Genomic DNA, 57,671 nt, shown 5'->3' on the forward strand with positions numbered 1-57,671 from the left:
CTACTGCCACGACCACGGCGTGTGGGTCGAGGCCGAGCTCGGCGAGGTCGGCGGCAAGGACGGCGTGCACGCGCCCGGCGCGCGCACCGACCCGGAGGAGGCGGCCCGCTTCGTCGCCGCGACCGGCGTGGACGCGCTCGCGGTCGCGGTCGGCACCTCCCACGCGATGACGGACCGTACGGCGACGGTGGACCTCGACCTCATCGCGCGCCTGCGCGACGCCGTGCCCGTGCCGCTCGTCCTGCACGGGTCCTCCGGCGTGCCCGACGCCGACCTGACGCGTGCCGTGCGGGCGGGCATCGTCAAGGTGAACATCGCCACACACCTCAACAAGGTTTTCACCGACGCGATGCGGGCATATCTGGCCGACCATCCGACGGTTGTGGACACCCGGAAATATCTGGCGCCAGGGCGTGACGCCGTGGCGCGTGAGGTGGCGCGGTTGATCGGCACGGTGCTCACCAGGGGCTGACGGGCTCTTTATCCTCCGTGGCTTAGGATCGTCAAGCCCTCGGACGCCGGGCATGCCGATCGATGCAGCCGCGACCCTACGGTAAGTTCGAGGGTTCACGCAGGTCACGGGGGACTAGTGAGTGAGAAGGACGCCGGTGTCGAAGCCGGCGAATTCGCGATGCAGCCAGGGTCCGCGCCAACTTCGGAGCCGTCCGGCGCGTCCAACAATGGAGGCGCCGGCGGGCCCGAGGCCGCGGCAGGACCGGAAGACGCGGCCGATCCGCACGGCGCCGCCGTACCGGCGCAAGCCGCCGAGTCGGGAGCCGCTGATCGCCATGACGCCACTCGACCCGCCATACCACCGCCCGCGCGACCAACGACGGAGAGCCTGCCGCCGGTCGTGTTCGACGAGAGCCCGTCGACCGTGACCGCCGTGCACGCCCTTCCCGAGGGCGAGAAGTCCGAGCCGCCGAAGAAACAGAAGAAGCCGAAGAAGCAGCGGAGCCGGCGGGCGAAGTGGGTGCGGCGCGCCACGTACGTCCTCGGCGTGCTGATCCTGCTGCCCGTCGCCGCCTTCATCGTCGCCTACCTGATCACGCCGGTGCCGAGTTCCGCGCAGCCAGACGCCGTGAAGGAGGCGTCGGTCCTCTACTACAGCGACGGCAGCGTCCTGCTCCGCACCGGCAAGAACCGGCAGCCGGTGCCCCTGTCCCAGGTGCCGAAGCAAGTGCGCGACGCCGTGATCTCGGCGGAGAACCGCAGCTTCTACAGCGACCCCGGTGTGTCCTTCAAGGGCACGGCACGGGCGTTCTGGGCCACCGCGACCGGCGGGTCGCTGCAGGGCGGGTCCACCATCACCCAGCAGATGGTCCGCAACTACTACAGCGGCCTCAGCCAGCAGCGCACCGCGTCGCGGAAGCTGAAGGAGATCATGATCGCGCTCAAGGTCGGGCGCGAGAAGGACAAGAGCTGGATCCTCCAGCAGTACCTCAACACCATCTACTTCGGCCGCGACGCCTACAGCATCGAGTCGGCCGCGCAGGCGTACTACGGCAAGGACGTCCAGAACCTCACGCCGGCCGAGGGCGCGTACCTCGCGGCGGCCATCCAGGTGCCGACCTACGCCGGTGACCTGTCGGTGCCCGGCGCTCTGCCGTACATGCAGGCGCGTTGGAAGTACGTCGTCGACGGCATGGTGCAGATGAAGAGCATCACGCCGCAGGAGGCGGCGGCCATGCGGTTCCCCACACCGATCAAGCAGAAGACGAAGGACATCTACGGCGGCCAGAAGGGGTACGTCTACGACCTCGTCAAGGCCGAGCTGAAGCGGATGGGCTACACCGACGACCAGATCGCCAAGGGCGGCCTGAGAGTCCGCACGACGTTCGACAAGAGCCTGATGGCCGACGCCAAGAAGGCCGTCGAGAACGCCATGCCCTCGGGCGTCTCCAAGAAGGTCATGGCGGGCCTGGTGTCGGTCGACCCGTCGACCGGTGAGATCAACGCGTTCTACGGCGGCAAGAACTACCTCGACCAGGCGTTCAACTCCGCCTTCGACGCCAAGGTGCAGCCGGGGTCGGGGTTCAAGCCGTACGTCCTCGCGGCGGCGCTGAACGACGGCATGTCGCTGGACGACTACGTCGACGGCAGCAACGGCCAGACGTTCGACGGCACCACGATCCATAACGACAACGACGAGGACTTCGGCATGGTGAACCTCGTCACCGCGACCGAGAACTCCATCAACACCGCCTACATCAACATCGCCCAGAAGATCGGGAACGACAAGGTGACGAAGATGGCGGAGAAGCTCGGCATTCCCGAGTCGCAGCTGACCGCCAACGGCGCGAACACCGCCGTCACGTTCCCCCTCGGCGTCATCGACGTCAGCGTCGAGCAGCAGGCCGCCGCGTACGCCGCGTTCGCGTCCGAGGGCGTCTACCACGCCCCGCACGTGATCCGCTGGGTGACCGACCGGGACGGCAAGAAGCGCGTCGAGCCGACCGACGGCACACGGGTGTTCCCCAAGCAGGTCGCCCGCGACGCGACGTACGCCATGCAGAAGGTCGTCGACAACGGCACCGGCACGAACGCCGCGCTGCCCGACCGGAACGCCGCCGGCAAGACCGGCACGACCTCCAGCGGCCACCAGGTCTGGTTCAACGGGTTCATCCCGCAGCTGGCGGCCTCGGTGGCGGTCTTCCGTACGGACAACAAGGCGCTGAGCCTGCCCGGCTACTCCGTGTACGGCGGCGACCTGCCGGCGAAGATCTGGCACGACTACCTCGTCCAGGCCGACGAGAACATGCCGGTGAAGTCGTTCGGCGACCCGTCGGTGAACCTCGACCAGCCGCAGTGGCCGACGTACGCTCCCGTCCAGCCGCGGCTGCCGCAGCCCACCTACTCGCGGCCCCGGACGACCGCGCCGTCGCCGCCGTCCGTTCCGACGCCGCCGAGTCGCCCGACGCGCCCGCCGACGGGTGGCCCGCCCACCGGCGGGCCGCCGACCGGCCAGCCGACGGGCCGCGCGTACGAGGGCGGCGACCCCAACTCGATGTAGGCCCGGCCGTACGGGACGCCCGCGGCCCGTCCTCGCCGGACACCGTCCTCGCCGAACCGGTCCGAGCGCCTCCTGAGGCGCTCGGACCGGTTCTTCAGTGACAGGCCTTGGCCAGCGCGGCGGGCTGCCGCTGAACGGCGGTCTGCATGGCGGAGATGTCGCGCGGGCTCATGTTCGTGCTGATGCCGCGCCACTCGGTCGCCATGCCCTGCAGCGTGCGGGCCAGCTTGTGGTCGTCGGACTCGCGGCCGAGCGCGTCGAACCGGGTGGCGAGGGTCGCCGCCGCCTGCTTCCACTGGGTGATGTCGTCCGGTGAGATCCGGTTCAACGTCGCGTTGTAGTTCCCGACCGCCTTGACGGCGTCCTTGCAGACCCGGCCCTTGTTCGTCCCGACGGCGCAGCCGGCCGCGCACACCGCCACCAGCGCGACTCCAACCGGCAGCCGCCATCCACTCCGCATCAGCCCGCTCCTCTCGATGGTTCCCTGCCGGTATTAGACGCACAGAACCGGTCACATGATCGCGAATAGGCAGCAGCCGGACGGTGCCTTATAATCGCGATCAGGTCACGAGTGCCAGCGCTAAGCCCCGGCTTGCTGGCCGGCAACCCTCCGTCCGTGGCGGGGTGCCCCGGGTGATGACAAGGTCCGGCACGACCGTGCCGGACAAGCGCGGACCCCTCCCGGGGTCCCAACCCCGCTGGAGGTGCGTGTTGTCCGCTGTGCTCGATCTGCCCGCCGTCGCCCGTCCTGTTCTGCGCGTCGTCGGCGCGGGCGTTCCCGTTCCCGTCGCCGGTGGCGGCACCGTTCCGTACGCGAACCTCGACTACGCGGCGAGCGCGCCCTGTCTGGAGGCGGTGCGCGAGGCGCTCGACGCGGCCCTCCCCTACTACAGCAGCGTGCACCGCGGGGCGGGTTATGCGTCGCAGGTGACGACGGACCGGTACGAGCACGCGCGCGAGGTCGTGCGCGCGTTCGTCGGCGCGTGGCGCCGGGACGCGGTGGTGTTCACGCGGAACACCACCGACGCGATGAACCTCCTCGCGCACGCCCTGCCGCGCGGGACCACGGTCGTCGTCTTCGAGTCCGAGCACCACGCCAGCCTGCTGCCCTGGGGTCGCGGCAGCAGGGTCGTACGGCTGCCCGCCCCCGGCTCCCCCACGGCGGCGGTCGCGGCCGCCGGGGAGGCCCTCGCGGCGGCGCCGGCCGGGCCGCGCCTGCTCGTCGTCACCGCCGCGTCGAACGTCACCGGGGAGCTGTGGCCCGTCGCCGAACTCGCCGCCGTCGCCCGCGCGCACGGCGCCCGCATCGCGGTGGACGCCGCGCAGCTCGTCCCGCACCGGCCGTTCGACATGGGCGCGCTCGACGTGGACTACGTCGCCTTCTCCGGGCACAAGCTGTACGCGCCGTTCGGGGCCGGATGCCTCGTGGGCCGCGCCGACTGGCTGCGCGCCGCCGAGCCGTACCTGCTGGGCGGCGGCGCCACCGCGAGCGTCGGCGAGCGCGTGACGTGGTCCGCCGACCCGCAGCAGCGGCACGAGGCCGGCACGCCGAACGTCCTCGGCGTCGTCGCGCTCGCCGCCGCCTGCGAGGCGCTGACGGACTGGGACGGCCTCGTCGCCGAGGAGGAGCGGCTCCTGCGGAGGCTGCGGACCGGGCTGGCGGCGATCCCCGGCGTACGGGAGCTGTCGCTGTGGGGCGACCGGCACCCGCGCGTCGGCATCGTGTCGTTCGTCGTGGAGGGCCGCGGGTCCCGCGCCGTCGCGACGGCGCTGTCCGAGGAGTACGGGATCGGCGTCCGCGACGGGAAGTTCTGCGCGCACCCGCTCGTCCGGCGGCTCGTCGGCGCGGGAGAGGGCGGCTGCGCCGACGGTGACGGCACCGCGCTGCGGGCGAGCTTCGGCATCGGCACGACGGACGAGCACATCGACCGGCTGCTGACCGCTTTGCGCCATCTGTCCCGTTAAGCGCGGCGAACCGGCGGCGGCGCGCCGCAGGTGGGCGGGCCGCGAACGCCGGGGGGCGACCGCCGAGCCCGGATGCTCGCGATGGTGAAATGTGACGCATGAGACCGGTTAGTCCGTATTGGTCCGATGGACTGCTGGTACTCGTGCGCACCGCCGGTTTGCTCCCGGTACGGTGGACACCTTGTGCAAAGAGCTTCCGGGGGGTGGCCGATGACCGACACATGGGAGCCCGCTAACCAACTCGAGCAGCAGCTTGGCGAGGTGCTGCGCGCCGGGGACCAGAACGCCTACTTCAGGTTGCTCGCCGTGGCCGAGCTCCTCGTCCCGGTGACGCAGACGGAGCCCGTCGCCTCCGGACAGCCCGCGTTCACGTGGCCGACCAGCGTCCACGAGGGGCGCACCCACGTGCTCGCCTACACGTCCGTCGAGGCGGCGCAACGCCACCTCGGCCCCGCCTACGAGCAGTTCGTACGGATGTCGCTGGCGGGGATGGCGCAGTCGTGGCCGGACGCCGACTGGTGGCTCGCGGTCAACTCCGGGCTGCCGATCGAGGGCTACCTGCCCGCCTGGTTCATCGGCCAGATCACCGCCGACCAGGCGAGGGCCGAGCAGCGGCCCCTCGCGCAGGAGGCGGGTCCCGCCCCGGCGGCCCAGCCGGCCTCCGCCCCCGAGCCGATCTCCGCCCCCGAGCCGGGCACGCCTCCGGCCGAGCAGGGCGGCGACGGTCCTTCCCACGCCGCCTCCGGCGGCCACGACACCGGCACCGAGCCGCACCCGTTCCCCGCGCCGGCGGGGAACGACCCGCTCACCGGCGGTCACCCCGCACCGGGCGGGCACGACGGCGGCACGGGGCCGCTTCCGCTCGGGAACGACCCGTCCACCGGCGGCCACCCCGCACCGGGCGGGCACGACACCGGCACCGGGCCGCACCCGGTTCCGCTCGGGAACGATTCGGCCGCCGGCGCGCAGAGCGCCCCGAGCGGCGACGACGCGGGCTCCCGGCCGACGACGACCTGGCCGACGACGCTCGTCGACGTCCACACCGTCTCCGACGCGTACGACGCGCTCGGCTCACAGCCGGTGTCCGGCTCACAGCCCGCGCCGGGCGGCCACTACGCCGGCCCGCCGGCGCCCGACCCGATGCCGGCCGCTCCCGTCGCCGGGCCCGCCCCGGCACCCGTACCACCGGCCGCGCCACAGAGCGCCGAGCCGAACCCCGCCCGGGTACCGGCCGGAGACGTGCCGACGGTCTCGTGGCCGGACGTGCATCAGCAGCCGATATCCGACGGCGGACCGGCGCCCGACGGCGGAACGCCGCCCGCGTCAGAGGCCCGCGAGCCCGGGCCTTCCGCCGCGCCGCCCGCCGGTCACGCGCCGGCGCCCGCCCCGGACACCGCACCGCCGTCCGGGGACGGTACGCCGGTGGTGTACCCCTCGTTCACCACGGCGAGCGCGGTGCCGCCCGCACCCGGCACCCCATACCTGGCCGAGACCGCGCCCCAGCCCATCATCTCCGGCGACGAGCCGATGCCCTCCGGCCCCGCCGAGGCCGCCGCCGCGCCCTCCCCCGAGGCCGCCCCGGCACCGGCCCCGGGCCTCGGCCCGGCGCCCTCCCCCACGCCGTCCCCGGACGCGGACGCCCGGCCGGCCCCTCGCGCGCCGTCCTCCGACGTGTTCTTGATCCCGCACTTCACGGCGGGCGCCGAGTTCGTTCCGCTCGACGAGGAAGAGCGCCTCCTGTACGAGGCCGCCGCGCGGGACGACCGCGAGGAGTTCCTCCGGACGCTGCTGGGCGTACGGCAGATCTGGGTGCCCATGGTCGAGGGCGGCGACCTGATGCTGGGTCCCGGGCGACCGGGCTTCGAGTGGTACACCCGTGAGTCCGACGGCCGGACCGTCGTCCCGTTGTTCACCGGGCCGAGCCGGATGCGCGAGGCGATGGGCGGCCACCCGTTCGTCCTGTCCGACCTGACCAAGGTCCTGCGCTTCTGGCCGGACTCGACGTGGGACCTCGTCATCAACGACGGCTCCCCGATCGGCGCGACGATCCCCGGCGAGCGCATCACCGCCCTGTCGCGGCAGGTCGACGACGCGGCCGCGCAGCGGCTGGCCGGTGACTTCCCGGCGCAGAACGACGCCGAGCGGCGGCTGTTCGAGGCCCGGAACGACCCGGCCATGCGCCTGACCGTACTGCTCGAGGCGTCGGTGTTCCTGCCCGTGTGGAGCCGTACGCCGCCGACGGTGCAGACCCCGCCGACCGACCCGGCGTTCCCGTGGTCGGCGGTCCCGGTCCGTGGCCGCTCGTCGGTGCTCGTGTTCACCTCCTTCGACTGGATGAAGGAGGCGGTCGGCACGACGGGCTTCGTCATGCCGAAGTTCGCCGACCTCATCGCCACCTGGCCGGAGCCGAGCTGGGACGTCTCGGTCAACCCTGGCACCCCGATCGAGATCGCGCTGTCCGCGGAGGAGATCGGCGTGATCGCCGGCCGGCCCGCCGCGCGGCCTCCCGAGGCGGCGCCCGGCGGCGTTCCCCAGGACCCGGCGGCCGAGTCACCGCAGGTGCCCGCCACGCCGCAGGCGCCCGCCGCGCCGGAAACACCCGCCGCGCCGGAGGCGTCGGTCGCGCCACCGGCACCCGCCGCGCCGGGAGCGCCCGTTGCGCCGGAGGCACCCATCGCGCCGCAGCCGGAGGCCGCGGCGGTCGTGGAGGCGCCCACCGCGCCGGCCGAGGTGCAGCCGGCGCCGCTTCCGCAACCGGCAGCGCAGCCCGCCGCGCAGGAGACCGCGCCGCCCTCGGACGGCGGCTTCACGATCATGCAGAAGGTCGTGGCCCACGACCAGGTCGCCTGGTACCTGGAGAAGGCGTACGACCGGGTCGCCGGCTTCGTGCACCGCGTCCCGGACGTCATCGACCTCAACACGCCCCGCCGGCTGTACGAATGCCTGGGCCTGGTCCGTGACGGATCGCCGTTCAGCCCCGAGGACTCCGAGGTGCACATCATCCGGTGGCCGGCGTACCGCGCGGGTCTCTACCGCACGCCGTTCGGCGGCACGTCCGAAGACGCTCTCAAGGAGTGGGGCGAGGACGGCTGGGTCGTCGAGGCGCCGCCGTTCACCGGAGACGGCTTCGCCTCCGGCAGCGCGGGCAGCATCCCCGAGTTCAAGGTCGAAAGTTTCAGGCTGCCGCACGGTTCGGAGATGTACGCCATCAGCAGTGACGGGTCCGAGCGCTTCGTCGCGAGGTACGACGCGGATCGGCTCGTGTGGGAGAACGAGAAGTGATCAGAGACGGCTACGTCGCCCGCTGGCAGGGCGGCGATTACGACGCCGTGCCCGGTGTCGACGGTGAGGTCCGGCTGTACTCCGCCGTCCCGGCGGAGGGCTTCACCGAGATAGGGCCCGGCCGGTTCCTGCAGGTCGTCCGCGAGGACGAGGTCGATGACCTGCGCTATCTGCGCACCCGCTGCACCTGGCGCGGAGAGCCGTTCGTCGTCATCGGCGAACACGAGGGCTGGGTCCGCGTCGAGTACAGCGGCGGCCGCGCCCCCGTTGCATCCGCCCTGGGACTCGAACGGGTGGACGTCGGCGTCTACCAGGCATGGGTCGCTCGGGACGAGATCACCGGGCTTCACCAAGAGCTCATCTAGCGGTTGCTGCGATATAACCTCATTAGCGCGGTTGATTGATCGGCTTTGACGTGATCGCATGATTCGTACCCACCACCCTTGGGTAGGCAGGGGTGGGCGTCTTTGCGGTGCGATTGGGAGGTTGTGAGCTGTGCTCGCACGATCGGCACGAAACCCGCTGGTCATGGTCCTCGGCGCAGGGATCGTCCTGATCGTCGGCAACGCCCCACCGGCCCTCGCCGCCGACGACACGACCCCAGCACCGCCAAGCGACTCATCTTCCGCAACGCCGCCTTCGCAGGCCGCTCTTACTGTGAGCGTTGTGGACCCGCCCGACACTGAGGTCCATCCCGGCGACTCTGTCACCATGAGCATCTCGGTGACCGCTGTCTCTGACGATCAGTACACGGACGCAAAGACCGTCAAAGTGGTTCCTCACTCCGATCCTGGCGGGCTCGTCTCATGTACTAGCTGCACGTTGGCCGCGCTCGGGCAAGGCTCGACACACGTCTTCACCCTAGCCGTGCGGATCCCGAAGAGCATGGGAGACGGCACGGTGACCGTCGGAGGCACAGCGAAAGCCGACAATGCCATCAAGGCGGTCTCGACCAAGGATTATCCGATTCACGTCACGCTGAAGCCGACGCCGAAACCGACCCCCACGCCGACGCCGACGAAGTCGTCCAAGCCGACGCCGACGAGCACGCATTCGAGTGGATCCGGGTCGGGGTCCGGGAGTGGGTCCGGGTCGGGTAGTAGTGGATCAAGTTCGACGACTACTCCGTCGGGGAACCTGAACTCCGGCACCGGCACGAGCACCGGGACCGGGACTACGGGGGCGAACACCGCGCCGCAGACGGCTCCGCAGGCCGGTGCGAATCTGCCGAACATCGATCAGCCGAACCAGTCGCAGAACCAGACGAACCAGGCACCGACGACCGCGCCGCTCATCGAGAACGCCGGCAACTCGCAGTCGATGCAGAACGCCGCCGACGGGGAGAGCGAGCTGACGTTCGACAAGCTGGCCAGCACGCAGGCGGCGTGGCTCGCCGCGCTGCTGGTGGCGTTCGGCCTCCTGCTCACCCAGGTGCGGCTCGGCAAGGCGCACAACCGCACCGTGAAGGCCGTTTCCAAGCCCAAGGGCGCGCACCGCAAGCTTCGCGGTGGCGCGCGCCGCGCCGGCTGACCCACGGCTCTCAGCACGCGAACGGCTCCGGTCCCGACCAACGTCGGGACCGGAGCCGTTCGGTCGTCCGGGTGACCGTACGCGACCGCGCCGCGCGGGGTCAGTCCTCGATCCAGCGGCCGTGGAAGCCCATCGGCACGCGGCGCGGCAGCCGTACGGAGGCGACGAACTCGAGGTCGGCGGCGTCGAGCACGAGCAGCTCGGAGCCGTCGCCGGAGTGGTCGGTGACGATGGACAGCAGCCGGCCGTCGTCCTCGACGTTCGCGCCGGGCGCGGGAACGTACACCGCCTCGCCGGGGGCGCCGCCCACGTCGCGGACCTGGGAGGCGCCGGTGCGGGTGTCGTACTTGACGACGGCGTCGTTCGTCACCGTGTAGAGGAAGCGGCTGGACCGGCCCAGCCGGGTCTCGTTGAAGGTCGGGAACTCCACGTCGCGGTCGTCCAGCGGCTCTTCCTTGAGCGCGCCGGTGGCCGGGTCCAGCGTCCAGCGGTACAGGTGCGCTCCGCCGCTCGCGGCCGCCGCGGCGGCCGGGTCGGGGCTGCCGCCGATGCCCGGCCAGAGGGCGGCGAAGCCGGCACGCGGGTACCGGACGGCGTCCAGGACGATCCGGCCGTGCTCGTCGTCGCAGGCGTTGCCGACGTGGAAGACGTAACACGGGTCGATGTCGTACCAGCGTGTGGTGCCGCCGTCCCGGGGCATCACGCCGAGCCGTGCGCCGTACGCCTCGTCCCAGCGGTACGGCATGCCGGCGCCGAGGAGCTCCAGGTCGAACACGACGGGCAGGTCGAGCCAGAGCACGTGCCGCTCGGTGACGGCGAAGTCGTGGATCATCGTGGGCCCGGGGACGTCCACGACCCGGCTCTCCACCAGTTCGCCGCGCGCGGAGAGCCGGTGGTAGGTGAGGTACGGCGGCGTGAATCCGTAGCCGAAGAAGTGCAGCTCCCCGGTGACCGGGTCCTCCTTGGGGTGGGCGGTCATCGCGGTCGTCAGTCTGCCGCCGAAGTCGCAGGGCCCGACCGTCTCCAGCTCGGGTGTCATCTCGTACGGCAGGCCGACCTCGACGAGCGCCAGGATGCGGCCGGCGTGCCGGATGACGCTCGTGTTGGCCGGCGTGGCGGTCAGGTCGACCCCCTCCGGTCCGGCGAACGGCGCTCCGTCGAGTCTGCGGGTGCGGACCCAGCGGTTGCGGTACCACTCGGCGCGGCCGTCGCGCAGGCGCACGCCGTGCAGCATGCCGTCGCCGGTGAACCAGTGCCCCGGGTCGCGGCCGGGCAGCGGGTTCGGGCCGTTGCGGAAGAAGCGGCCGGTCAGGTCGGCGGGCAGCGTGCTGGTCACCGGCAGGTCGACGGCGTCGGTCTCGTCGGCGACCGGGGCCCTGAGCCCGCTGAGGTGGTCCGGAAGGGTCAGCGTCGTCTCCAGAGCCGCCGGCTCGACGGCCGGTGCGCTCGCTGCGGGATGGGCTGTGGCGGTCGGCTCGTTCACCGGGCGAGGGCCTGGTGACGGGCGGCGACGGCCTTCGGGTAGCGGAGGGTGAACAGCGCGGGCAGAACGAAGGCCGCGACCTTGACGATGATCACCGCGGCCGTGGCGTGCGGCGCCGCATGGGCCAGCAGCGCCAGCACGGCGCCCGTCACGGTGAACGCCGTCGCCCACACGGCGGTGATCACGGCGTTGACCCGGTAGAACAGCGGGTTGTCGTGCATCTCCGGGGGCGTCATCGTACGGGCGATGCCCAGCGTGAAGGGGTGGCGTACGGCCAGGGAGCCCCACGCGACCAGGGCGAGCCACTCGTCGGACACGGCCGGTCCGTACGCGCCCAGCGGGGCCTTGGCGGCGGTGAACGCCGCGACGGCCAGCGCGCCGAAGAACACGACCGAGGTTGCCTCGATGATCAGCGCGTCCCAGGGCTTGCCGCGCCGGCGTTCGGCCGTCATGAGGGCCGCGGCCAGGACCGCACCGACGAGCGCGCCGTACCGCGAGTCGTGCGGCGTGCTGATCACGGCGAAGGCGATCCAGGGGAGGAAGGTGCGGAGGTAGCCGAGCACCGGGGGCTCCTTGAGTGATATTCCTGTTGTGACATGTCGAAAGTAGAACCTCCAGTGGAGACATGTCAACAGTGGAAGGTAAGCTCTGGGGTCATGAGTCTCCGTCACGCCGTACTCGGACTGCTGTCCTCAGGACCCGCCAGCGGCTATGACCTGCTGAAGATCTTCGAACTCTCGCTCGCGAACGTCTGGCCTGCCACCCAGAGCCAGCTCTACTCCGAACTCGGCCGGCTCGCCGACGCCGGGTTCGTCGCCGTCGCCGCCGAGGGCCCGCGCGGCCGGAAGGAGTACGCGATCACCGACGCCGGCCGGGCCGAGCTGCGTCACTGGATGACCGAGGTCGAGCCGACGCCGTTCAACCGGAGCGACATGCTCCTGCGCGTCTTCTTCCTCGGCGAGCTCGACGCCGAGGAGGCCCGGGCCTACCTCCGCGGCCGGGCCGAGGCCGCGGACCGGCGGCACCGGGGGCTCGCCGAGCTACGGGAGGTCGTCGCGAAGGGCGACGACCCGCTGTCCGTCTACGGCCTCATGGCCCTCGAATGGGGGCTCCGCTTCGCGGCCGTCCAGCGCGACTGGGCCGCGTGGGCCGAGCGGGAGCTCGACCGGATCCGCACGCCGGAGGACCGCCGCGAAGACCAGGGCTGACGGCTCTGCGACGATCGCACACGAGCGCAGCGCCGCGGATCAGAGAGGGCGCATCAGCTCGTGGCAGGCGATCGCGGTGGCGGCCACCACGTTCAGGGAGTCGACGCCCAGATCCATGGCGCCGGCGCTCATCGGGATGCAGACCGGGTGGTCGGCCTCCCGCAGCCAGCGCGAGGACAGTCCGTCGCCCTCCGTGCCCAGCAGCAGGGCGGCCCGCTCCCCCATCGGCGCCTTCTGCAGCGGGACGGCCGACTGGTCCGGCGTGAGGGCGAGCAGCGTGAAGCCCGCGGCGCGCAGGCCGGCGAGGCCGTCGTGCCAGTCGGTCATCCGCGCGTACGGGATGGCGAAGACCGCGCCCATCGACACCTTCACCGAACGCCGGTACAGCGGATCGGCGCAGCGCGGGGACAGGATGACGGCCTCGACGCCGAGCGCCGCCGCGCAGCGGAAGATGGCCCCGACGTTCCCGTGGTCGACCAGATCCTCCAGCACGAGGATCCGGCGCGGCCGCGCCCGGTCGCCCCGGCCGGCGTCGTCCTCCGGGACGTCTCCGGCGGGGCGGGCACCGGCCAGCACGGCGGCGACCGAGGGCAGGGGCAGGCGTTCCATCGAGGCCAGGGCCCCGCGGTGCACCGCGAACCCGGTGATCCCCTCGACCACGTCGTCGTCGGCCACGTACACGGGGGCGTCGCCGAGGACATCCGCCAGCGGCTCCACCCACCGCCGCGCCATCAGCAGGGACCGCACCGGGTAGCCGGTGGTGACGGCCCGCCGGATGACCTTCTCCCCCTCGGCCACGAACAGGCCGTGCTCGGCCTCCAGGCTCTTGCGCAGGTTCACGTCGCGCAGCCGCGTGTAGTCGGCGAGCCTCGGGTCGGCGGGATCGGTGACGGGGATCAGGCGGGCCATGGCCTCAGTATCGCGGGCGCCCTCCACGCCGTCGGCTCCGGGCGTGCGCCCGGGCCGGCCGGCAGGCGATCGCGGGCGCTCCGCGAAGACGGCGTTCGGTGGATGCGCGGGCGGGTCGGTCAGGGCAGGCGCAGAACGGTGAACAGCGCCCGGTGGTCGCTGCGCGCCTGCCCATAGATCTTCACCCGCAGCACCGCGCAGCGCCGGTCGGCCAGCACGTGGTCGATGGTGATGGGCGGCAACGGCCGGAACGTCGGCACCAGGCCCTGCCCTCTCGCGTCCGCGGCGTCGACGTATCCGCTGTGGATGAGCCGCCGGAGCCGCGCGAGGTCGAGCGTGGCGTTGAAGTCGCCGGCGAGGATCCCGACCTGGCCCCCGGGCGTGGCGCGGGGCAGCCGGGGGAAGTCGTGCTGCCACGCGTCGAGGTCCGGGCCGACCGGGGCGGGCGGGTGTACGGCCGTCATCCGTACGGGTGCGGTGCCGGGCACGGCGACGGTGGCGCTCGGCATGCCGGAGATCGTCGCCTGCCGGACGGGCGACGGGGTGAGCGGGTACCGCGAGTACAGCCCGATGCCCGCCGCGCCGGGCTGGGGGTCGAGGATCCGGTACGGGAAGAGACGCCCGATCCCCGCCGCGTCGAGGCGGGCGGCCGCCTCCGGCGTGAACTCCTCGACGCCGAGGACGTCGGCGCGGGTGCGCCGGGCCAGGTCGACGAGGGTCGCGTCGCCCGCCCTGCCGAACCGCAGGTTCGCGGTGAGGACGCGGAACTCGGGCCCGCGCGCCCGCGGGGTGTCCCCGGCGACCGCGCGCGGCAGCACGATCCCCGCGAACACCACGGTGACCACCACCGCCGCGACGAACGCCGTTCGGTCCCGCACCAGGGCGGAGACGGTGAGCGGGACCACCATCGCGGCGAAGGCGTACGGGACGGCGGCCATCGCCGGGATGAGGACCGGCGCGAGGGAGCCGATCCGGTCGGCGCCGAACAGGCGGCCAAGCGCCCACAGCGCGAAGCAGGCGACGAGGGACCGCGCGACGATCGCCCGTCCCCGGCGGCGCGCCCGTGGCGGGTCGGTCACCGAGGCCGTGAGCGAGTCCGTCATCCGCGCCTCCCCCGTGCTCATTCCGTTCTCCTCCACTCTGCCCGATCTCCCAGGTGGCGTGGCGGCGACGCGCGGCACGGGCGCCGGTGGGCATGCCGCCGAGGCCCGGCGAGGCGGATGCCGGGGAGCGTGGACCGACGGGAGCCGTAAGGCTCCTGGAAGGCCGGACCGAAAGCGCCCCGCGGCATGGCCGGAACATTGACGGGCGTACTGACAGGACGGGTCCACGGCGGGTGGGCCACGCTGTGAAGTGGTCGGCGTTCCGGCACGAGGGACCGGTGTTCCCGGCGGCCGGAGGCGTTCGCCGGCGGCCGCGTTCACCTGGGTGAGCGGGACCGAGAACCGGCGCCGGCGGGGCCGGGCCCGGCCCCCGGAGGACGATACTGGCGGGTATTCAAATGATCTTTACTCGGGTGACCTGCGGCATCGCGGTAAATGATCATCTTTGTTACCAATTGCGAAGACCGCTACAGTTCCGCTCTAACACTCATCCCTGACGCCGCGAGATGGGACAGCTGTGAGCCGACGTCGTCGCAACGACATGCCCCCGGGTGACATGCCCGGCGACGGCCAGCCCTATCGAACGCCCCGAGACGGCGGCTCCCCGGGGAACCAGGCGCCGAGCGACGACCGGAGTCCCTTCGCGCCGCGCCGCCCCGAGTCGAGCGGTTCCCCGCAGGAGGTCCCCGGCGACAGCGGCGGCACGGGCGGGTACGGCGGCGGTCCAGGCGGCTACGGCGGCGGCCCGGCGGGCTACGGCACCCGTGGCCCGGGCGGATACGGCTCTTACACCGCACCCGGTCAGCAGGACCGGTACGGCACGGGCACCGGCTCCTACGGCGAACCCGGCGGACAGGATCGTCCCGGAACCGGCGCGGATCCCCGATCCGGCGCCGGCGAACGGGACCGTTACGGCACCGGCTCGTACGACTCCTCCTCCTACATCCAGGGCGGCGGGTTCTTCGGCAGGCAGGGCGGGGGCCTCCCCGGCCCGGGCGGCGGCTCCGGCTACGGCACCGGCCCCGGTTACAGCGGCGCGGGGTCCGGCTACGGCGGCACGGGATCCGGCTACGGGTCGGGCCAGGGCATGGGCGGCCGCGACCGCGATCCGGGCAGGACCGGATCCGGTGGGCCGGGAGGCTCGGGCCACGGGGGCACGGGGTCCGGAGGCTCGGGCTACGGAGGATCGGGCCGGGGCGGCACGGGTGCGGGCGGGTCCGACGACGACCGCCCACGGTCCTCCGCTCCCGGCACGGGACGCCGCCGCGCCCAGCGCCGCCGTACGATCGGCGCGCTGGTCGGCCCGCTCGCGGGCGCGATCGGCCTGGCGATCCTCCTCGGCGCGGGGGTCTACGCGCTCGCCGACGGCAGCAAGTGCGGCGGCACCCCGATCGACCTGAAGGTGGTCGCGGCACCCGACATCGCGCCGGCGGTCAGCGACATCACCAACTCGTTCAACGGCGAGCGGCACTCCGTCGACGGCAAGTGCGTGAAGGCGACGGTGAAGGCCGCCGACCCGGCGGGCACGACCACGATCCTGTCCGGTCAGGGGACCGTGCCCGGTGACGTGACCCCGGACGTGTGGATCCCGGACTCCTCGCTGTGGGTCACCCTCGTGCGCAGTTCGCCCAAGGGCGCGTCGAGCGTGGACACCACGCCGACGAGCGTGGCCGAGACGCCGCTCGTCGTGGCGACCACCAAGTCCTTCGCCAACAAGCTCAATGGTCAGGGCATCCGGCCGACCTGGGACATGCTGCTCAAGGCCACCGACGCCCTCGCCGCCGGCGCGGTCAGCAAGAACGACATGCTCCCGGCGAACTCCGTTCACCTGCAGATCCTCGACCCGACCCGGAACGCCGGCGGGCTCGGCGCGGTCGTCATGACCCGGATACTGCTGAAGGGCGACCCGCACGCCGACGCGATCTTCACTCAGATCGCACGGAAGGTGCAGAACAGCCTCTCGCCGAACACCCAGGCGCTGTTCGCCAGCTTCCACCGCAACCTGCACGGCCGGGCGCCCGTCGTCATCGCGCCGGAGCAGGCCGTCTGGAAGTACAACCGGGGGAGGCCGAGCGCTCCGGCCAGCGCCATCTATCCGAACGAGGGCATGCTCAGCCTCGACCACCCGTACACGCTGACGACCGACGACGACACGAAGGTCCGCGCGGCGCAGCTGCTGGAGAAGGCGATGAGCACCGAGCAGGCGCAGGTCGCGGTGCGCGCCCTCGGGTTCCGCACTCCGGACGGGCGGGCCGGCACCGGGTTCGGCGCGGCGAGCGGGGTGAGTCCGCGGATCCCCCGCGCGCTTCCGACGCCGGGGTCGAGCGACGTGACCGGGGTCATGCAGGCCTGGACGAAGCTGTCGCTGCGCACGCGGATGCTGACGCTTCTCGACGTGTCCGGGTCGATGGCGCAGCCGGTCGGCAAGGGCGTCACGCGGATGGAGGCGACCGCCCAGGTCGCCCAGGGCGGCCTCGCGATGCTGCCCGACGACACCGACCTGGGGCTGTGGACGTTCTCCACGAACCTCAGGGGGAACCAGGACTACCGGACCGAGGTGCCGATCGGCCCGCTGTCCACCCGGCTCGGGTCGGGGACGCGCCGCCAGGCCATCCTCAGCGCGCTGGGCCGGCTCCGGCCGAAGCCCGACGGCAACACCGGGCTGTACGACTCGGTGCTGGCGGCGTTCCGGTCGATGAAGAAGACCTACAAGCCGGGCTACTACAACTCCGTCCTCGTGTTCACCGACGGCAAGAACGACAAGGTGAACGGCATCTCGCTGAACGCCCTCCTCCGGACGCTGAAGAAGGAGAACGACCCGGCCGCGCCGGTCCAGGTCATCTTCATCGGCTACGGCCCGGACGTGGACATGGCCGCCATGCAGAAGATCGCCGCCGAGACCGACGGCGCGGCGTACCAGGCGATGAAGCCGCAGGAGATCCAGACCATCTTCCTGGACACGGTGGCGCGCCGCATCTGCACGCCGGAGTGTCACTGACCTGCGGAAATCCGGCGTGGCGCCCCGGAGCGCCGCGCCGGCCGAAAAAAATCCGGAATCTCTGTGAAATCCGGTGAACCTCCGTGGCCGCCGCTGCGTCTCTCTTACGGAGGCCCGACGGGAGCGGGGCGTCGGGCCTCCTTCTTTTTTCTCCGGGGGCGCGTCCGACACCACACCTCCGGGAGGTCGCTGTGGCCGGTTGGCCCAGTCTCGGTCGCGTCGATGACCGCCGGTTGGCGCAGGAGCTGCGTGCCGGCGATGCCACCGCGCTCGCCCAGATCTACGACATCTACGCGCCCCGCCTGTTCGACTACTGTCACGCGCTGCTGCGGGACGAGAATCTGGCGGCGGAGGCGCTGCGCGACTCGCTGATCGTGGCACTCGCGCACATCGACGGGCTGCGGGAGCCGGAGCGGTTCCGCAGCTGGCTCTACGCCCTCGTGCGCAACGAGTGCGTGCGGCGGCTGCGCGATCCGCAGACGCCCGAGGACCGGCACCCCGCCGCCGAGGAGGCCGACGACGCGTTCCTCGACGCCGAGGAGCGCAACCGCCGCCTCGAGACCCGCAAGCTCGTGCACAGCGCGCTGGCCGGCCTGCCGGGCCGCCACCGCGAGGCCGTGGACCTCGCCGTCCGCCACGAGCTGGCCGCCGAGGAGCTGGCCGGCGTTCTGGGGATCTCCTCCCAGGAGGCTTTGGAGCTGGTGGCCGAGTCGCGCGACGAGCTCGACAACGCCCTCGCCGCCGCGATCATCGCCCGTACGGGGCGGGGCGACTGCCCCAGCGTCGCCGCGCTGGTGGACGAGCACGAGTGGCCGCTGCCGCCGGAGGTGTCCCGCAGGCTCGTCCGCCACATCGCCTCCTGCCCGACGTGCCGGGACCGCCGCAAGCGCAAGGTCTCGACGAACCGGCTCATGCAGGTCATGCCGGTGGCCGCGCTCCCCGTGGAGCTGCGCGGCGTGGTCCTGGCGTCGGCGGCCCCGGACCTGTCCGAGGCCCGGGCTCGCGTCGCCCGGCGCGCGGAGCCGTTCGACGCCTGGGGCTGGCCGACCAGCCTGGACCACGTACGGCCGGCCCGCGACGACGACCGGCGCGGCGTTCCCCGCCTGTGGCCGGCCGTGGGCGCGGCCGCGTGCGTCCTCCTCGTCGCCGGGGCCGTCTTCCTGGTCACGGGCGGCTCGTCCGCGCAGCACCCGTCGGGCGGCGCCCGCCGTCCGGTCGCCGCCGACACGGGCGCCTCCCCCTCCGACAGCCCACCGGCCGACGACACCGGCGACTCCGGCTCACCGGACCCCACGCCGAGCGACACGACGCCCACCCCGACCCCGACGCGTACGAGCAGGACGCCCACTCCGACGCCGACGGCGACCACGCGGAGGCCGGCGCCCACGCCGACGCAGACCCGGAGGCGCAGGTCGCCGCGGCCCGTGCCCGGCACGCTCGTGGTGGCCGCCCAGGGCTCGGACGACGCGAAGACCGTCACGCTGACCGCCCGGAACGGCGTCGTCCGCTGGACGGCGAGCGCCGGACCGTACGTCACGATCGGCGGTCCCACCGGCGGCAAGCTCCCGCCGGGAGGGTCGGTCACGCTCACCGCCACCGCCGACAAGGCCACCGCCTGCGCGCAGGCGACGCCGGTCGAGCACGCGAGCGTCACCTTCACGCCGAGCGGTGCGGTCGCGCTGTCCTGGACCTGCTGAACGCCCAGGTCGGACGGAAAATCCGATCTGGGAGTGATCGGGTCCTTACGCAACGGGCGGCCGGAGTGCCAGGATGCGGCCCATGACTCCTGACGTGGCCGCATTCCGATCCGCCCGCGACTTCCTGCTGGCGAACGCCGAGGACTACGAGACCGCCTACCGTGACTTCCGCTGGCCCGAGGTCGCCGAGTTCAACTGGGCGCTGGAGTGGTTCGACGGCGTGCTCGCCGCCGAGACCCCCGACCGTCTCGCGCTGTGGATCGTCGAGGAGGACGGCTCGGAGCTGAAGCTGACGTTCGCCGAACTCGCCGACCGGTCGAGCCGGGTGGCCGGCTGGCTGCGGGCTCAGGGCGTACGGCGGGGCGAGCGGATCCTGCTGATGCTCGGGAACCAGGTCGAGCTGTGGGAGACGATGCTGGCGGCGATGAAGCTCGGCGCCGTCGTCGTCCCGGCGACCACCCTGCTGACCCCCGACGACCTGCGCGACCGGATCGCCCGTGGCGGCGTCTCGCACGTCGTGACCGGGACGGCCGACACGGCGAAGTTCGCGGACCTGACGGGCGAGTGGACGAGGATCTGCGTGGGCACGGCGGACGGCTGGCTCGCGTACGGCGACGCCTACGGGCACGAGCCGTACGACGCGGCCGGGACGACGACGAACGCCGGCGACACGCTCCTGCTGTACTTCACCTCCGGGACGACCGCCCGGCCGAAGCTGGTCGAGCACACGTACGCGTCGTACCCGGTCGGGCACCTGTCGACGATGTACTGGATCGGCCTGCGCCCCGGCGACGTCCACCTGAACGTCTCCTCCCCCGGCTGGGCCAAGCACGCGTGGAGCAACGTCTTCGCGCCGTGGAACGCCGGCGCGTGCGTGCTGGTCCTCAACTACGCGCGGTTCAGCGCCCCCGCGCTGCTGGAGGTCCTGCGGCGGTGCGAGGTGACGACGTTCTGCGCGCCGCCGACGGTGTGGCGGATGCTGATCCAGGAGGACCTGCGGTCCTGGGACCTGAACCTGCGCATCACCGTCGCGGCGGGCGAGCCGCTCAACCCGGAGATCATCGACCAGGTCCGCGAGCAGTGGGGGCTCACGGTGCGGGACGGCTACGGCCAGACCGAGACCACGGCGCAGATCGGCAACTCCCCGGGGCAGCCGCTGAAGCCCGGGTCGATGGGCCGTCCGCTGCCGGGGTACCGGATCGCGCTCATCGACCCGGTGAGCGGGGAGCCCGCCGACGAGGGCGAGGTGTGCATCGACCTGTCCGAGCGCCCGGTCGCGCTGATGGCGGGGTACCGCGACGAGTCCGGGCGGACGGACGAGGCGATGGACGGCGGGTACTACCACACCGGTGACGTGGCCTCCGTGGACGCGGACGGCTACGTCACGTTCGTGGGACGCACCGACGACGTCTTCAAGGCCTCGGACTACAAGATCTCGCCGTTCGAGCTGGAGAGCGTGCTGCTGGAGCACGAGGCGGTCGCGGAGGCCGCCGTCGTGCCCGCCGCCGACCCGGTGCGCCTGGCCGTGCCGAAGGCGTACGTCTCGCTGGCCGCCGGTCACGAGCCGACGGCCGAGACCGCGCGCTCGATCCTGGCGCACTCCCGGCAGCGGCTGGCGCCGTACAAGCGAGTGCGCCGCCTGGAGTTCGGCGAGCTGCCGAAGACGATCTCCGGGAAGATCCGGCGGGTCGAGCTGCGCGGGCTGGAGGATGCGGACCGGCGCGCCGGTGAGTACCGCGAGGAGGACTTTCCGGACCTGAGGTCCTGACGGTTTCGGTCACTCAGCGTCAGGTTTTCCTGCATGACGCAGAAAGTGATCACAGAGCGTTGCCCACTATGCCGCATTCGCCACCAAAACTGACCTATCACCCCTTGATCGATGGCAGGATGCGTAAACCGAAGACGCCTTTGGGGCGTCTGTGTCGCTTGTGGCAGGTGAGCAACGGGGAGGACATGTGGCGGGGTGGCCGACGATCGACAGGGCCGAGGACCAGCGGCTGGCGCAGGCGCTCCGGGCGGGACACCCGACCGCCATGGCCGACATCTATGAGGCGTACGCGCAACGGCTGTACGACTATTGCCACGTACTGCTCCGCGATCAGGAGCTGGCCGCCCAGGGTCTGCACGACTCGCTGATCATCGTGCAGGAGCGGGGCTCGGCGCTGCCGGATCCCCGGCTGTTCCGAGGCTGGCTGTACGCCGTGACGCGCGCCGAGTGCCTGCGACGCCGCGCCGAGACCGGAATTCCCGAGAACCGGCGGAAGGCGCGGGAGGCCGAAGGTCTCGTGGAGATCGACGAGTCGACCCGCCGGCTGGTGCACGCGGCGCTGATGGTGCTGAGCAGCGCACAGCGCGAGTTGCTCGATCTGGCGCTCCGACACGAGCTCGACCCGCACGAGCTCGCCGAGGTGCTGAACACGACGCCGCAGGACGTGACGTTGCTCGTCGAGCAGGCTCGAAACGACCTGGACGACGCCTTCGCCGCCGTGGTCGTCGCGGCGACCGGGCGCGACGACTGCCCGAGCGTCCCCGCGCTGGCGGGCCCGGCGGACCGGCCGCTGGACGCCGAGGCCTGTGGCCGGCTGGCCCGCCACATCGGGAACTGCCCGATCTGCGGCCTGCGCGCGAATCGCAAGGTGGCGACCGCCCGGCTGCTGCACGCCATGCCGATCGCGGCCGTGCCGGCCGGTCTGCGCGCGCGTGTGCTCGGCACCGTGACGCCCGAGCACGCCGACCTGCGGGCGGCGGTCGCGGGGCGTTTCGACCGGCCGCGGCCGGCGCCGCACGACGACGAGTTCGCCGAGAACGAGACCCGTCGCAGGGCCGGGATGTGGGTCGCCCTGGGAGCGGCCGCCTGCGCCGTGCTGGCCCTCACCGGGATCTTCCTCGTGCTCCCCGGCTCGGGCGGTAAGGCCGACTCCGGCGACCAGGCCGCCGCCGCACCGTCCAGCGGCTCGCCGAGCAGCGATCCGTCCGAGTCCTCCCCCACCGGCCCGTCGCCGAGCAGGTCCGAGAAGCCGCACACGCCGACCCCGACACCCACCCCCACGCCGAAGAAGAGCAGGACCCCGAAGCCGGCGCACACCCTCGGCAGGCCCAGGACGACCGCTCCGGCCCCGGCGTCCTCCGCCCCACAGCCGTCGTCCACCACCGGGACGCTGACCGTGGCCGGATGCGACATGCGGTATTCCGGCCGCTGCAAGGTTCGGGTGACCGCCCACGGCGGTCCGGTGCACTGGGCGGTGAGCGGCACCAATGGGGCGGTCCAGGCCACCGGCGACGGCGACCTGGGCGCCGGAGACTCCGCGTACGTCACGGTCTCGCGGACCTACAAGGACTGGTGCTTCACCGAGAACACCGGGTCGGTGTCCTTCTCCCCGGGCTCGTCGGCCGACGTGCACTGGGACTGCTGACGCCTGTCGGCTCCGCACACCGACGCACCGGGTTTCGGCCACGCCCGGCGAGAACCTGCACGCTCCGCAACCGGCGGCGAAGCGTAGCCGGGCTTGACCACTTTCGTGGCGGAAGCCAGCCATGAGGCGGGTGTTAGTGGCAGTATTCGGGAACTGATGGTGCGCCTGGGACATCTGGGCTCTGCGGGATGAATCGAGCAGTGGGGAGGGTGACGTGGCCGGGTGGCCGAGCATCGACAGGGCCGAGGACCAGCGGCTGGCGCGGGCACTCGACGCCGGGGACACCAACGCCATCGCGCAGCTCTACGCCGCGTACGCGGAACGGCTGTTCGACTACTGCCACGTCCTGCTGCGCGACCAGGACACCGCCGCGCAGGCCGTACACGACTCGCTGATCGCGGTGCGGGAGCGCATCGCCGCGCTTCCCGACCCCCGGTTGTTCCGGGGCTGGCTGTACGCGACGACGCGCGCCGACTGCCTGCGCCGCCTTTCGCACGGCGAGCTCCCGGCCGAGCGCCGGCGGGCGCCGGAGACCGGTGCGGACGGCCTGGACCCGGCGACCCTCGAGTTCCTCCGCGCCGCGCTCGCGGTGCTGGAACCCGCCCAGCGTGAGGCACTCGACCTGGCGATACGGCATGAGCTGGACCCGCACGAGCTGTCCGAGGTGCTGGGAACGACGCCGCAAGAGACCTCCGTGCTCGTCGAGCAGGCGCGGGGCGACCTCGACGCCGCGTTCGCCGCGGTCGTCGTCGCGACGACCGGCCGCGACCACTGCCCGACCGTTCCCGCGCTGGCGGGCCCGCCGGGCGAGCGGCTCGACGCGGAGCGGTGCGGTGAGCTGGCCAAACACGTCGCCGGCTGTCCGATCTGCGCCCTGCGCGTGAACGGTGCCGTCGCGACGGACCTGCTGCTGCGGGCCATGCCGGCCGCCGCCGCCCCCGCGGACCTGCGCGGGCGCGTCCTGGCCACGGCGTTCTCCCCCGAGCACGCTCAGACCCGGGCGACGATCGCGATGCGCTTCGCGCCCCCGCCGCCGCCCGCCGAGCCGGCGCCCGAGAAGCGGCGCCGCACGGCCACGCCCGTGTGGCTCGTCGGCGGGGCGGCCGCCTGCGCCGTCCTGCTCCTGTGCGGGTTCCTGCTCGTGTCCTCCGGGTCGGGCGGCTCGAACGGCGAGCGGCCCGCCGGCAGCGACGCCGCCGCGTCCGCCCCGGGCGGAACCCCGACCGACGACGGCTCGATGACCTCGCACGCGGCGAGCGCCACGCCCACCAAGTCGGGGACGCCGACGCCCACGCCCTCCGCCACGCCGAGCTCGCCGACACCGACACCGACGCCGTCGAAGTCCAAGCACGCCAGGACCGCCGCCCCGACCCACCACACCAGGCCGCCCGCCGGTCCCCCGCCGACGCACCCGAAGCCCCCCTCGCAACCGCAACCGGGCAGGCTCGTCGTCTCGGGGTGCAACATGGGCTACGGCTACTCATGCCAGATCACCCTGTACGCGGACGGTGGCCCCGTGACCTGGGCGGTCGTGGACACCTACCGCGTCAGCACCGGCGGCAGGGGGAACCTCGCCGCGGGCACGAGCACCTCCCTCTCCGTCAGCCGCGGCGACCGCTGCGGCCGGGGGCAGGGCTCGGTCACCTTCTCCTCGGGCGCCGTCGCCTACATCAGCTGGCGCTGCGGGTACTGACCCGCCGGGTGACCGGCCGGCGCCGCCGGGTGGTCCCCGGCCATCGCCGCCGAGTGGCCATACCGGTGCCGGGGCCGGGGCCGTACGGTCGGTCCATGGACCTGCCTGCCGAGAAGGCGCTGCTGCGCGCCCTGCACGATGAGCACCCGGACGACCGGGGACTCCCCCTGATCCTGCCGAACGCCTGGGACGCCGTCAGCGCCCGCGTGCTCGTGGACGCCGGGTTCGCCGCGATCGCGACCGCCAGCGCCGCGGTGTCCGCGAGCCTGGGGTACGGCGACGGGGAGGCGGCGCCGTACGCGGAGATGTTCGCCGCGGCGGGCCGTGTGACCCGCGCCGTGGACGTGCCGGTGTCGGTCGACGCCGAGGCGGGGTACGGCCTGCCGCCGGCCGAGCTCGCCGACCGGCTGCGCGAGGCCGGCGCCGCGGGCTGCAACCTCGAGGACACCGCGCACGGCGCGCCGGGCGCGGGCCGCGTCCTCGCCGACGTGACCGCGCAGGCCGAGCGGATCGCCGCGCTGCGGGACGCCGACCGCGAGCTGTTCATCAACGCCAGGGTCGACGTGTACGCCACGGGCGCGCTGCCCGGCGCGTCGGACGCCGAGCGTCTGGAGGAGGCCGTCGGCCGTGCCCGGGCCTATGTCGACGCCGGAGCCGACGGCGTCTTCGTCATCTCGGTCTCCGACGAGAAGGCCATCGCCGAGCTCGCCGACCGGATCCCCGCGCCGCTCAACGTGCTGTACCGGCCCGGCATGCCCTCCCTCGCCCGGCTCGGCGAGCTGGGGGTGCGCCGGGTGACGTTCGGGCCCGGACTGCAGCGGGCGACGCTCACACTCCTGGCCGGCCTCGCCGGGCGGCTCCACACCGGCGAGACCCCTGACCTGTGACGGCGGGCCCGATCCGCCGCGCGGATCGGTGACTCAGCCCTCGTCGAGGGTGCGGTGGGCGCGGTCGAGGAGGATCGGCACGGACGCGCCGATCTGGTCGAAGCCCTCGCCCACCGTCGCCTTCTGGAGGTACCGGACGTGGATGCCCTCCAGCACCACGGCCAGCTTGAAGCAGCCGAACGCCACGTAGAAGTCCAGGTCGGCCAGGTCGTACCCGGTGGCCGAGGCGTAGCGGTCGGCGAACTCCCCGCTCGACAGGAAACCGGGCGCGGTCGTGACGGTTGAGCCGACGGGGATCGCGCCGCGCTCATCGTCGCCGGGATCGGTCCAGTAGACCAGCGTCAGCCCGAGGTCGGACAGCGGGTCGCCGAGCGTGGACATCTCCCAGTCGACGACCGCGGCGATCTCGGGTTCGGGCGTCAGGCGCACGAGCGCGTTGTCGAGGCGGAAGTCGCCGTGCACGAGGCCGCTGATCCCGTCGCCCGGCAGGCGGGCGGCGAGCCGCTCGACGAGCCGCTCGTACGACGCGCGCACGTCGTCGCCGGCGGTCGGGTCGGCGGGGAAGGACGCGTCCCACTGCTTGCGCCAGCGGGCGAGCTGACGGGTCATGTACCCCTGCGGGCGGCCGAAGCCGGAGAGCCCGGCCTTGTCGACGTCGAGCAGGTGGATGGCGGCGAAGGCGTCCGCCAGGCGCTCGCTGAGGGCGCGGGCCTGCTCGGGGGTGACGTCGGCGGCGTCCTCGACGGTGCGCAGCACCCTGCCCTCGACGTGCTCCATCACGTAGAAGGGCGCACCGATGACCTCCTCGTCCAGGCACAGCGCCAGCGGGGTGGGCACCGGCACGTCGCTGCCGGCCAGCGCGGACAGCACGGTGTGCTCCCGGCGCATGTCGTGGGCGGTGGGCAGCACGTGGCCGAGCGGCGGGCGGCGCAGCACGACGCGCCGGTCGCCGAGCCGGAGCAGGTAGGTCAGGTTCGACCGGCCTCCGGCGAGCATCTCGATGCCCGTGACGGGGGCGTCGCCGCCGGGCAGGTTGTCCGCCAGCCAGGACGACAGGCGCGGGACGTCGATCCCCGGCACTCCGGCCACCTGCTCGGCCATGAGACCTCCTTCGTCCATGAGCCCCTCCCCTTCGGTCCGCGGCGCACGGCCGGCCGGTCGCGCGCCGCTCAGCGCCCACCAGGTCGCGCGCTGCTCAGCGCCTATTAGAACGCGACTCGGGTCAGGGACGCCAACCGGCCCGGCTCCGACCGGATCCGGCCGGAGGAGGCAACGAAGAGTCACCAGGGGTAGGCATTCGACTCGTTGGGGTATCAGGAACTAGAAAGGTGACCGTCACCCTCAAATGCGCCTTAAGTAGGGCGAATTTCCCGATCAGCCGAAACACCATCCGGGCAAGGATCCGACCCGATGGAGGGGAACAGACCGTGGCCGACGCATGGCTGCCTGGCGCCGGACGCCTGCATACCGCGCATGACGGTGGATCGCTCAAGGGCGGCGCGCCTCGTGCGGTCTGGCATACCAGCGAGAACGACCCGCGCCGGATCTCCGCCCGCTCGGTGGCCCAGCGCCTCGAGCAGCAGGGACAGAGCGCCCACCTCGTGTGGAACCCCTGCAGCGGCGAGATCCTGCAGATGGTGCCCGCCACGCGGGCCGCGTGGCTCCTTCCCGGCGAGGTGGGCCGCGAGGGCCGCGCCTGCGTCCAGATCGTCGTCGTCGGGCTCTCCCACGAGCCGTTCACGACGGGCCCCCTGAACGGCCTGGACAGGATCGTCGGGTGGCTCGACGGATGGCACGTGCCGCGCCGCTGGCCCGCCGGCCCGCCGCTGCCCCGGCCGGAGGCGTACGACGCCGTCCGCGGGCGCCGGCCCTGGGCGCGCGGCGGGCACTTCGGCGCGTCCCAGGTGCCCGGGGCGACCTCCTCCGATCCCGGCCGGATCGACACCTCGAAGATCACCGGTCCGGAGGCGCCGCTGGGGATTCCCCGGCCTCGGGTGGCGCCCGGTGAGGAGACCGCCGCGGCCGACCCCGACGCGCTGCTCAGCCGGCGGCAGCACGCGCCGGACCGGAGAGAGCCTCCCGGACCAGCGCACGTATCAGCGAACAGCCGCTCTTGACCTGCGCGAGCGTGGCGGCGCCATAGCCGATCTCGAGGCCGTGCACGGCCGGCGGCCCGCCGAACCGGCGTTCCATCGTGTCGAGCAGGACTCCGTGCTCCGCCGCGCGCTCGACGACCAGGGTCGCGGCGTCCGGCGGCAGTTCGAGGACGATGTGCAGCCCGGCGGTCTCTCCGCGGAGCGGAAGGTCGCCGAGCGCGTCCACCACGGCCGCCCGGCGCCGCGCGTACTCCGCCCGCATCCGGCGCACGTGCCGGTCCAGGTCGCCGCGCTCGATCAGGATGCGCACGGCCTCCTGAGGGACCGCCGCCGTACGGTCATTGACGCGCTCCCGCAAGGCCGTGATCGCCGCGACGAGGTCCGGGCGCGCCACCAGCCAGCCGACGCCGACGTCGGGCGCCAACGTCTTCGCGGTGGTGCCGAGGTAGACCGTCACCTCCGGATCCAGCCCGTACAGCGCGGGCAGCGGCGCCACGTCGTACCGGAACTCGCTGTCGTAGTCGTCCTCGGCGATCAGCGCGCCGTTGCGCCGCGCCCACGCCAGCAGCGCCTGCCGGCGTGGCACCGGCAGGCGGCCGCCGAGCGGGTACTGGTGCGACGGCGTCGTGTAGACGATGCGGAGCCCGTCGGGCAGCGCGTCGACGATCAGCCCGGACTCGTCCACCGGGCACGGCACCACCTCCGCGCCCCGCGTCGCAAGCGTCGCCCGCGCCTTGGTGTAGCCCGGTTCCTCGACGCCGACCCGGTCCCCGGGCCGCAGGACCACGGCTCCGAGGAGGTCCAGGCCGTTCGTGGCGCCCCGTGTGACCAGGACCCGGTCCACCGGGCACGAGACGCCCCGGCTGCGCCGCAGGTAGTCGACGAGCGCGGCGCGCAGGCCGGGCAGGCCCCGCGGGTCCGGCCGCCCGGCCGGCGTCACGGTCGCCGCCAGCCGCCAGGCGCGCCGCCACGCGGGCGTGTCCAGCCCGTGGGTCCAGGGGATGCCGGGTCGCAGGTCGATGACGGTCCCCTCGGCCGGCGACGGGTCGGCGGGCACCGGTCGGGCCGCGCGGAGGAACCCGCCGCTCGGCGGCGCGATGTCGGCGACGTACGTGCCCGATCCGTGCCGGCCCTCGATCCAGCCCTCGGCGTACAGTTGCTCGTACGCCTCGGTGACCACGGTGCGGCTGACGCCCAGGGCGGACGCCAGTGCCCGGCTCGAGGGGAGCCGTTCGCCGGCCTTCAGGCGCCCCTCGGCCATCGCCGAGCGCAGCTGCCCGCCGAGCTGGACACTGAGCGGCGTCCCGGCCTCGCGATCGACGACGAGGGGCAGGTCGAAGTGGTCCCGCGACAAAGTGGTTCCCTTTTTCGGTGCGGAAGTGGCCATACCTGTCAGACCACTTCGACCCTACCGTCGTGGCCATGACCACTCCGCCGCCGTCCGAGGCACCCCCTGCCGCTTCCGCGCTCTCCGGCACCGAGCGCACCCGGATACGCCGCCTCTCCGAGCGCGCCGCCACCGACCGGCAGGCGCTGTACGACGTCCTCGACGCCGGGCGCATCTGCCACCTCGGCGTGATCGTCGACGGCTCGCCGCGGGTCCTGCCGACGGGGTACGGCCGCGATGGGGACACCCTCTACCTGCACGGTTCGACGGGCGCCGCCAGCCTGAGGACGGACGGCGAGATCTGCGTCACGGTCACCCACCTCGACGGACTCGTCCTGGCGCGCTCGCTCTTCCACCACTCGATCAACTACCGCAGCGCCGTGATCTACGGACGGCCCCGGCCGGTCACCGACCCGGACGAGAAGCTCGCCGGGCTCCGCGCCGTGGTGGAGAACCTCAACCCCGGCCGCTGGAACGTCGCCCGCCTCCCCACCCGCAAGGAGCTCGCCGCGACCGCCGTCCTCGCCCTGCCGCTCGACGAGGCGTCGGTGAAGCTCCGCCAGGGCCCGCCCGGGGACGACGAGGAGGACTACGCGCTCGACGTCTGGGCGGGTGTGCTGCCGGTCCGGGAGGTCCTCGGCGGGCCGGTTCCCGACCCTCGGCTCCGGTCGGGGATCAGGTATTCCGAAGAGTGATATGACCCACATACCCTGACCCCATGACTCCTGCGGGCTGGTACCGCGATCCGTACGGCGATCCGGCACTTCTGCGCTGGTGGGACGGCCACCAGTGGACCCAGACGACGCAACCGTTCGGCGGAGGCCCCCAGGCGCCCTGGGGCGGCGCGCCGACGTGGGCCCCGCCCGGCGGAGGGCCGCCGCCCCAGGAGCGGACGGCCTCCGGCCCGGGCGAGCCCTCCGCGCGGGTGGAAGGGAACCCGGAGGCGGCCGGACTCGCGGCGCGGGCGGAGGAGAATCCGGACGCGAGCGAACCCGCAGCGCAGGCCGAGGGAGGCCCGGACGGGAGTGAACCCGCCGCAGGGGGCGAGGGAGCTCCGGACCCGAGCGGCTCCGCGGCGCGGACCGAGGACGGTCCGGACCCGAGCGGATTCACGGCGCGGACCGAGGGAGGCTCGGACTCGACCGGCCCCGCCCCGAGGGCCGAGGAGGGAGTCCCCGGCGCGGCCGGACCGGCGACGCAGGCATGGGAAGGCCCCGGCGGGAGTGTGCCGGCGTGGCAGGGCCCCGGTGGGAGCGGGCCGGCGACGCAGACGTGGGGCGGCCCAGGTACGGCGGCCGCCCCGCCCGCCTGGGGACAGGCGAGCCCGGATGCAGCTCCGGCCTGGCCGGGAGCGGGCCCGGGACAGACCTCCTGGCCGGGAGCGGGCCCGGGGCAGGCGGCTTGGCCCGAAGCAGGTCCGGGCCAGGCAGGTCCGGGACAGGCGAACTGGCCGGGGGCGGGTCCGGGACAGGCGGGCTGGCCGGGAGCCGGGCCGGGACAGGCGGTCCCGCCGCCGTGGGCCCACCCGGGACCGGAGGCCCGCCGAAGCCGCGGCCGGCTCCCCCTCCTGATCGGCGGCGGCGCCGCCGTTGTGATCATCATCACGGTCGTCGCGGTCCTCCTCGCCACGAACGTCTTCGGCGGGAGCGGCGACAAGACCGGCCGGTCACCGGTCGTCGCGACCATCACCGACGCCCAGGCCGGCATCTCCTATCCCCGGCTCGGCGGAACGTGGCGGACCGAGACCGTCGCTCCGAGCGGCACCCTGGGCAAGCTCGGCTTCGACCAGGGCGAGACCGCCACCGTCATGGCCGACTTCCAGAACGGCCAGCCGTACCTCGCCAGCGTCTACAGCGGCGTCAGCACCGACATCTCCACCGACCCGCTGCAGACCAAGGCCAAGACCGTGTTCGCGGCCCTGGAGCCGGCGGCCTACCCCGCCCACACCCGCCAGGACCTGGCCTCCGAGTCCCACCCCGTCGGCGGACACGATGGCTGGCTCCTGAAGGTCCGGCTGACCTTCCCCCAGGCCGGGTCACAACACTGGAACTTCCGTACGGAGACGGCCGCGCTCGTGCTCGTCGACCGCGGGAACGGCCAGGCGCCGGCGGAGTTCTACGTCTCGATTCCGGACAGTCACAAGCGCCAGGGCGACCTCGATCTGCTCCTGACCTCACTCAAAGTGTCCTGACAGGACTTATGGTGAAGGTCATGAACGACCGGCTGGTCTGGATCGACTGTGAAATGACCGGGCTCGACCTGCGGCGCGATGCGCTGATCGAGATCGCCGCCCTGGTGACCGACAGTGAGCTCAACATCCTCGACGTGGGCATCGACCTGGTGATCAAGCCTCCCCAGGAGGCCGTGGAGCAGATGTCGAAGGTCGTGCGCGACATGCACACGGCCTCCGGGCTGCTCGACGTGCTGCCCGGCGGCATCACCCTGGCGGAGGCGGAGAACCGCGTCCTGGAGTACGTCCGCTCCCACGTTCCCGGGGTCAAGAAGGCCCCCTTGTGCGGCAACTCCATCGCGACCGACCGGTCCTTCCTCGCTCGCGACATGCCCGCCCTGGACGCCCACCTGCACTACCGGATGATCGACGTGTCGTCGATCAAGGAGCTGGCCCGCCGCTGGTACCCCCGGGCGTACTTCGCCAGTCCCGAGAAGAAGGGCGGCCACCGCGCCCTCGCCGACATCACCGAGAGCATCACCGAGCTCCGCTACTACCGCGAGGCCGTGTTCGTGCCCCAGCCGGGACCGGACTCCGAGACGGCCCGCGCCATCGCGGCGAATATCGGTGACCGATGAGGTCCCGAAAGCCGCTACACTTCATCACGCCGCCTCGTGCGGACATGGTGGGTGTAGCTCAGTTGGCAGAGCACCAGGTTGTGGTCCTGGGTGTCGGGGGTTCAAGTCCCCTCACTCACCCCAAGATGAAGGCCCCGGCGCGTTCGCGCCGGGGCCTTCGGCCTTCTCCGGTGCCCCACGGCCTTCGTCTCCCTTCCGACCCCGCCCGGCTCACGTCCCCCCGTGACCGCGTCCCCCGGAGGCAGGATGAGTTCCGACGGTCCGCTGCCGCTCCGTGTCATGGTCGTCGACGGCGACCCGGCCCTGATCTCGTTGCTGCAGGACAGCGACGAGCTCGACGTGGTGAACGAGCCGGGTGAGCCCACAGCGCCCGGAGAGGCCCTGGAAGCCGCGGAACGCCTGAGACCGGATCTCGTGATCGTCGGCCCGGAGTTCGCGGCTCACGCGGCTCCTCTGAGCCGCAGGGTGCGCATCTTCGTGGTCTGTAACGAGCCCACCGCCGCGTCGGCGGCCCTCCGCGAGGGCGCGAGCGGCCATCTCACCCCTGACCGGTTCACCGCCCGCGAACTCCTCCAGGTCTTCCGCGACGCCGATCGCGCCGACCTCGACCTTTCCGCCCGCGAGGCCGAGGTCATGGACCTGATCGCCGGCGGCCGCTCCAACGGCGAGATCGCCCGGGAGCTGTTCCTCAGCGAGAAGACGGTCAAGAACCACGTGAACCGCATCTACGCCAAGCTCAGGGTCGGCTCACGGGCGGCCGCAATCACCCTCTGGCGGGCCCGCCCCCGACCCCGCTGACCAGGGCCGACGGGTGGTGGGTCATTCGATTCGCAACTAGGGCAAGGGTGCTGCTAGAGTTACGGACGTCGCAAGCGCCGCTAGCTCAATTGGCAGAGCAGCGGACTCTTAATCCGCGGGTTCGGGGTTCAAGTCCCTGGCGGCGCACCCGTCCGGCCTGGGCGTTCTCGGTTCCACCGAGAACGCCCAGTGTCTGTTTTGGGCCGGTTTGGCGACCATGGTTGCTCCGTGCTTGTTCGGATGCTTGATCTTGGTAATCCGACCCCGGGCACCGGCGGAACGGCGCGCGCCACCACGACCGGCAGCCCGCCCGCGAACCGGCCGGGGATTACCGATACGCCGGCCGAGGCGGCAGGCGACCAGCCGGCACGCCCCCACCTCTGGTGCAACCGAACATCCCCTCCCCCGCCAAGCCGCCTGCGGGGTGCACACCAGGAAGGCTCTCCAGCCCCGCGCAGACGGTCGCTACGGCGGCACCGAAGCCTTCGATGATCACAGCCTCAGCTCGGCGGCCCGGTAGCGCCGCTACGAGCGTCTGACCGAGCTCCAGCCCGGAGTAGACAGATCCGCGAACGCGCCAACCAGGCATATGCCGATGGACTGCCTACGATCTGCCCAGGCCGACAACCATGAGCAGCGACCAGGGATCACGGCTTGCCGCCCTCGGTGCACACCTTCGACAGCAGTGATGACCTGCGACTTTCGAAATGTCCGAATCGACGTCAGCCCCGCTGCCTGCGGCTTCGAACCTGCGGATTAAAAGTCCACAGCCGTTCGAGAATTCCCTACTCGAAGCGATACCGCGCCCTCTTTCGCAGTACCACTACATGTCATTTGGTCCGCGTTCGCCATCTTCTTAGCGATGCATCGGTCTGACGGCGTACCGGGTGCTGCCGAGCCGTGTCGCGACATCCGAGCGAACGCCGAGCAAACAATCCGGCCGTGGGGGCTGCAGCTCCTATGCTTGGAGGCGCTCGCTTCCGTCACATACGTCGGTGGACGCCCACGGTTTGGGACGAGCGTCTGTCAGGACGACGAGGGGGCTCGACTTACGCCAATCGCTCTCAACTCCAGGCCAGTCGACAGTCGAGCACGTACGTGAATACCGTCACCGGCGCTTTGGCCCTTGTTCGGAGGGCCGCGCCGATTCAATCTTTTCTAACCTGGTCGATCTCGTGGTTATCGACGAGGCAGCCACGTGTCTTGTGGTTTCAGCGCGTGCAGTTGAAGTATCCGACCAGGAGTAGGCCGGCGGTGCGCGATTCGGTGAGGTAGGCGGTGAGCTGATCTTAGATTTCGAATGATCCGTCACCGATCTTCGCGGCCACCGCGTCGGCGACAGTAGCGTGTCCGCTACTGGTCACCCAAATACGGTCGGGAGGGCCACCCCAGGGCATTGAGGCGGTAAAATCCTGCTCAGCGGCGGAGAAAGGAGCGGGCGTGGCGTTCCGCTATTATCTGTACGTCAGCGATGCCAAGGTTTCCATGCTGCTGTCGCAGATCGACCCGGGTTGGTCACGCAAGCGGGTGACAGAGATGAACATCGGCCTAAAGATGGCTGGTGCCCGGCGCACCGTGGAAACCACGGGCACGGACCGCTTCGCCCGTCTGGAGCGGGTCCTGAACCATCTGGGGGATTTCGGCGATCTCGGCGATGTCGACGAACCTGGCCAGTTTGTGCACGGTGTACTGCCGATGCAGTGGGGTGCCATCGGAGACAATGACACCGTGTACTTCGGAGGGCACAGCGAGCGGACCGTCGTCGGGCTCGGTGGATCGGCGGGACACGTGGTTAGCGGCGCGACTTCCGGAGGGCCGCCCCAGCCTCAGTTGAGCGCCTCGCTCGTCCCCGCGCTGCTGGACCGGCTCGCCGCGCTGGCGGCAGGGGATGAGCCTTCTGACGTCGACGCCCTGGGCGCCGTTGTACGTGCCAACTCCGCGCTCCGCGGTCCCGTCCAGACCGTGGAGTTTGTGGCGAAGCGCATGCTGTACGGCCCGTGCCCGTACCCTGAGCTGTATCCGCATAGCGATATGGCGGTGTTGCTCGGCAGTCCGCTCTACGTCGCCTTGGCGGAATGAGGCGGCCAGGGCGGCGTGGGGCGCGCCCTGTCGAACCGCCGGTTTCGGAGCTGATCGACGCGACGACAGTCGTGATGCTGGATCTGGCGATCCATCCGCTGAGCCTGGTCGTTGATGCGGGCGGGGCCCGGATGCTCGCCGAAATGCCGGGCAGCGCACTGCACACCCGCAGCCGAGGCCCGTACACGCCAGATAACCTGCCGCCTGAGGCGGTGGAGACGGTCAAGTGGGTGGCGCTGCGCTGGTCGTGTCATCCGGACCCGCCCGAATTTACAGTCGAGGGCGGTGGAAGGTGGCCCCGGCTTTCCGCGCTGTTCACGGCCCGAGGTGTCCTGGTGACCTTCGTTGTGCCCGAGGACGCATCCGAGATGTACGCGCCCGAGCCAGGCCAGGCCGGAGTGGAGTTCCACATCCGGCTGGCGCTGGAACAATTGGCTAAGTCCTTGCGCGCAGCCAGCCGGGAACTCGGCGGCGAACCCCCTGTTGCACTGTCACTCAGCTACTCGGCCGACCCGGACTACGAGGCGAAGGCAGCTCATGTCCCCGAGCCCTGGAAGCGCGCTATCCCCGAGGTCATGCCCACCATCAACGTCGACCGCAGCCAATGGTCGCGCAAACAGCGGGCGGCCCATGACAAGGCCTTGCGGGCCACCGGTTACACCGATCAACGGGTGGATCCGCTGCGCCATACGGGATTCGCGGTGCACGTCATCAGTTCATGCCTGCGCGATCTCGACGCCTAAGTCCGCGACGGCGCTTTCACAGGGTGATGTCCCGCAGGGCCAAGGCCAGTTCGTCCGCCGTACGAACCGTGATACGGGGAGTGTCCGTCAAGGCCTCGTCGATCACCTTCGCCAACTGCGGCGGAACTGACGGGTCGCGGTCCCGTATTCGTACCACCGGCTCGCGCAAGGCGATGGCGACCGGGTCTCGGCCCAGCGGGAAGTCGCGTGGGGTGGCGCCAGTGAGCATCCAGTAAAGGCAGGCCGCCGTCGCCCAGATGTCGACCTCCGGACCAACGTACTTATAGCTCACCAGTTGGACGCGGGGCGCGAAGGGAATCGTGCCGCCGAGCGCACCGGTCCGAGTGTGGCCGGACAGGCCCGCCCGCTCGAACGCTTTGGCCAAGCCGAAGTCCCCAAGCTTCACCAGAGGTCGGCCCTCTGGGCCCGTACCCGCCAGCAGGATGTTGGCGGGCTTGACGTCGCGGTGCACCAGGCCGCGGGCATGGGTGTTCTCCCCGTCCGGCTGCGGGCTGACTGGGAGGATGGCCTGGTGCGCGTGCGACAGGGCTGACAGCACTTGGCGCACGACAGCCAGTGCATCGACCCGCGGGATTTTGCCGCCATGCCGCGCGGCCAACTGTTCGAGGTTGCCTTCGGCGCAGTATTCCGTGGCGAAATACAAAGCATCGTCCTCATCGCCGGCCTCCTGGAACCTGACGATGTGCGGGTGTCGCAAGGCGCGGATACCCTCGACCTCGCGGCGGAAGGCGAAACGCGCGTTGTCGTCGACACGTCCGAAGGTCCACATCCGTTTCAGCGCTACCACCTGGCCGGAGTCCAGGTGGCGTGCGAGGTGGACGACCCCCTGGGAGCCACGGCCCAGTTCGCGGAGCAACTCGTAGCCCGGGGCCGTCACCGGTGCCGTCGGTTCCTCACCGGGCGCCGTCACATTGTCCTCGGTATCGATGACGCCGATCCGCAGCCGTACGTCTCCGATACGGACCTCGTCTCCGTCCGTCAATACCCACTCGGTAAGCCGGCCCAGCCGGTGGCCGTTGACGTGCGTACCGAAGCTGCTGCCTAGATCCCGCACTTGTAGCCGCGGTGGATCGACCGTGAGTCGGCAGTGCCGCCGAGACACGCTGCGGTGGTGGTCGGAGATCTTGATGTCGCACTCTTGCGACCGGCCCACCAAACAGGTCGCCTGCTGGTCGAAGACGTACTCGGCTACGAAGGAGGCGGTGTGCACCTCGACGGTTACCCGTGGCCTCATCGGTCACCGGCCTGCCCTGCCGTGAAGTCGTAGTCGTAGTCCAGCTCCCACAGGCGAACGGCTGGCCGCATGTCCGCCGAGATCAAATTGCGTCCGTCCGGGCTGAAGATCACCCAGGCGACACGCTCGGGATGTCCTTCGAGCGTGTGTGCGCACTGTCCCGTCCGCACGTCCCACACCTTCAGAACCCGATTCTCCCTTGTGACCACGTGGTTTCCATCCGGACTCACATCGAATGCCGAACTGAACCCGGCCAGTTCACATATAGTGCGGCCGGTCTCCGTCTCCCACACCTCGACCTTAAGCACGCCCTGGGACACGCCGACCCGCCCATCCGCGCTCAGCGCCATCCCCTCAGCGTGCGTGGTGCGCTCATACAGCTGCCGCCGGTCCTCCACGTCGTAAGCCGACAGTTGGCTGCCAGTATTGACGAACAATCGGCGACCGTCGGGGCTGAACCTCAGCTCCGCATTGCCCACGTCTAAGGGGAACGTAAGCCTCGGACGTCCGGTGTGCGTAGTCCACAGCCGACCGGTGCGGTCCCGCAGCCCGGCCGACGCGGCATAGCGGCCGTCGCGGCTAAGCCGGACCAGGCCCACAGGGCCGTCGTGCGCCACCATCGTGCGCTCATGGTGAGCAGGACCGGTGCTCTCCGCGCCCGCGCGATGATGGGCGCCTGGACGCAGCCGCCACAGGCACAGCGCTCCGCCTTCGTCGCCGACCAGTGCATACTGGCCGCTCTGGTCCATGGCAACGCGCTTGACCAGGCTGTGGTCACCGTACAACTGGCAGCGCCGGGTGCCGGTTTGCAGGTCCCACAGGTGTGCGGCCCCACCCCAATCTGCGGTGACAGCGATCCTGCCGTCCTCGGCGATCAGTACGGTGTGTGTTTTGGCCACCCGCTCGGGGAAGACGTGCAGGTGCTGTCCGGTCTGCAGCTCCCACATGTGGACGTGTCCGTCGGAGCCACCGGTGAGCGCCAGTTCGGCGTCATGGCTGATGCCGAGGCTGACGCTCTGGGTGAAGGCGAAGCCACCACTGAGGTCGTACCGCTGCCAGATGGCAAGCAGATTGGTACGCCGGCCGGCTTGGCGGCCTAGGCGTGCCCACGTGGCCCGCAGTTCTGGGTGGCGTTCAAAGCCGGGGATCATGCGGGCGGACCGCAGTTCCTTGCTGGCCTCTGCGATCATGCCCTGCGCGGCCAGTGCTCCGGCGCGGTCGACGTGGTGTCTGACCCTCGTCTCGCTGTTCGTCATGGCGACTGCGGTGCGCGGCCTGGCGTAGTTCCATCCGGCGCGGAAGCCGGTCGGAGCGAGACGGTGGACCTGGATGCCGCCGTACGAATCACCTAGGACCGCAACCCGGCCGTCGCCGCTGAGGGCCACACGGCCGACTCGGAGCGGGACGACCATGCCGTCCTGGGGTTCAGTCATGAGCTGAGTATCGATGGTGCGCAGACAGCGGCCGGTGCGTGTATCGAAGATACGCAGCGGCTGGCCGACATCCTTGCTCAGGGCCGCGGCGAGAAGGGCACCGCTGTCGAGGACGACCTCAGAGCGTTTCCCGAGCCGGTTGGGCGCGGTGCGGCGGACCCGGTCGGTCCTGGTCTCCCAGATGTGCACGTCGTGCATCAGGGAACCGGCCAGCAACGCATAGGCGCCGTCCGTGCTCAGGGCGACGCGGTCAATTCCTGTCGTATACCGGTCGGCGGATGTGACCAGCCGGTGCAGCGGCCGGGCTGCGGGAACATCCCAGGACACCACGGTGCCCTCGTCCGGATCCGCCGACACCGCGACGTTTCCGTCCTCGGATAGCGCGATGGCGGTCACGATCGCGGGCGTGTGGTGGATCTGTGGCAGCGCCCGTCCAGTCTCCTGGTCCAGCTTCTGGTGAGACCGGGGCGGGTGTTCAAGGCTGCACAGCAGGCGTCCGCCACGTACGCTCCAGATCTTGAGTAGTCCGTCGTGGTGGGCGACCGCGGCACTGCCGGATCCGTTCAACGCGAGGGCGGTAACGCTCGTAACAGGCTCCCCCGCGAATGTGCGCAGGAGACCACCGCACGAGAGGTCCCACAGCTCGACCACGCCGTCCCTGCGTCCGACAAGCCCAGTGCGTCCGTCGGGGCTGATCGCGACCGCGGAGACGGATACCGGGGCCTTCGTGGTAGGGGCGGACAACCGCCACCGGCAGTGGTTCCGGGCCGTCTCCCACACGCGAAGAAACCCATCCTCGCCACCGGTGAGCACCACCGAGCCATCTTCATTGACCGCGACGGCGGTCACCGATCCACGGTGCCCAGGCAGCCGCTCGGGACTGCGCGTTGGCTCGCGGCGGGCCAACTCGGCGCGCGCCGCCGCGGTTTCGGGGCTGTCCGGGGCGTTGGCGAGCAGGGCGCGCGCCGCATCGTCATCGCCACGCTCGGTGTGCACCAATCCGAGCAGAATATCCGCCTGGGCGGATTCACCGAGGATCGCCTTCGTCGTTTGCAGCTCCGAGATGACGTCCTCGTCGGAAAATCTGCCCTGCCGCCAGCGGTAGAGAGCCCAGTTGTAGACGGTTGGCAGGTGGTGCGGATCCGTGTCCTTGGCCCTGCTCCAAAGCCGACCCGCTTCGTCAGCCCGGCCCAAGTCGAGCAGGGAGAGCGCCTGGTTGGACAGGCCGTCGGCGAGCAGGCTCGCGCCCTCCGGCCGGACGAGCGGGTACGGTGTCGCGGTGACGTCTGAATAGATCTCCGCCACCGCCGAGGCCAGCTCGTCCAGTTGGTGCGGACGCTGCTCCGAATCGACCTCGAAACACCGCCACAGCAACTCGGCGAGCGCAGGAGGCATCGAGGGCGCCCCGGACCTCAGCCCCCCCGACTCCAGGAAATCGGCGAATACCTTGGGCGCGGACTGCCCATACCGGCACGGCGGCCCGCCGGCGAACATCTCCAGGACGCACAGCGCCCATGACCAGACATCGGTGGCCCGGGTGAGGGCGACTTGCGTGCCGGAAGCCGCCTCCGCCTGCTCCGGCGAGCAGTACGCCGGTGTCATCCCACCCCAACTGGCCAGCAGGCTACGCCGTGTGGAAGCGGTGGTGCGCTCTCCGGCCACCGCGCGAGCACCAGCCAGTCCAAAGTCGGTGACCTTGGCCGTCCAGTCGGCGCCGAGCTCGACCATGACATTGGCAGGCTTGACGTCCTGGTGAATGAGGTCATGGCGGTGCGCGTGGTCGATACCCCAGGCGATCTGCACCGCCAGGTCCAGGATCCGGGCCAAGACACCGGCGTTGCTCCCGTCGTCACTCGCGTACAGCCGCCCGTCGCGGACGACATCCGCGAGCGTCCCCCCGGCGATCCACTCGGCGAACACGCAAGGCACGTCCTCGATACGGCGGACATAGGCGCAGCCGACAACATGCGGATGCGGTCTGATGCCGACCCAGGTACCCGCCTCGCGCTCGAAACCGGCGCGGGCCGCGCCTGTGTCCGCCAGTTCGGGCCGTGGCACCTTGACGGCAAGATCGGTGTTCCAGCCGCGATGCCGGACGCGATACACCATCCCCATTCCGCCTTCGACGACGCCGAGGACGTCGTACAGCCCCAGGATGATTTGTCCCCGCTGCCATTGCCCCACCGTCATAACGTCAACTGTGCGTTATGGCCCGGCCACTTGACAACCGAGGTGCCCTGCACGCACCTATCGGAGCCATCAGTAAGGTGACGCGTCGATGGACTCCATACCGTCCGCCAAGTCGATCGAGCGGCTTGAGTCGAGCTCGACGAGGACTGCTCAGCGAAGATCCGCCTGCAGGCAGGCGGAATCGTCACTGGCGCTACAGCACCTCGGTTACTTGTGGGTATCGCCAGTGACGGTTCCGATGTTCCTGACGGGCCGAAACCCCCCTGGTCGGAACGACAAGCGGTCACCTCCCGGCCCGGAGGCCCGGTCAGCGGCCAACCCCGCGCCGCAGGGGAGCGACGCAGGGCCGGTGAACGCGTGTCGCGGGTCCGTGGCGGTCGTGGTGTTCGGTCAGATTCCCTTACCACAGTGCCAGGAGCTCTCTCGCCTTAGGTTGATGCATACTCGCGTTTTGTAGCCGCGACCGTCATAGTGCCAGCCAGTGTTTACCTGGCCGCCATTTTTCACTAGGTAATAGTTCGAGATAAGTTTGTATTTTCCGCCGTTATGACTCCTTTCCAGTTTCATCCCGCATGAGGTGCTCGAGGAGTAAACGAGTCCTTGGGCATTCCAGCGGCCGCCGATCTTTTTCGTGTTGATCCAGCCCTTGCAGGTGCCGCGTTTGACGACGGACGCAGGTTCGAACCCGTCAGGATGAACGGCCGCTCCCCGCTGATTCGACGCGATCGGCTGCGACTTGCCGGGAATGGTGTAGGTCGGTGCCGTCGCCGCCATCATGGCAGCGACGACCGCCGCTGGCCGATGAGTACCGCGGGCCGAGGCTACGACTTCCGCGGGGGCGGCAGCAGCCGTTCCGGTCAGCACCAGACCGGCGCCGGCGAATGCCGTAACGGCTAGCATGACTGTTTTTCGGGCGGACATTACGCACCTTTCGGTCATGGCGATATCGCCAACTTCAGAGTTTCCCACGATGTATCTGGTGAGATGACTCTGATTGTCTACTGGAAGTCACCTGGAGGTCATTGGCGCTGAGCGCACGAGTCTTTGATGTTCAGAGCAACAGCGACGGGCGGTACTTCGATGTTGGAGCAGCAGTGCAGTCTTGATCTACCGACTTCCGAACGGTTCGATTGGTGGTGCGATATGGCCGCTCAAGAGATCGTCCCCACCATCGTCCACAGTGACCGGCGAACCAATTTCTACGCGTCCGTAAAGCTCCTGCAGCTCGGGTCCGTGAACGTGTCAGAGCTTGAGTACGATGACATGGGCTCCACGCGCACTCCCCGGTTGATCCGGCAAGCCGATCCAGAGCGGTGGATGTTGGCCCTGGTCTCTAGAGGGTCCATGTGGGTCGAGCAAAGCCGCAGCCGTGCCGAGCCGTCACTCGGCGATCTGGTTCTCTATGACACGTCTCGCCCATTTCGATCGCAGATCCTGGACCAAGGCAGCCCATGCCGCACAGTCCTGCTACAGCTCCCTAGAAAAGCGTTGCCCCTCCCCGAACAGATGCTGCGAGCACAAGTGGCGCGGCCCATATCGTCAACGCGCGGCTCGGCAGCGCTCCTCAGCCGATTCCTGGAGGGGACCCTCGAACATGCCAAGACATTGACATCAGATGAATGCACCCGCCTGGAAGCGGTGATCATCGGTCTAATGACTACCGTCTTTGCGGCCGACGCGGAAGATCTGATACCTCCGCAGACCCGACAGCAGGCGCTCTTACAGCAGGTTAAGGCATTCGCACTCGGAAATTTGCATGACCCCCGCCTATCACCCACGATGATCGCTGCGGCACATCATATTTCGGTGCGGTACCTCCATCACCTATTCCACGAGGATGGGCAGAGCGTCGGTGAATTCATTCGCTGGCAGCGCCTGGAGCGCTGTCGCACCGACCTGGCCGACCCGCGGCTGATCAACCGGACCGTCACGGACGTGGGCGCACGATGGGGATTCCGGGACGCCGCCGTCTTCAACCGGGCGTTCAAAGCGGCGTACGGGATTCCTCCAGGTCAGCACCGCCGACGGCAAGCGCCGACACCGCCAGGGCCATGACAGCGCGTGAACCTACCGCCCCACCAAGCCGACCGCGCCGGCGTCACCGTTCGCGGCTTCTCCTCTGCGCCATGTCGATCGGCACGGAATTGGTGGCGACCATCGAGCCTGCTCATCTGTCAAACAGCGCGGCGCCTTCGCACCACAGACGTGGGTCTGTCCAGCTAACCGTACAGTCCCCCAGGCGTCGATGTGCGTACCCCGGGGCTGGGTGAGCGGGTCGAGACCCTGGTTTCGTCCGCGTGTAGTGACACCGTTTGTCGATGAGTCTGGGCAACCTCCCTGATCGTCAGGCTGCCGTTTTCAGCAACGGCTAGGTCGTGTCGCTGAACCGTTCGACGCGTCGGGTGGGGGCCGTATTCGATCAGGGGATGTCGATCGTGTTGAGGACGCCGGGAGTCGACGAACTGGGCGAGGCTGTGCGCGCACTGCGGAAGTGGCAGTACGACGGGGCGCCGATGCAGTTGCATTCCGGGAGACCTCGGCTGGCACTGGCGGTTCGGCTCCCAAACGACGGCCGCGGCGGTGCGGACCTGGGGCCGCGACGGACGGATTCTCGCAGTCGGGCTTGTGGATTCCGAGCTGGTGCGTCTGGCCGTCGCGCCCGAGGCTTGAGAGGACGATGAACTGGCCCGGCAGATGGCTGAGGACGTGACGCAGCCTGAACGCGGCGTTCTGCCGGAGGACAGGGCCTACGTCGAAGCGCGCTGGGGCGGACTGTTCCAAGAGTTGCTGCGGGAAGACGGATGGGAGCCCGACGAGCCGTGGATCCCGCTGTCACGCGGCCTCCGCGAGCCAGTGGAGGACTGTGGAGTCCGGATCGAAGTGATCGGTCCTGAGCAGGCCCATGTGCGGGCTGCGGTTCAGCGCGCGGCGTTCGACCGGTCGACGTTCACCGACGAGCGCTGGCACACGATGGCCGCCGGACTGCCGTACGCCGATGCCCGGTGTTCGGCCGCGTACGACGAACAGGGCGACGCGGTGGCGGCCACGACCGTGTGGTCGGCCGGCCCGGGAAAACCCGGGTTGCTCGAACCGCTGGGTGTGCACCGCGAACATCGCGGCCACGGTTACGGCACAGCGATCGCCGTCGCCGCTGCGGCCGCCCTCCAGGAGATGGGCTCGTCGAGCGCGATCGTCTGCACCCAGAGCTCCAACGCCGGAGCCGTCGCCACCTATCGGTCGGCCGGTTTCCAACAGCTCCCGGAAGTGCGGGACCTGCGCCGGAGTGCCTAGGGCTGTTGAGCCAGTACAGGTCTCGCGGCCAGATAGAGCGCGGCGTGATAGTTGCGGCAAGTCTTGTCGCTACGCCGCGCGATGGCCGCGCCATTGCCCGAGTTCGTTGAAGCAGCGCTCGACAACATTGCGGTCTTAGTGATGCTCTTGCCCTTTAGCTATCCGGCCACAGCACCGTCGTTCAATCTCACCGCGATCACTCCCCTCGTCACCATGGCCGTCGCTCAAACCAACGCACAAACGTTGCTTGCTTCTTACGGTCACGGCCAAGAGCCCGATCACGCAGAGGGGGAATCAGTCGGTGAGGTCCCGCCGGTGCGCCTGCGCACTGCCAGGCTCACACGGCACGGTCGTCGGTCGACTGCGGCCATCGGGGCCTCGGCCTGCCGCTGCTCATCCGTGAGCCGAGCGGAAGACCCGCTGGATCCCTCCTGATACCGCTGTGAAGAAGGGCTCTGGACTATTCGCGGAGGACCACGTGGCGGTTCTCGACCGGTTCGTCATGTGGCCCGTAGGCCGTAGAGGGTGTTCTTGCCGATGGCGGTGGAGCAGGTGAGGATGAGGGTGCCGTCGCCGGTGGTGATGACCTGCTGCGGTTTGGTGGCGTGGTAGCTCCACAGCAGGCGTCCGGTTTCGGCGTGCAGGGCGTAGGTCATGCCGTAGTAACCGGTCAGGTAGACGACGCCATCGAACCGGCCGCACACGCCCTGGAAGGTCCCGCCGTCGAATCTCCAGCGTTCGTGGCCGTCGGTGACGTCCAGGGCGTGCAGTGTGTTGCCGCCGGCGTCGATGACATACACCGCCGAGTGATCCGCTACCGGTGCCGCGTCGCTCTGTCCGAAGGCGGTCTTCCAGCGGACCTGACCGGTTCTGGCGTCGAGCGCGTAGAACGGTGTGCCTTCCTGACCGCCCACGTACACGGCGTCGTTGGTGGCGAGCGGCTGGCCGAGGAGTCTGCCAGAGGCGTACTGCCAGCGCTGCTTGCCTGTGACCATGTCGATGGCGCAGACGTTCGGGGTGGTGGTCTCCGCGCCCTCTCTGAAGGTGACGGTCGTGTCGGAGACGCTGATCCAGGTGATGTCGCCGGCACCGGAGCCGCGTATCCATCGCCGGTGGCCGGTGGCCCGATCCAGGCACATCAGATTCGAGGAGCCGGCACCGTCATCGGCCCAGCCCGCCACAGCCGTGTCCACCACGTTGAACAGGGTGAAGGGCGCCTCTGCGGACCACAGCCGCTTCCTGGTGGTGTCCTTGAGCGCGTAGAGCCGGGTATCGGTGGCCGCGTAGAGCGTGTTGCGGCCTTGGGCGACCGCGCCGATCACCGGCTTGTCGGGGGCGGTCCATCTCCAGCGTCGCGCGCCGGTCGCGGGATTCAGGCCGGAGAGCACATCACCGAATTCACCTTCGGTCACCACGCGTCGTCCGCGTCTGACACCCGGGCGATCAGCTCCCTGATCGCGCCCCGCGCACGCGTCTCTCACCTCATTTCCAGCGGGTCACTGGTGCTTTGGTGCCAGGAGACCGTCCACCACCAGTTTTGCCAGGGTCTCCGCCCGGGCAAGGCGGTCCGCGTGCTGCATGCGTTCGGGGCTGCCAAGGCGCCGCGCGAGAGGGTCACGGACCAGTCCCGACACGGGAGCGATGATGGCGAAGAACACGATGTCCGTCGGGACCCGAGTCATGCCTCCCGACGCCATCAGCCTCTCGATGCTGGGCAGGACGAGGGCGAGCGTCGGCTCGATGTAACGCTCGTAGAGGTAGTCGAGCCGCTCGGTCTCTCGTGCGGACTCATCAGTCATCAACATGGCCAGGTACGGCTCGTCGATGCTGACCCGGTAGAACTCCATGACGAACTGCCGCACCACGTCCGCGTCGTCACTCCCGGGAGCCGGTGGCGCCATGTCCCTGAGTTGAGCGCCGAGCGCGGCATCCACCACCGCACGCCAGTAAGCCGCCTTGGAACCGTAGCGGTCGTTGATGAAGGTGGGTCCGACCCCGAGACGGCGCGCGAGCTCCCGCGCCGACGCCCGGTCGTATCCGAGCGTCGCGAACGCCTCCAGGCCCCGCTGCAGCACGTCCCGTTCCGCGGGCACCGCACTGGAATCCGCCCTGGGACGGCCCGGGCGTCGGGTGGTACTCGGCTCGTCTCCCAACCATCCTCCTCAGCCGGCTGCGCAGGCGCCTGCCCGACAGTAGGACCAGCGTAGCCGTCACGATCTTCGCAGCTGAGCACCGCTAGGTCAGCACCACATCGCGGATCGGTGCAGCCCCTCCTGCCTGAACCTCGCTTGACACGGAGCGAGCAAGAGGTAATCCTACACATGTAGGATTTAATCCCGGGTCGCTCACAGGGCGCCCTGACGAAGCCATCCACACACCCCGGGTGGAGTATCCGCTCGCCCGCACTGCAGGTTTCCTTCCACCCGGCATTGTGACCTCGGATAGTACGAAACCATTTCGTAGGCATTCGGGCTCCACCGGTTCAGGGGACCTCACAAGGAGCCACTATGCGTAAGACCACCGTCGGCGCGGCCGGCATCGCCGCCGCGCTCATCGCCTCACTCACCCTTCCCTCGGGAGGAACGGCTACGGCGACGACCGCCGACTCGTCCGCAGCGCACCCCACCGCGCCCCAGAAGGGGCTGTCCGAGACCAGTGTCCCGGTCCTGGTCGATCCCGCCGCGAACCTCACCTACGACCCCGACCAGCCCGACCAGTCCTGGTACCTGACCGCGCACGTGAGTGCAGGGGGCCACCGGTACGGCTTCCTGGGCCACTACCGCAACGGCGGCCTCGGCAAGCAGGGTGGCGCCATCTCGAGGGTGTCGGTGGTCAACGAGGACACCGGCTGGTACACGAGGTCGGAGATCCCCCTCCCCTTCGGCAAGGGCCTGTCCGATAAGCAGGGCGTGGACATCCACACCGACAACCTCACCTGGACCGGCGACGCCAAGGAGATGAAGCTGCACGCCAAGGTCCCCGAGGGAACCATCGACGCCACGCTGCGCCCCCGCGGAAGCGTCCTTTACAACCTGGGGACGGGCTACTTCCCCATGTTCGGTGAGGCGAAATACTCCAACTACGAATACGCCCTGCCCACCGTGGAGACCTCCGGGACCCTCACCCTCAACGGCCGGACCGAGAAGCTCCGCGGCCAGTCCTGGCTGGACCGCCAGTGGGGACCCCTGCCCGACCTCAGCACCGGCAGCGCCTCCTGGTCCTGGATGAACCTCGACCTGTCCAACGGCGAGAAGGTCAGCGTCTGGAACCAGAAGTACGGCGACAAGACGAACAACTTCGCGACCATCGTGAAGCCCGACGGTACCCAGACCGTCACCGAGGCGACCCTCACCCCCGACGAGTCCACCCGCTGGACCAGCCCGACCAGCGGCAAGAGCTACCCCACTCGCTGGAAGGTCAGCATCCCCGGCGAACACGCCAAGCTGAACGTCACCGTCTACGCCAAGAACCAGGAAATGCTGGTCCCCGGACCCGGCTACGAAGGCAGCGCCGCCGTCACCGGCACCTACGACCACCGCCCGGTCACCGGCACCACCTACATCGAACTCGCCGGAAAGTAGCGTCGATCGGTCAATGGCCCCGGCACCGCCCCATGAGGGTGGCGCCGGGGCCATCAGGGGGATATCCCTCCAGGCGTGGAAATGATCTTGGCGGGTAGATGATCGACCAGGGAGATCGCCCATCGAATTCGGGGGGATTCGAAGCCATGACCATGATCGAGGGGAATGACAGCGTCGGCCAGGCCGGGGCCGGCGTCGGCCCGATGGCGCCGATGCCGGGCGGTGGCCAGGATGTGCCGATCCGGGACCCGCGTGCCGACGCCGCCACGTCACCACCGCGGCGCGGCCCACGTGGCCTGCGGCCGAGAACCCTGCACGTCCGTCCCGTCGGGCCGCGGCGTTCATGAGTGGGCGCACGATCGCGTACTGCCGGATCTCGGCCCGGGACCAGAACCCCCAGCTGCAGCTCGACACGTTGCGCGAACACGGGTACACGCCGGGGTTGAGTAGTAGCGGTACAGCCATCAACGCCAAGCAGTCGATCTTGGGGGCCTAGCAGGTCGGAGGCACGATCGTGGGGCCCTGATCCCGGGCGACGAGCTGCGACCTGGGGCTAGTCGGATTGGGGGCGCTGGTCGTCCGTGCCACGGCGGCGGGCTATGAGCTCGTCCTCGATGCGCCGGAGAGTGGCGTTGACGATCTCGATGGTGTCGGGGTCGTCGACGATGCCCTGGAGGGTCCTGTCCCAGTTGTCGCGGAGGTACTGGAGATTCTGGTCGGCCTTCTCGGTGGGGTACAGACGTACAGCTCGGGCGTTGCGGTCGTCCACGACGCGGTCCACGAGGCCCCTCTTCTCCAGGCCGCGCAGTACCCGGCTGAAGTTGCTCGACGGAAGCAGGGTCGCCTCCGACGCGGCTCGCGCAGAGGTGCCGGGGTTGTGGTGGATGAACCGCATGACGCTGATCTCGATGGGCGTGCACGGCTCGAAGGCGGGATCGGCCGGGGGCCGCAGCTGCCGCCCCACGGCGAAGACCAGATCGGCCAGCTCGTGGAGGCTGGCGGCTTTGACATCGCTCATGCCGTGAGGATATCTATTGCCCGATAGCTATCACTTGATAGTATCGAACTGTGAGCACGCCCCTGGCCCGAAGGCCGCGGCGCTACTTGCGGGCAATCACCCCGACTCACGGATGAGGAAACCTCCCATGGATGTCAACGGAGCCGTAGTGCTCGTGACCGGAGCGTCGTCGGGCATCGGAGCGGCCACCGCACGGGCTGCCTCCCGAGCCGGTGCGCGCGTGGTGCTCGCCGCTCGCCGCGAGGAGCGCATCCGGCAGCTCGCCAAGGAACTCGGCGAGTCGGTGGCCCTGGCGGTGCCGTGCGACGTGACGGACCGGGCCCAGGTCGAGGCGGCCGTCCGAGCCGCGGTCGAGAAGTTCGGGCGGATCGACGTCCTGGTGAACAGCGCCGGCCAGGGGCTGCAAGCCACCGTCGACGTCATCGACCCCGACGACTTCCGGGCCGTCCTCGAACTCAACCTCGTCGCACCCCTGGTCACGACGCAGGCGGTTCTTCCGCAGATGCGCAAGCAGGGGGCCGGGGCCATCGTGAACGTGGGCTCCGGCATCATCTGGTCGACGCTGCCGGGATCCGGCGGGTACTCCGCCTCCAAGGCCGCTCTCCAGAAGCTCTCGGCCATCGCCCGCGCCGAGCTCGCCGACGACGGCATCGCCGTGTCGATGATGTTCCCGTCGATCACCGAGACCGAGTTCGTCGGCACGGTCCGCGGCAACGTCGAAGACGCACTGCGAATGGAGGCTTCCAGCGGACTGGCGCCTCAGTCGCCCGAGGGAGCCGCCGACACGATCCTCGACCTGATCAGGAGCGGCGCCGAGCAGGCCGACCTAGTCCCGGAAGAGTACGGCGGCACGCTCAAGAGCTGACTCGCCGGCAGCCGAACATGTCCCGACGCACACCATGGGGCCCGGCCAGGGCGCTGCGCCCCTCACACTGAAGGAGCCGTGATGGCAAACGAGTTGAACCACATCATCGTCCACTGCCGTAACCGGCGAGAGTCCGCAGCGTTTCTGGCCGACCTGATGGCCGCCTCCGCCCCCGTCGACTGGGGACGATTCACCCAGGTCAACACATCGAACAATGTCGGCATCGACTTCGCCGACGACCTGATCCCCCCTGACCGCATCAACGAAAGCCACCTCGCCTTCCTCGTGACCGACGACGAGTTCGACACGATCCTGGCGCGCCTGAAGAAAGACTCCGTGCCCTTCTGGCCAAACCCAATGAAATCCCGCGAAGGCGAGATCAACCACCTTTACGGCGGTCGTGGACTCTACACACTCGACCCCGGCGGCACGGTCCTGACCGAGTTCATCACCACGCCCTACGCCTAAGAGATGCCGGCAATACCGCGTGAGGAACCCCCACCGCTACACCGGGCAGACCCCACTTCCCCGCCTTGGGGCCGGAGGCGATCACCCGTTGCCGGGCAGGCCGACGCCTGGTGCTCGTCGCCGGGGTCGCCCTCCTCCGACTCGCTGGCTCGCCCGAGCCCCGGAGGAAAACGCCAGAAGCCCGGCCCTTTCAGCCTGCCGGCCAGTCGGTAAGGAGGGCCGTTCGGAGTTCGGCGGCGGTGGGGGGATCGGCCCCGGTGCGCGTGCAGTTGATGCGGCCGCCGCCACAATGAGCGACGGATCGACCGGAATTTCCGCCTCCTTGTGCGCCGCCTCATACCCGGCCTGCCGGAGGCGCTCGGTTACGTCAGCGTCGGAACCAGCAAGCCGTACCTGTGCGCCTTGCGGTCCCCAACGCTGGAGGCGGCTTGGTCATGGACCGATGTGCAGGTAGGGCGCGCAGATGTCCGGGACGTCGGATTGCCTTCGCCCAGCCGTTCGTCGTGGCCTGGTCCAGATCGCCGGCTTCGAGGTCGAGCCACAAGGACTCGCCGGGCACGGGGTTTACGACGGACAGGAATCTGGCGGCCTGCGAGGCCGCTGAGGAGTCCTCCGGACGTGCGAAGTGATACGCGCCGTGGTGTCTCGGCGGGAGGGGCGTTCCCACGCGGGACCGTCCTGGACACCCACTCCAAGTCCTGACCCGCGCTGCTGGACTCTCTCGACGAGTTGCGGGGCCGGGGCGTGCATTCATTGCGGCTGAGCAACGCCCGGCAAGATGCACAAGCGGATCGTGGGAGCTGTAAGACGTGCCCACGGGACGGCTCCGGATGCGGCCATGGCAGCGATAGCTGCCAGTCCGGTGGCGCGGGTCCGGGCGGGGCCGGCGTGCTCGGCGACGTTCAGCCGTCCATGCCGTCGTCTGCCCAGCCCTCCGGGGTGGGGGTGCGCCCATCGCCGCGGTCAGGAACGTCACCGCCCACCTGCGCGCCGCCTCGCCCGTTGCCGGGGCGGCGCAGGCGGTGGCGGGCTGCTGGTAGACCTCGGCCCGGTCGACGGCCGTGACGGCGACGATGCCCCTCATCCGGAAGCGCAGTTCCTGCGGGGACAGGCCGGGCAGGATGCGTGCGAAGGCCGCGAGATAGCGCTCACGGAGCGCGTCCTGTGCGAGGCCGGCCCAGGCGCGCACTTCCTCGGAGGGGGCGCTCAGGATCCGCACGAGCAGCCGCGATGTCTGGGCACCGCCCTCGGCACCGGTCGGCATCCCGTCGAACAGCGGGCCCACGAACGCCTCGACGAGCTCGTGGACGTAGGGGTCCTCGGTCCGGGCGAGGATGTCGTCGAGTCTGCTGCTCTGTGCGGCGTTGATGGGCTCGATCACACGGCGGGCGACCGCGGCCAGGCCTGGGCGTTCTCGGTTCCACCGAGAACGCCCAGTGTCTGTTCTAGGGTCGTTTGGCGGCCGTGGTTGCTCTGCGGCTGCTCGCGTGCCAGATCGCGTCAATACCGTCCCCGGGCTCCGCCGGAATGACCCCCCGGGGTTCGGTGGAGGCTCTGGACGGTGGCGGCCCGGCTCGTTCCGATCGCGGCAGCCGGGCTGTCGGCTCCAGCGTCGCGGTTCGCTGGAGCACCGAAACCTACGATGAAGCCGCCCTATTGCGCGGAGCCGGGGCCTTCTGCCTCACGGTCATCATCCGCCTGCGGGCTGCTCGACCGGTGGGGCCCCGCGGACGGTGTGAAGCCGGCGCAGGACAGGACTTCGAATCCCCGGCTGGGGAAGACGGCGTCCATGAAGAAGTCGTGCATCGCCGGATCGCCGTCGGCGCAACCGTCACGCAGCACGGTCACCTGGTAGCCACGGTCTGCCGCGTCGTAACACGTCGCAGCCACCATCGCGCTGGTCGCGACTCCGGCGATCGCGAGAGTGTCGACACCGGCCGCGCGGAGCACAAGGTCGAGGTCCGTGCCGGCGAACGCGCTGGCACGGCGCTTCAGCACGAGGACGTCCTCGTCGGCGACCGGCAGATCGATCGCGGTTCCGGCCGACCCCTCGTGGAAGGCGTCACCGGCTTCGTAGAACGTCCTGAACATTTCGTTTCCCGGCGGCAAGTCGGCCCCGTTGCCCCGGAAGGCGAAGTGCACGAACACGACGAGAGCCCCGGCCGCGCGGACGCGCGGGAGGAGTTCGGTGAGCGGCGGCACGACTTGCTTGGCGAACGGGTAATTGCTCGTGATGCCCTGCTGGATGTCGCCGACGATCAGTGCGGTGGTCACGACTGGCTCCCGTCCAACCTCTTCATCCGGCGTCCTGTGGTCAGCGGGACACCTGCTCCGGCGATCATGATAATCATCCGACCAGGGCGTTCCTCCCACGTGGGGCGGCATGGCTTCGGACCTGCCGTGCCGACCCGACCTCCGTGACCCGTCATCGATGGGGCGTGCGGATGAGCGAGCCGTCCCACGCGCGGAGCAGGTGGTGCAGCGCGGCGGCCGACTCGACGATCGCGGCCACCGAGCAGGTCTCGTCGGTGACGTGCGCCTGCTCGGGGTCACCGGGCCCGTACACGATCACCGCGGGGTCGCCGAGCTTGCCGGTGAGGACCGAGGCGTCGGTGAAATAGGTCGCGTACTCGGGCGGCCGTGTCGAGGAACCGGGCACGAGAAGCTCCATGACCCCCGTCACGTCCGCCGGGTCGGTGGCGACCCCCGGCAGGTCGACCAGCCGCTCGATGTCGACGCCCTCGCCGGAAAGACGGGTGATCTCGGCGACCGCGTCGTCGGAGCCGAAGCCGGGGATCGTACGGATGTCCAGGCACATCTCGGCGCGGTCGGGCACGAGGTTGGGCTGCGTACCCGCGTGGAAGGTGCCGACGTTCACCGTCGCGGGTCCGTACGCCGGGCTCACGGGCCAGCCTCGATATTCGTGGATCCGCGACGCCGCACCGGCGAGCGCGGCGAGCGCGTTGCGGCCCAGTTCCGGCCGGGAGCCGTGCGCGGAGATCCCAAGGGCGCTGACCTTGAGCCAGAGTGTGCCCTTGTGCCCGAGAACGAGCCGGTTGCCCGTCGGCTCGGCGACCATGAGCAGGTCGGTGGGGGTCAGCGAGGCCTCGTCGATCAGGGCGGCGCCGTCGCAGCCGGTCTCCTCGCCGAAGGTGAACACCAGTTGCACCGCGGTGTCGCCGGGACGTTCCCGGGCGGCGCGCACCGCGGCTTCGACCTGGCAGGCGACGCCCGCCTTCATGTCGCTGGCGCCGCGGCCGAGCAGCCGTCCGTCGCGGACCTCGCCGCTCATCGGGTCGAACGACCAGCCGGACTCCTCGGCGGGCACGGTGTCCAGGTGGCCGGTGAACGTGACCGGGATCCGCGGTGCCTCGGGTCCGAAGCGCGCGATGACGTTGGCCCTGCCCGGCAGCGGTTCGTCGACGCGGACGTCGAATCCCGCGTCGTCGAGCATGTTCGCGACCAGGTCGGCGGCCGGACGCTCACCACCGCCCCTGGTGTCGATGCGCACCAGCCGCCGCGCGAGCGCGAGCGCTCCGTCCTGCCCGGCCGCATCGACTGGTCCGGCTGATCCACCCATCCTCGGCCTCCTGATCAGTGCTGGGCTCACCGGCCCGGCCGGCGTGCCGCCCCCGCCCTGGTGCTGTCGCGCACCACGAGTGTCGGTACGAGCGCGATGCGGGCGGACGGGCCTCGGTCGGTGTCCCCGGCCCGGCTCGCCGCGGCCAGCAGCCGCACCGCCTCCTCGGCGATGCGGTCACGGGGCTGATCCACCGTGGTCAGCGCGGGCTCGCCGAGCCGCGAGAACTCGATGTTGTCGTATCCGGTCACCTGGACCTGATCGGGGACCGCGATGCCGTGCGCGCGGCAGGCGCGCGTGACCCCGAGAGCGATCAGATCGTCGGCGCACACGATCGCGTCCGGCATGTTCCCGGCATTGACGAGGCGGGCCGCGGCGGTCTCGCCCCAGTCGACGCTGTAGTCACCGAGGAAGACCTGATCAGGGTGGACGCTCATGCCCAGCTCCTCCGCGCGGCGCCGGAACCCGGCGAACCGCTGCTCGGTGGAGGAGTTGGTCATCAGGGAGCCGATGAAGGCCGCCGAACGCGCCCCGCCCTCATGGAGATGGTCCATGACCAGGCGCATCGCGGCGACGTCGTCCACGCCCACCCAGTCGGTGTTGGTACCGCCGACGAACCGGTCGAGTTGTACCAGCGGCAGCCGGTCCGCCGTCTCCTGGACCGCGGGGCCGCTCTCGGTGCCATGGCTCGGGCTGACGATGATGCCGTCGACGTTGCGCGCCGCGAGCGAGGACAGACGCCGGGCCTCGATCGCCGGGTCGGAGCGGGCATCGGAGAGGAACAGCTCCTTGCCCTCGCGTTCGAGCACGTGCTCGACGCTTTCCACCAGTGAGGTGAAGAACGGATTGGAGATGCTCGGCACGACCATGCCCACGGTGTCGGTCCGGCTGTTGCGCAGTGCCCGCGCGATGGGGTTGACCTGGTAGCCCAACTCCTCGGCCGCGCGCCGGACCCTGCGCTCCACCGCGGCCGAAACGGGTCCCTTGCCGGAGAGGACGCGGGACACCGTGGCCGTGGAGACGCCGGCGCGCTCGGAGACCTGGGCAATCGTGACGCGCTGCAATCGTTTACCTTCCCGACCCGCTCCGAGATGGGAGCGTCACTGATCAACAGCGACGAAGTCGAGTATAGACCCTTGACGTCCTGCGGATACGCCACCTACGGTTCAACCCAACTTCACTGCAATCGATTACACGAGGAGCGACATGGTGCGGGCCGCCGGAAGCGAGCAGGTACTGGGCGTGTTCCCTCCCAAGCCGAACGCGATCGAGGAGCTGTTCGGCACTCCGAAGGTCGTCATCGGCGTGATCCACCTCCCCCCTCTGCCGGGCAGCCCGCACTACGAGGGCGTTTCACTCGATGAGATCTCCGTGTTCGCGATCGAGGAGGCGCGGGCGTACCTGGAGGGCGGCTGTCACGGGCTCATCGTGGAGAACCACTGGGACATCCCGTTCCTCAAGCCGGGCGAGCACGGCTACGAAACCGCGGCGGCGATGGCCGTGGTGACCGACCGGGTACGGCACGCGCTGCTGGAGAACGCCGGTGGCCGTCTGGGCGTCAGCGTCCTGTCCAACGCCGCCGAGTGCTCGATCGCCTCCGCCTGGAGCGGCGGCGCCGGTTTCGTCCGGGTCAACCAGTGGGCCAACGCCTACGTCGCCAACGAGGGCATCATCGAGGGCCAGTCGGCGCACGCCACCCGCTATCGCAGCCGGATCGGCGCGGGCCCCGTCAAGGTCTTCGCCGACGTGCACGTCAAGCACGGCTCGCACTCGATCGTCGCCGACCGCACGCTGGCCGAGCAGACCGAGGACGCCGAGTTCTTCGGCGCCGACGTGCTGATCGCCACCGGGTCGCGGACCGGCGACGCGGCCGCACTGGACGAGGTCGAGGGCATCGCCGCGAACACCACGCTCCCGGTCGTGATCGGCTCCGGCATCACCGCTGCCAACGTCGGTGGGCTGCTGCCCGCCTGCGACGGCGTGATCGTCGCGTCGTCGGTGAAGGAGAACGGCCGCTGGTGGGGTCGCGTCGACACGGCCAAGGTCCGTGAGCTGACCGCCGCGGCGGTCAAGGCAGGCGTGGTCCTTCCGTGATCGTCTTCTGTGGCTACGCCAACACCGACCTGACCGTCCGCGTCCCGGTTCTGCCGGGACCCGGCGCTCGCGTGCAGGCCACAGGTGTCCAGTACGGCGAGGGCGGGATGGCGGCCAACGCGTCGGTGGCGGCGGCCAGGGTGGGGGCCGACGCGCGGTTCGCGGGTGTGGTCGGCACCGACCGGCTGAGCACGGCGTTCCTCGAGGCGCTCGCGGCCGAAGGCGTGGGTACGGCCTGGACGTCCCGCACGGCCGCGCTCACCACGGCGGTCATCCTGCTCACCCCCGACGGCGAGCGCTCGATCATCAGCCAGGACGACGCCGTGGACACCGACCACATCGCCGAGGTGGTCCGGGTCGCACGCGAGGCGGGCGCGGGTTGGCTCTACCTCGACGGCTACCGCTTCCCCGAGGCGGCCGCCGTGCTGGCCGGCCCGCCGGGGCCGCGCGTGGTGGTGGATCTCGACGGCTGCGACGGGCCGGAGGCGATGCGCGCCGCCCTGTCGGCCGCCGACCACGCGATCGGCGGCCGCGCGCAGGTCACCGAGTTCCTCGGCGACGACGCCGCCCTGGTCAGGGCCGCCGTGGAGCACCAGGTATACCTGGTGGTCACCGACGGTCCCCGGGGCTGGACGCTCCTGACGCCCGCAGGCGAACGCCACGGCGGCGAGGCCATCAAGGTGACCACGATCGACGCGACCGGTGCCGGGGACTGCTTCGCCGGCACCTACTGCGCCGAGCTGGACCGGGGGACGTCGCCGCTACAGGCAGCACTTTTCGCCGCCGTCGCGGCCGGCCTGTCGTGCACCCGCCCCGGTGCCCGCGACGGCCTCCCCCGCCGGGAGACCGTCAGCGCCTACCTCGACACCCATCCCGAATCGCGATCCGGCACGAAGGGCGGCCCCATCGCCGCTCACCTACCGGGCCCGGCCCCCTCCGAAGGAGAGGAGACATGATGCGACGCACGGTGACGGCCGTGGTCTCGCTCGGCCTGCTGCTGACGACGGTCGGCTGTGACGCGGCGGCCAGGCGCGAGATCGCCGCGGAGAAGAGGGCCACCGAGCAGGGGCCGCCCCCACCCGCGAAGATCGCCCAGTCCTGCAAGGTGAGCGGTCATACACCGAAGATCGGGATCGTCCCGATCAATCTTCAGGCGCTGTTCTTCAACCAGATCGACACCGGCGCGCAGACGGTGGCGCGCAAGGCCGGCGCACAGGTGCAGATCGTCAACGGCAACGACGACTCCACCACCCAGGCCAACGCGATCGACGACCTCGTGGCCAACCACTACGACGCGATCATCGTCGACGCAGTCGACACCGAGGGCATCAAGCCCGCGATCCGGCGCGCCAAGGCGGCCGGAGTGCCGGTCGTCGCCGTAGACGCCACCGTCGACGACCCAGCGGTCGCCACCCAGGTCGGCACGGCCAACGCCGAGGGAGGGAGGCAACTCGGCCAGGCGCTGCTCAAGATCACTGGCGGCCGCGGCGACATCGGTGTGGTCGGCGCCCTCAACAGCACGATCCAGAACGAGCGGCAGAAGGGCTTCACCGACGCGGTCACCGCCAAGGGCATGAAGATCAAGAACGTGGTCGACGGGCGCAACATCCAGGAGAACGCCCAGACCGCCGCCGAGAACCTGCTCACCGGCGCCCCGGACCTGAAATACGCCTACGCCACCGGCGAGCCGGCCCTCATCGGACTGGCGGCCGCGGTCGTCAGCCAGCAGCGCACCAAGGACCTCAAGGTCGTCGGGTGGGACCTGTCCTCCCAGGCGGTGGACGGGCTGCGGGCCGGTTGGATCCTCGGCGTCGTGCAGCAGAACACCTTCCAGTTCGGCTACGACGCGATGAACGCGGCGATCGATCTGGCCTGCCACCGGACCGTACCCAGGAACATGCCGGTCCCGACCCAGATCGTCACCCCCGCCAACGTCCGGAACTACCTCTACTACCTGGAGAAGTGATGAGCGATACCTCGCTGGTCACCCTGAGAGGGATCACCAAGTCGTTCGGCCCGGTGCAGTCACTGCGAGGCGTCGACCTCACACTTGCCCCCGGAGAGGTGCTCGGCCTCGTCGGTGACAACGGCGCCGGGAAATCGACGTTGATGAAGGTGCTGGCCGGGGCCATCCAGCACGACTCCGGCCAGATCACCGTCGACGGCCGCGACGTCCGCTTCGCCAGCCCCGCCGACGCGCGGCGCGAACGGATCGGCATCGTCTACCAGGACCTCGCCCTCTGCGACACCCTCGACGTCGCGAGCAACCTGTTCCTGGGGCGCGAGCCGCGTAAGGGCCCGTTCATCGACCGCAGGGCGATGCACGCGAAGGCCGCCGAGACCCTGTCGGAACTGCACGTCCGCGTGAAGTCGACGTATCAGGAGATCGGCCGGCTGTCCGGCGGCCAGCGGCAGGCGGTGGCCATCGCGCGGGCCGTGTCGTTCCAGCCGCGCGTGCTGATCCTGGACGAGCCGACCGCGGCACTGGCGGTCGCCGAGGTCCGCCAGGTCCTCAAGATGATCCGCGACGTCGCGAGCCAGGGGGTCGGGGTCATCTTGATCACCCACCGCCTGCAGGACCTCTTCGAGGTCTGCGACCGGATCACCGTGATGCATGAGGGCCGCAGCGTCGAGGACGAGCCGATCTCCGCGCTGGACATCGAGCGGCTCGTCGCCATGATCACCCGTTCGGGCAACGGGTCCGACACCAAGGAGGTGGCCTGACATGAGTGTCGAGGCCGTGCCGGCCCCCACCGTGCTCGCCGAGACCCCCGGCTGGTGGGAACGTTCGAACAAAGCGACCC

General features: G+C 70.5%; 47 protein-coding genes, 2 tRNA genes and 1 riboswitch (2 of these 50 only partly in view). Of the genes, 32 read left to right on the forward strand and 17 right to left on the reverse strand.

The features are described from left to right. Both NDW01_RS25985 and NDW01_RS25990 read left to right on the forward strand, forming a co-directional pair. On the forward strand, positions 1 to 472 hold the 3' portion of the coding sequence (locus tag NDW01_RS25985; RefSeq protein ID WP_252824723.1) for a class II fructose-bisphosphate aldolase. The gene continues 356 nt to the left of window position 1, outside the view; 472 of the gene's 828 nt are visible here — the last part of the coding sequence; the start codon falls outside the window, past its left edge; its stop codon occupies positions 470 to 472. 381 nt (positions 473 to 853) lie between these two features. Next, positions 854 to 3,013 (forward strand): transglycosylase domain-containing protein, encoded by a 2,160-nt coding sequence (locus NDW01_RS25990; RefSeq protein WP_252824725.1) that lies wholly within the window; start codon positions 854 to 856, stop codon positions 3,011 to 3,013. 94 nt (positions 3,014 to 3,107) lie between these two features. Here the strand turns inward: NDW01_RS25990 and NDW01_RS25995 are convergent, their stop codons facing one another. Then, positions 3,108 to 3,473 carry a hypothetical protein gene (locus NDW01_RS25995; protein ID WP_252824727.1) on the reverse strand — a complete coding sequence of 122 codons (366 nt, stop codon included), beginning with the start codon at positions 3,471 to 3,473 and terminating at the stop codon, positions 3,108 to 3,110. Between the two features lie 103 nt (positions 3,474 to 3,576). Continuing rightward, positions 3,577 to 3,690: riboswitch (SAM riboswitch) on the forward strand. A 34-nt stretch (positions 3,691 to 3,724) separates the two neighbouring features. On the opposite strand from NDW01_RS25995, the gene NDW01_RS26000 reads away from it, so the two are divergent. The 4 genes from NDW01_RS26000 to NDW01_RS26020 all read left to right on the forward strand — a co-directional run bounded on the left by NDW01_RS26000 (position 3,725) and on the right by NDW01_RS26020 (position 9,790). Beyond that, positions 3,725 to 4,978 (forward strand): aminotransferase class V-fold PLP-dependent enzyme, encoded by a 1,254-nt coding sequence (locus NDW01_RS26000; protein WP_256513055.1) that lies wholly within the window; start codon positions 3,725 to 3,727, stop codon positions 4,976 to 4,978. 210 nt (positions 4,979 to 5,188) lie between these two features. Further along, positions 5,189 to 8,260: an SseB family protein gene (locus tag NDW01_RS43560; RefSeq protein ID WP_305883815.1), complete on the forward strand. Its 3,072-nt coding sequence runs from the start codon at positions 5,189 to 5,191 to the stop codon at positions 8,258 to 8,260. After that, the gene (locus tag NDW01_RS26015; protein WP_252824729.1) at positions 8,257 to 8,625 is read left to right on the forward strand and encodes a hypothetical protein; all 369 of its coding nucleotides are present in this window, start codon (positions 8,257 to 8,259) and stop codon (positions 8,623 to 8,625) included. Before NDW01_RS43560 ends, NDW01_RS26015 begins: the two co-directional genes overlap by 4 nt. A gap of 346 nt (positions 8,626 to 8,971) precedes the next feature. Further along, on the forward strand, positions 8,972 to 9,790 hold the full coding sequence (locus NDW01_RS26020; RefSeq protein WP_252824731.1) for a hypothetical protein: 819 nt from the start codon (positions 8,972 to 8,974) through the stop codon (positions 9,788 to 9,790). Positions 9,791 to 9,890: 100 nt separating this feature from the next. Here NDW01_RS26020 and NDW01_RS26025 read toward each other — a convergent pair whose 3' ends face one another. Together NDW01_RS26025 and NDW01_RS26030 are read right to left on the reverse strand one after the other, a co-directional pair. Then, a complete protein-coding gene (locus tag NDW01_RS26025; protein ID WP_252824733.1) occupies positions 9,891 to 11,273 on the reverse strand; it encodes a carotenoid oxygenase family protein in 1,383 nt (460 codons plus the stop codon). Further along, positions 11,270 to 11,836: a hypothetical protein gene (locus NDW01_RS26030; RefSeq protein ID WP_252824736.1), complete on the reverse strand. Its 567-nt coding sequence runs from the start codon at positions 11,834 to 11,836 to the stop codon at positions 11,270 to 11,272. The genes NDW01_RS26025 and NDW01_RS26030 overlap by 4 nt, the downstream gene beginning before the upstream one ends. Positions 11,837 to 11,929: 93 nt before the next feature. Between NDW01_RS26030 and NDW01_RS26035 the strand changes: the two genes are divergently transcribed. Continuing rightward, positions 11,930 to 12,481: a PadR family transcriptional regulator gene (locus NDW01_RS26035; RefSeq protein WP_252824738.1), complete on the forward strand. Its 552-nt coding sequence runs from the start codon at positions 11,930 to 11,932 to the stop codon at positions 12,479 to 12,481. Between the two features lie 39 nt (positions 12,482 to 12,520). Here the strand turns inward: NDW01_RS26035 and NDW01_RS26040 are convergent, their stop codons facing one another. Beyond that, positions 12,521 to 13,390 (reverse strand): TrmH family RNA methyltransferase, encoded by an 870-nt coding sequence (locus NDW01_RS26040; protein ID WP_252824750.1) that lies wholly within the window; start codon positions 13,388 to 13,390, stop codon positions 12,521 to 12,523. Positions 13,391 to 13,509: 119 nt separating this feature from the next. Next, on the reverse strand, positions 13,510 to 14,514 hold the full coding sequence (locus tag NDW01_RS26045) for an endonuclease/exonuclease/phosphatase family protein (protein WP_252824752.1): 1,005 nt from the start codon (positions 14,512 to 14,514) through the stop codon (positions 13,510 to 13,512). A gap of 496 nt (positions 14,515 to 15,010) precedes the next feature. Between NDW01_RS26045 and NDW01_RS26050 the strand changes: the two genes are divergently transcribed. From NDW01_RS26050 to NDW01_RS26075, 6 genes are all read left to right on the forward strand, one after another. Beyond that, the gene (locus tag NDW01_RS26050) at positions 15,011 to 17,491 is read left to right on the forward strand and encodes a substrate-binding domain-containing protein (RefSeq protein ID WP_252824754.1); all 2,481 of its coding nucleotides are present in this window, start codon (positions 15,011 to 15,013) and stop codon (positions 17,489 to 17,491) included. 233 nt (positions 17,492 to 17,724) lie between these two features. Continuing rightward, entirely contained in the window at positions 17,725 to 19,188 is a 1,464-nt protein-coding gene (locus NDW01_RS26055; RefSeq protein WP_252824764.1) for an RNA polymerase sigma factor, read from the forward strand. 82 nt (positions 19,189 to 19,270) lie between these two features. Further along, complete coding sequence (locus tag NDW01_RS26060) at positions 19,271 to 20,956, forward strand: AMP-binding protein (protein ID WP_252824766.1); 1,686 nt, start codon at positions 19,271 to 19,273, stop codon at positions 20,954 to 20,956. Between the two features lie 187 nt (positions 20,957 to 21,143). Further along, on the forward strand, positions 21,144 to 22,601 hold the full coding sequence (locus NDW01_RS26065; protein WP_252824768.1) for a sigma-70 family RNA polymerase sigma factor: 1,458 nt from the start codon (positions 21,144 to 21,146) through the stop codon (positions 22,599 to 22,601). Positions 22,602 to 22,815: 214 nt separating this feature from the next. Further along, the gene (locus NDW01_RS26070; protein ID WP_252825068.1) at positions 22,816 to 24,294 is read left to right on the forward strand and encodes an RNA polymerase sigma factor; all 1,479 of its coding nucleotides are present in this window, start codon (positions 22,816 to 22,818) and stop codon (positions 24,292 to 24,294) included. 95 nt (positions 24,295 to 24,389) lie between these two features. Beyond that, positions 24,390 to 25,181 (forward strand): isocitrate lyase/PEP mutase family protein, encoded by a 792-nt coding sequence (locus NDW01_RS26075; protein WP_252824770.1) that lies wholly within the window; start codon positions 24,390 to 24,392, stop codon positions 25,179 to 25,181. A 33-nt stretch (positions 25,182 to 25,214) separates the two neighbouring features. Here NDW01_RS26075 and NDW01_RS26080 read toward each other — a convergent pair whose 3' ends face one another. Continuing rightward, a complete protein-coding gene (locus NDW01_RS26080) occupies positions 25,215 to 26,282 on the reverse strand; it encodes a phosphotransferase family protein (protein WP_252824772.1) in 1,068 nt (355 codons plus the stop codon). A gap of 326 nt (positions 26,283 to 26,608) precedes the next feature. Between NDW01_RS26080 and NDW01_RS26085 the strand changes: the two genes are divergently transcribed. Beyond that, entirely contained in the window at positions 26,609 to 27,298 is a 690-nt protein-coding gene (locus NDW01_RS26085; RefSeq protein WP_252824774.1) for a hypothetical protein, read from the forward strand. On the opposite strand, the gene pdxR is transcribed toward NDW01_RS26085, so the two are convergent. Beyond that, positions 27,222 to 28,631: a MocR-like pyridoxine biosynthesis transcription factor PdxR gene (pdxR, locus tag NDW01_RS26090; protein ID WP_252824776.1), complete on the reverse strand. Its 1,410-nt coding sequence runs from the start codon at positions 28,629 to 28,631 to the stop codon at positions 27,222 to 27,224. The two genes, NDW01_RS26085 and pdxR, sit on opposite strands and share 77 nt — an antisense overlap. A gap of 68 nt (positions 28,632 to 28,699) precedes the next feature. Between pdxR and NDW01_RS26095 the strand changes: the two genes are divergently transcribed. The 8 genes from NDW01_RS26095 (at position 28,700) to NDW01_RS26130 (ending at position 35,092) form a co-directional block, all read left to right on the forward strand. After that, a complete protein-coding gene (locus tag NDW01_RS26095; RefSeq protein ID WP_252824779.1) occupies positions 28,700 to 29,359 on the forward strand; it encodes a pyridoxamine 5'-phosphate oxidase family protein in 660 nt (219 codons plus the stop codon). 23 nt (positions 29,360 to 29,382) lie between these two features. After that, complete coding sequence (locus NDW01_RS26100) at positions 29,383 to 30,855, forward strand: hypothetical protein (RefSeq protein ID WP_252824781.1); 1,473 nt, start codon at positions 29,383 to 29,385, stop codon at positions 30,853 to 30,855. 20 nt (positions 30,856 to 30,875) lie between these two features. Further along, positions 30,876 to 31,472 carry an oligoribonuclease gene (gene orn, locus NDW01_RS26105; RefSeq protein ID WP_252824783.1) on the forward strand — a complete coding sequence of 199 codons (597 nt, stop codon included), beginning with the start codon at positions 30,876 to 30,878 and terminating at the stop codon, positions 31,470 to 31,472. Between the two features lie 47 nt (positions 31,473 to 31,519). Continuing rightward, positions 31,520 to 31,595, forward strand: a tRNA-His gene (locus NDW01_RS26110). Positions 31,596 to 31,718: 123 nt separating this feature from the next. Then, positions 31,719 to 32,270 carry a response regulator transcription factor gene (locus NDW01_RS26115; protein WP_252824786.1) on the forward strand — a complete coding sequence of 184 codons (552 nt, stop codon included), beginning with the start codon at positions 31,719 to 31,721 and terminating at the stop codon, positions 32,268 to 32,270. A gap of 74 nt (positions 32,271 to 32,344) precedes the next feature. After that, positions 32,345 to 32,417 (forward strand) — tRNA-Lys (locus NDW01_RS26120). Positions 32,418 to 33,710: 1,293 nt separating this feature from the next. Further along, positions 33,711 to 34,349: a DUF7019 family protein gene (locus tag NDW01_RS26125; RefSeq protein WP_252824788.1), complete on the forward strand. Its 639-nt coding sequence runs from the start codon at positions 33,711 to 33,713 to the stop codon at positions 34,347 to 34,349. A 74-nt stretch (positions 34,350 to 34,423) separates the two neighbouring features. Next, positions 34,424 to 35,092 carry a hypothetical protein gene (locus NDW01_RS26130; RefSeq protein ID WP_252824790.1) on the forward strand — a complete coding sequence of 223 codons (669 nt, stop codon included), beginning with the start codon at positions 34,424 to 34,426 and terminating at the stop codon, positions 35,090 to 35,092. A gap of 16 nt (positions 35,093 to 35,108) precedes the next feature. Here the strand turns inward: NDW01_RS26130 and NDW01_RS26135 are convergent, their stop codons facing one another. The 3 genes from NDW01_RS26135 to NDW01_RS26145 all read right to left on the reverse strand — a co-directional run bounded on the left by NDW01_RS26135 (position 35,109) and on the right by NDW01_RS26145 (position 40,891). Beyond that, positions 35,109 to 36,323: an FHA domain-containing serine/threonine-protein kinase gene (locus NDW01_RS26135; protein WP_252824793.1), complete on the reverse strand. Its 1,215-nt coding sequence runs from the start codon at positions 36,321 to 36,323 to the stop codon at positions 35,109 to 35,111. A 20-nt stretch (positions 36,324 to 36,343) separates the two neighbouring features. Continuing rightward, positions 36,344 to 39,970 carry a WD40 repeat domain-containing serine/threonine protein kinase gene (locus tag NDW01_RS26140; protein WP_252824795.1) on the reverse strand — a complete coding sequence of 1,209 codons (3,627 nt, stop codon included), beginning with the start codon at positions 39,968 to 39,970 and terminating at the stop codon, positions 36,344 to 36,346. 390 nt (positions 39,971 to 40,360) lie between these two features. Beyond that, positions 40,361 to 40,891, reverse strand: coding sequence for a hypothetical protein (locus NDW01_RS26145; protein ID WP_252824798.1), 531 nt, complete (start codon positions 40,889 to 40,891; stop codon positions 40,361 to 40,363). Between the two features lie 159 nt (positions 40,892 to 41,050). Between NDW01_RS26145 and NDW01_RS26150 the strand changes: the two genes are divergently transcribed. After that, positions 41,051 to 42,025: a helix-turn-helix domain-containing protein gene (locus tag NDW01_RS26150; RefSeq protein WP_252824800.1), complete on the forward strand. Its 975-nt coding sequence runs from the start codon at positions 41,051 to 41,053 to the stop codon at positions 42,023 to 42,025. 639 nt (positions 42,026 to 42,664) lie between these two features. Beyond that, the gene (locus NDW01_RS26155; protein ID WP_252824803.1) at positions 42,665 to 43,261 is read left to right on the forward strand and encodes a GNAT family N-acetyltransferase; all 597 of its coding nucleotides are present in this window, start codon (positions 42,665 to 42,667) and stop codon (positions 43,259 to 43,261) included. Between the two features lie 500 nt (positions 43,262 to 43,761). Here NDW01_RS26155 and NDW01_RS26160 read toward each other — a convergent pair whose 3' ends face one another. Together NDW01_RS26160 and NDW01_RS26165 are read right to left on the reverse strand one after the other, a co-directional pair. After that, complete coding sequence (locus tag NDW01_RS26160) at positions 43,762 to 44,742, reverse strand: PQQ-like beta-propeller repeat protein (RefSeq protein ID WP_252824806.1); 981 nt, start codon at positions 44,740 to 44,742, stop codon at positions 43,762 to 43,764. 15 nt (positions 44,743 to 44,757) lie between these two features. Further along, a complete protein-coding gene (locus NDW01_RS26165) occupies positions 44,758 to 45,336 on the reverse strand; it encodes a TetR/AcrR family transcriptional regulator (protein ID WP_252824808.1) in 579 nt (192 codons plus the stop codon). A 432-nt stretch (positions 45,337 to 45,768) separates the two neighbouring features. Between NDW01_RS26165 and NDW01_RS26170 the strand changes: the two genes are divergently transcribed. Further along, positions 45,769 to 46,842: a lipocalin family protein gene (locus tag NDW01_RS26170; RefSeq protein ID WP_252824811.1), complete on the forward strand. Its 1,074-nt coding sequence runs from the start codon at positions 45,769 to 45,771 to the stop codon at positions 46,840 to 46,842. 553 nt (positions 46,843 to 47,395) lie between these two features. Here NDW01_RS26170 and NDW01_RS26175 read toward each other — a convergent pair. Continuing rightward, a complete protein-coding gene (locus NDW01_RS26175; protein ID WP_252824813.1) occupies positions 47,396 to 47,860 on the reverse strand; it encodes a MarR family winged helix-turn-helix transcriptional regulator in 465 nt (154 codons plus the stop codon). Positions 47,861 to 47,987: 127 nt separating this feature from the next. On the opposite strand from NDW01_RS26175, the gene NDW01_RS26180 reads away from it, so the two are divergent. Then, positions 47,988 to 48,725: an SDR family oxidoreductase gene (locus NDW01_RS26180; RefSeq protein WP_252824825.1), complete on the forward strand. Its 738-nt coding sequence runs from the start codon at positions 47,988 to 47,990 to the stop codon at positions 48,723 to 48,725. Between the two features lie 81 nt (positions 48,726 to 48,806). Then, positions 48,807 to 49,193, forward strand: coding sequence for a VOC family protein (locus NDW01_RS26185; protein ID WP_252824827.1), 387 nt, complete (start codon positions 48,807 to 48,809; stop codon positions 49,191 to 49,193). 367 nt (positions 49,194 to 49,560) lie between these two features. Here the strand turns inward: NDW01_RS26185 and NDW01_RS26190 are convergent, their stop codons facing one another. From NDW01_RS26190 to NDW01_RS26205, 4 genes are all read right to left on the reverse strand, one after another. Continuing rightward, positions 49,561 to 50,574, reverse strand: a complete 1,014-nt coding sequence (locus NDW01_RS26190) for a hypothetical protein (RefSeq protein ID WP_308211780.1) — start codon at positions 50,572 to 50,574, stop codon at positions 49,561 to 49,563. A 272-nt stretch (positions 50,575 to 50,846) separates the two neighbouring features. Beyond that, positions 50,847 to 51,467, reverse strand: coding sequence for a cysteine hydrolase family protein (locus tag NDW01_RS26195; protein WP_252824830.1), 621 nt, complete (start codon positions 51,465 to 51,467; stop codon positions 50,847 to 50,849). A 151-nt stretch (positions 51,468 to 51,618) separates the two neighbouring features. Beyond that, positions 51,619 to 52,773 carry a M20 family metallopeptidase gene (locus NDW01_RS26200; protein ID WP_252824866.1) on the reverse strand — a complete coding sequence of 385 codons (1,155 nt, stop codon included), beginning with the start codon at positions 52,771 to 52,773 and terminating at the stop codon, positions 51,619 to 51,621. A 26-nt stretch (positions 52,774 to 52,799) separates the two neighbouring features. Next, positions 52,800 to 53,837: a LacI family DNA-binding transcriptional regulator gene (locus NDW01_RS26205; RefSeq protein ID WP_252824869.1), complete on the reverse strand. Its 1,038-nt coding sequence runs from the start codon at positions 53,835 to 53,837 to the stop codon at positions 52,800 to 52,802. A gap of 142 nt (positions 53,838 to 53,979) precedes the next feature. Here NDW01_RS26205 and NDW01_RS26210 point away from each other — a divergent pair, with 142 nt between their 5' ends. The 5 genes in view from NDW01_RS26210 to NDW01_RS26230 are tightly spaced (at most 1 nt apart) and all read left to right on the forward strand, a layout consistent with a single transcriptional unit that may run on beyond the window. Further along, positions 53,980 to 54,867, forward strand: a complete 888-nt coding sequence (locus tag NDW01_RS26210) for a BtpA/SgcQ family protein (protein ID WP_252824883.1) — start codon at positions 53,980 to 53,982, stop codon at positions 54,865 to 54,867. Beyond that, positions 54,864 to 55,823, forward strand: coding sequence for a carbohydrate kinase family protein (locus tag NDW01_RS26215; RefSeq protein WP_252824886.1), 960 nt, complete (start codon positions 54,864 to 54,866; stop codon positions 55,821 to 55,823). Before NDW01_RS26210 ends, NDW01_RS26215 begins: the two co-directional genes overlap by 4 nt. Next, positions 55,820 to 56,833, forward strand: coding sequence for a substrate-binding domain-containing protein (locus NDW01_RS26220; protein ID WP_252824888.1), 1,014 nt, complete (start codon positions 55,820 to 55,822; stop codon positions 56,831 to 56,833). Before NDW01_RS26215 ends, NDW01_RS26220 begins: the two co-directional genes overlap by 4 nt. Next, positions 56,833 to 57,591, forward strand: coding sequence for an ATP-binding cassette domain-containing protein (locus NDW01_RS26225; RefSeq protein ID WP_252824900.1), 759 nt, complete (start codon positions 56,833 to 56,835; stop codon positions 57,589 to 57,591). Before NDW01_RS26220 ends, NDW01_RS26225 begins: the two co-directional genes overlap by 1 nt. A gap of 1 nt (position 57,592) precedes the next feature. After that, a protein-coding gene (locus NDW01_RS26230; RefSeq protein ID WP_252824902.1) for an ABC transporter permease crosses the window boundary here: on the forward strand, positions 57,593 to 57,671 show its 5' portion. 938 nt of this gene lie beyond the right edge of the window; only the first 79 of its 1,017 coding nucleotides appear in the window; it begins with the start codon at positions 57,593 to 57,595; the stop codon falls past the right edge of the window.

Origin of the sequence: Actinoallomurus soli, from assembly GCF_024055715.1 — a bacterium.
GTDB classification, from domain to species: Bacteria; Actinomycetota; Actinomycetes; order Streptosporangiales; family Streptosporangiaceae; genus Actinoallomurus; species Actinoallomurus soli.

Coding starts and splice junctions, on each gene's coding strand:
- NDW01_RS25995 (WP_252824727.1), bottom strand. CDS start 3,473: ATGCGGAGTGGATGGCGGCTGCCGGTTGGAGTCGCGCTGGTGGCGGTG.
- NDW01_RS43560 (WP_305883815.1), top strand. CDS start 5,189: ATGACCGACACATGGGAGCCCGCTAACCAACTCGAGCAGCAGCTTGGC.
- NDW01_RS26020 (WP_252824731.1), top strand. CDS start 8,972: ATGAGCATCTCGGTGACCGCTGTCTCTGACGATCAGTACACGGACGCA.
- NDW01_RS26035 (WP_252824738.1), top strand. CDS start 11,930: ATGAGTCTCCGTCACGCCGTACTCGGACTGCTGTCCTCAGGACCCGCC.
- NDW01_RS26040 (WP_252824750.1), bottom strand. CDS start 13,390: ATGGCCCGCCTGATCCCCGTCACCGATCCCGCCGACCCGAGGCTCGCC.
- NDW01_RS26045 (WP_252824752.1), bottom strand. CDS start 14,514: ATGAGCACGGGGGAGGCGCGGATGACGGACTCGCTCACGGCCTCGGTG.
- NDW01_RS26060 (WP_252824766.1), top strand. CDS start 19,271: ATGACTCCTGACGTGGCCGCATTCCGATCCGCCCGCGACTTCCTGCTG.
- NDW01_RS26075 (WP_252824770.1), top strand. CDS start 24,390: ATGGACCTGCCTGCCGAGAAGGCGCTGCTGCGCGCCCTGCACGATGAG.
- NDW01_RS26080 (WP_252824772.1), bottom strand. CDS start 26,282: ATGGCCGAGCAGGTGGCCGGAGTGCCGGGGATCGACGTCCCGCGCCTG.
- NDW01_RS26095 (WP_252824779.1), top strand. CDS start 28,700: ATGACCACTCCGCCGCCGTCCGAGGCACCCCCTGCCGCTTCCGCGCTC.
- NDW01_RS26100 (WP_252824781.1), top strand. CDS start 29,383: ATGACTCCTGCGGGCTGGTACCGCGATCCGTACGGCGATCCGGCACTT.
- orn (WP_252824783.1), top strand. CDS start 30,876: ATGAACGACCGGCTGGTCTGGATCGACTGTGAAATGACCGGGCTCGAC.
- NDW01_RS26115 (WP_252824786.1), top strand. CDS start 31,719: ATGAGTTCCGACGGTCCGCTGCCGCTCCGTGTCATGGTCGTCGACGGC.
- NDW01_RS26130 (WP_252824790.1), top strand. CDS start 34,424: ATGCTGGATCTGGCGATCCATCCGCTGAGCCTGGTCGTTGATGCGGGC.
- NDW01_RS26140 (WP_252824795.1), bottom strand. CDS start 39,970: ATGACGGTGGGGCAATGGCAGCGGGGACAAATCATCCTGGGGCTGTAC.
- NDW01_RS26145 (WP_252824798.1), bottom strand. CDS start 40,891: ATGTCCGCCCGAAAAACAGTCATGCTAGCCGTTACGGCATTCGCCGGC.
- NDW01_RS26150 (WP_252824800.1), top strand. CDS start 41,051: ATGTTGGAGCAGCAGTGCAGTCTTGATCTACCGACTTCCGAACGGTTC.
- NDW01_RS26155 (WP_252824803.1), top strand. CDS start 42,665: ATGGCTGAGGACGTGACGCAGCCTGAACGCGGCGTTCTGCCGGAGGAC.
- NDW01_RS26170 (WP_252824811.1), top strand. CDS start 45,769: ATGCGTAAGACCACCGTCGGCGCGGCCGGCATCGCCGCCGCGCTCATC.
- NDW01_RS26175 (WP_252824813.1), bottom strand. CDS start 47,860: ATGAGCGATGTCAAAGCCGCCAGCCTCCACGAGCTGGCCGATCTGGTC.
- NDW01_RS26180 (WP_252824825.1), top strand. CDS start 47,988: ATGGATGTCAACGGAGCCGTAGTGCTCGTGACCGGAGCGTCGTCGGGC.
- NDW01_RS26185 (WP_252824827.1), top strand. CDS start 48,807: ATGGCAAACGAGTTGAACCACATCATCGTCCACTGCCGTAACCGGCGA.
- NDW01_RS26200 (WP_252824866.1), bottom strand. CDS start 52,773: ATGGGTGGATCAGCCGGACCAGTCGATGCGGCCGGGCAGGACGGAGCG.
- NDW01_RS26210 (WP_252824883.1), top strand. CDS start 53,980: ATGGTGCGGGCCGCCGGAAGCGAGCAGGTACTGGGCGTGTTCCCTCCC.
- NDW01_RS26220 (WP_252824888.1), top strand. CDS start 55,820: ATGATGCGACGCACGGTGACGGCCGTGGTCTCGCTCGGCCTGCTGCTG.
- NDW01_RS26225 (WP_252824900.1), top strand. CDS start 56,833: ATGAGCGATACCTCGCTGGTCACCCTGAGAGGGATCACCAAGTCGTTC.